The organism is Phaeobacter sp. CAU 1743 (assembly GCF_039839315.1).
Taxonomy (GTDB): Bacteria; Pseudomonadota; Alphaproteobacteria; order Rhodobacterales; family Rhodobacteraceae; genus Phycobacter; species Phycobacter gallaeciensis_A.
The window spans coordinates 1-57,671 of record NZ_JBDOQR010000027.1 but is presented as its reverse complement, the minus strand read 5'-3'; the positions used below and the strand labels follow the sequence as shown (position 1 = coordinate 57,671).

General features: G+C 60.2%; 49 protein-coding genes and 2 pseudogenes. 22 read left to right on the top strand and 29 right to left on the bottom strand.

From position 1 onward, the window contains the following. The first annotated feature begins 103 nt into the window (after positions 1-103). The 4 genes from AAFO90_RS12265 (at position 104) to AAFO90_RS12250 (ending at position 5,281) form a co-directional block, all read left to right on the top strand. Entirely contained in the window at positions 104-265 is a 162-nt protein-coding gene (locus AAFO90_RS12265) for a hypothetical protein (RefSeq protein WP_306286059.1), read from the top strand. Positions 266-806: 541 nt separating this feature from the next. Next, complete coding sequence (locus AAFO90_RS12260) at positions 807-1,427, top strand: helix-turn-helix domain-containing protein (protein WP_347509581.1); 621 nt, start codon at positions 807-809, stop codon at positions 1,425-1,427. Continuing rightward, a complete protein-coding gene (locus AAFO90_RS12255) occupies positions 1,420-3,348 on the top strand; it encodes a relaxase/mobilization nuclease domain-containing protein (RefSeq protein WP_347509580.1) in 1,929 nt (642 codons plus the stop codon). The genes AAFO90_RS12260 and AAFO90_RS12255 overlap by 8 nt, the downstream gene beginning before the upstream one ends. 16 nt (positions 3,349-3,364) lie before the next feature. Continuing rightward, on the top strand, positions 3,365-5,281 hold the full coding sequence (locus AAFO90_RS12250) for a type IV secretory system conjugative DNA transfer family protein (RefSeq protein WP_347509579.1): 1,917 nt from the start codon (positions 3,365-3,367) through the stop codon (positions 5,279-5,281). A gap of 20 nt (positions 5,282-5,301) precedes the next feature. On the opposite strand, the gene AAFO90_RS12245 is transcribed toward AAFO90_RS12250, so the two are convergent. The 18 genes from AAFO90_RS12245 to AAFO90_RS12160 all read right to left on the bottom strand — a co-directional run bounded on the left by AAFO90_RS12245 (position 5,302) and on the right by AAFO90_RS12160 (position 24,561). Then, positions 5,302-7,311: an ATP-binding protein gene (locus AAFO90_RS12245; protein ID WP_347509578.1), complete on the bottom strand. Its 2,010-nt coding sequence runs from the start codon at positions 7,309-7,311 to the stop codon at positions 5,302-5,304. Between the two features lie 112 nt (positions 7,312-7,423). Then, positions 7,424-10,309, bottom strand: coding sequence for a type I restriction endonuclease subunit R (locus AAFO90_RS12240; RefSeq protein WP_347509577.1), 2,886 nt, complete (start codon positions 10,307-10,309; stop codon positions 7,424-7,426). A 9-nt stretch (positions 10,310-10,318) separates the two neighbouring features. Further along, positions 10,319-11,566, bottom strand: a complete 1,248-nt coding sequence (locus AAFO90_RS12235) for a restriction endonuclease subunit S (RefSeq protein ID WP_347509576.1) — start codon at positions 11,564-11,566, stop codon at positions 10,319-10,321. After that, complete coding sequence (locus AAFO90_RS12230; protein WP_347509575.1) at positions 11,563-13,137, bottom strand: type I restriction-modification system subunit M; 1,575 nt, start codon at positions 13,135-13,137, stop codon at positions 11,563-11,565. The genes AAFO90_RS12235 and AAFO90_RS12230 overlap by 4 nt, the downstream gene beginning before the upstream one ends. A 155-nt stretch (positions 13,138-13,292) precedes the next feature. Continuing rightward, complete coding sequence (virB11, locus tag AAFO90_RS12225; protein ID WP_347509574.1) at positions 13,293-14,279, bottom strand: P-type DNA transfer ATPase VirB11; 987 nt, start codon at positions 14,277-14,279, stop codon at positions 13,293-13,295. Beyond that, complete coding sequence (locus AAFO90_RS12220; protein WP_008335600.1) at positions 14,276-15,703, bottom strand: TrbI/VirB10 family protein; 1,428 nt, start codon at positions 15,701-15,703, stop codon at positions 14,276-14,278. Before AAFO90_RS12220 ends, virB11 begins: the two co-directional genes overlap by 4 nt. Before the next feature lie 2 nt (positions 15,704-15,705). Then, a complete protein-coding gene (locus AAFO90_RS12215; protein ID WP_188479839.1) occupies positions 15,706-16,428 on the bottom strand; it encodes a TrbG/VirB9 family P-type conjugative transfer protein in 723 nt (240 codons plus the stop codon). A gap of 5 nt (positions 16,429-16,433) precedes the next feature. Then, entirely contained in the window at positions 16,434-17,114 is a 681-nt protein-coding gene (locus AAFO90_RS12210; RefSeq protein ID WP_188479838.1) for a type IV secretion system protein, read from the bottom strand. Positions 17,115-17,131: 17 nt separating this feature from the next. Then, entirely contained in the window at positions 17,132-18,136 is a 1,005-nt protein-coding gene (locus AAFO90_RS12205; protein ID WP_347509573.1) for a type IV secretion system protein, read from the bottom strand. Then, positions 18,137-18,574 (bottom strand): hypothetical protein, encoded by a 438-nt coding sequence (locus tag AAFO90_RS12200; RefSeq protein ID WP_347509572.1) that lies wholly within the window; start codon positions 18,572-18,574, stop codon positions 18,137-18,139. Then, positions 18,571-19,338 carry a type IV secretion system protein gene (locus AAFO90_RS12195; protein WP_188479835.1) on the bottom strand — a complete coding sequence of 256 codons (768 nt, stop codon included), beginning with the start codon at positions 19,336-19,338 and terminating at the stop codon, positions 18,571-18,573. Before AAFO90_RS12195 ends, AAFO90_RS12200 begins: the two co-directional genes overlap by 4 nt. After that, positions 19,335-20,447, bottom strand: coding sequence for a lytic transglycosylase domain-containing protein (locus AAFO90_RS12190; protein WP_188479834.1), 1,113 nt, complete (start codon positions 20,445-20,447; stop codon positions 19,335-19,337). The genes AAFO90_RS12195 and AAFO90_RS12190 overlap by 4 nt, the downstream gene beginning before the upstream one ends. Continuing rightward, positions 20,444-20,653 carry a hypothetical protein gene (locus tag AAFO90_RS12185; protein WP_188479833.1) on the bottom strand — a complete coding sequence of 70 codons (210 nt, stop codon included), beginning with the start codon at positions 20,651-20,653 and terminating at the stop codon, positions 20,444-20,446. The genes AAFO90_RS12190 and AAFO90_RS12185 overlap by 4 nt, the downstream gene beginning before the upstream one ends. Continuing rightward, positions 20,650-23,043: a type IV secretion system protein B4 gene (locus AAFO90_RS12180; protein WP_188479832.1), complete on the bottom strand. Its 2,394-nt coding sequence runs from the start codon at positions 23,041-23,043 to the stop codon at positions 20,650-20,652. The genes AAFO90_RS12185 and AAFO90_RS12180 overlap by 4 nt, the downstream gene beginning before the upstream one ends. Then, positions 23,018-23,296 carry a VirB3 family type IV secretion system protein gene (locus AAFO90_RS12175; RefSeq protein WP_188479831.1) on the bottom strand — a complete coding sequence of 93 codons (279 nt, stop codon included), beginning with the start codon at positions 23,294-23,296 and terminating at the stop codon, positions 23,018-23,020. Before AAFO90_RS12175 ends, AAFO90_RS12180 begins: the two co-directional genes overlap by 26 nt. Positions 23,297-23,311: 15 nt before the next feature. Next, positions 23,312-23,593: a TrbC/VirB2 family protein gene (locus AAFO90_RS12170; protein ID WP_347509571.1), complete on the bottom strand. Its 282-nt coding sequence runs from the start codon at positions 23,591-23,593 to the stop codon at positions 23,312-23,314. 16 nt (positions 23,594-23,609) lie between these two features. Continuing rightward, the gene (locus AAFO90_RS12165) at positions 23,610-24,287 is read right to left on the bottom strand and encodes a lytic transglycosylase domain-containing protein (RefSeq protein ID WP_229737797.1); all 678 of its coding nucleotides are present in this window, start codon (positions 24,285-24,287) and stop codon (positions 23,610-23,612) included. Next, on the bottom strand, positions 24,247-24,561 hold the full coding sequence (locus AAFO90_RS12160) for a hypothetical protein (RefSeq protein WP_347509570.1): 315 nt from the start codon (positions 24,559-24,561) through the stop codon (positions 24,247-24,249). Before AAFO90_RS12160 ends, AAFO90_RS12165 begins: the two co-directional genes overlap by 41 nt. 132 nt (positions 24,562-24,693) lie before the next feature. On the opposite strand from AAFO90_RS12160, the gene AAFO90_RS12155 reads away from it, so the two are divergent. After that, complete coding sequence (locus tag AAFO90_RS12155) at positions 24,694-25,272, top strand: hypothetical protein (protein WP_347509569.1); 579 nt, start codon at positions 24,694-24,696, stop codon at positions 25,270-25,272. A gap of 274 nt (positions 25,273-25,546) precedes the next feature. Here AAFO90_RS12155 and AAFO90_RS12150 read toward each other — a convergent pair whose 3' ends face one another. The 7 genes from AAFO90_RS12150 to AAFO90_RS12120 all read right to left on the bottom strand — a co-directional run bounded on the left by AAFO90_RS12150 (position 25,547) and on the right by AAFO90_RS12120 (position 32,516). Further along, positions 25,547-25,756, bottom strand: a complete 210-nt coding sequence (locus AAFO90_RS12150) for a helix-turn-helix transcriptional regulator (protein ID WP_347509568.1) — start codon at positions 25,754-25,756, stop codon at positions 25,547-25,549. 319 nt (positions 25,757-26,075) lie between these two features. Next, the gene (gene pcaF, locus AAFO90_RS12145) at positions 26,076-27,275 is read right to left on the bottom strand and encodes a 3-oxoadipyl-CoA thiolase (RefSeq protein ID WP_347509567.1); all 1,200 of its coding nucleotides are present in this window, start codon (positions 27,273-27,275) and stop codon (positions 26,076-26,078) included. 2 nt (positions 27,276-27,277) lie between these two features. Then, entirely contained in the window at positions 27,278-28,198 is a 921-nt protein-coding gene (locus AAFO90_RS12140; RefSeq protein WP_009804214.1) for an FAD-binding protein, read from the bottom strand. After that, on the bottom strand, positions 28,198-28,956 hold the full coding sequence (locus AAFO90_RS12135; protein WP_009804215.1) for an electron transfer flavoprotein subunit beta/FixA family protein: 759 nt from the start codon (positions 28,954-28,956) through the stop codon (positions 28,198-28,200). Before AAFO90_RS12135 ends, AAFO90_RS12140 begins: the two co-directional genes overlap by 1 nt. A gap of 76 nt (positions 28,957-29,032) precedes the next feature. Further along, positions 29,033-29,788 (bottom strand): glucose 1-dehydrogenase, encoded by a 756-nt coding sequence (locus AAFO90_RS12130; protein WP_009804216.1) that lies wholly within the window; start codon positions 29,786-29,788, stop codon positions 29,033-29,035. A 72-nt stretch (positions 29,789-29,860) separates the two neighbouring features. Then, entirely contained in the window at positions 29,861-31,498 is a 1,638-nt protein-coding gene (locus AAFO90_RS12125) for an NAD(P)/FAD-dependent oxidoreductase (protein WP_009804217.1), read from the bottom strand. 115 nt (positions 31,499-31,613) lie between these two features. After that, positions 31,614-32,516 carry an alpha/beta hydrolase gene (locus tag AAFO90_RS12120; protein ID WP_017468330.1) on the bottom strand — a complete coding sequence of 301 codons (903 nt, stop codon included), beginning with the start codon at positions 32,514-32,516 and terminating at the stop codon, positions 31,614-31,616. Positions 32,517-32,803: 287 nt separating this feature from the next. Here AAFO90_RS12120 and AAFO90_RS12115 point away from each other — a divergent pair. Both AAFO90_RS12115 and AAFO90_RS12110 read left to right on the top strand, forming a co-directional pair. Beyond that, positions 32,804-33,831: pseudogene (locus AAFO90_RS12115) on the top strand (IS110 family transposase). Positions 33,832-34,155: 324 nt separating this feature from the next. Then, a pseudogene (locus AAFO90_RS12110) lies at positions 34,156-34,919 on the top strand (IS5 family transposase). Here the strand turns inward: AAFO90_RS12110 and AAFO90_RS12105 are convergent. Together AAFO90_RS12105 and AAFO90_RS12100 are read right to left on the bottom strand one after the other, a co-directional pair. Further along, a complete protein-coding gene (locus tag AAFO90_RS12105; RefSeq protein ID WP_037930989.1) occupies positions 34,892-36,931 on the bottom strand; it encodes an FAD-dependent oxidoreductase in 2,040 nt (679 codons plus the stop codon). The pseudogene AAFO90_RS12110 and the gene AAFO90_RS12105 sit on opposite strands and share 28 nt — an antisense overlap. 8 nt (positions 36,932-36,939) lie before the next feature. Then, a complete protein-coding gene (locus tag AAFO90_RS12100) occupies positions 36,940-38,394 on the bottom strand; it encodes an NAD-dependent succinate-semialdehyde dehydrogenase (RefSeq protein ID WP_224769585.1) in 1,455 nt (484 codons plus the stop codon). 171 nt (positions 38,395-38,565) lie between these two features. On the opposite strand from AAFO90_RS12100, the gene AAFO90_RS12095 reads away from it, so the two are divergent. From AAFO90_RS12095 to AAFO90_RS12025, 15 genes are all read left to right on the top strand, one after another. After that, positions 38,566-39,360, top strand: a complete 795-nt coding sequence (locus AAFO90_RS12095) for an IclR family transcriptional regulator (protein WP_037930983.1) — start codon at positions 38,566-38,568, stop codon at positions 39,358-39,360. A gap of 15 nt (positions 39,361-39,375) precedes the next feature. Beyond that, the gene (locus AAFO90_RS12090) at positions 39,376-40,536 is read left to right on the top strand and encodes an acyl-CoA dehydrogenase family protein (protein ID WP_037930980.1); all 1,161 of its coding nucleotides are present in this window, start codon (positions 39,376-39,378) and stop codon (positions 40,534-40,536) included. 18 nt (positions 40,537-40,554) lie between these two features. After that, on the top strand, positions 40,555-41,709 hold the full coding sequence (locus AAFO90_RS12085; protein WP_037930977.1) for an iron-containing alcohol dehydrogenase: 1,155 nt from the start codon (positions 40,555-40,557) through the stop codon (positions 41,707-41,709). Then, positions 41,709-42,911, top strand: a complete 1,203-nt coding sequence (locus AAFO90_RS12080) for a CoA transferase (RefSeq protein WP_037930974.1) — start codon at positions 41,709-41,711, stop codon at positions 42,909-42,911. The genes AAFO90_RS12085 and AAFO90_RS12080 overlap by 1 nt, the downstream gene beginning before the upstream one ends. Before the next feature lie 52 nt (positions 42,912-42,963). Continuing rightward, on the top strand, positions 42,964-43,845 hold the full coding sequence (locus AAFO90_RS12075; protein WP_227511477.1) for an AraC family transcriptional regulator: 882 nt from the start codon (positions 42,964-42,966) through the stop codon (positions 43,843-43,845). A gap of 73 nt (positions 43,846-43,918) precedes the next feature. Continuing rightward, the gene (locus AAFO90_RS12070) at positions 43,919-44,377 is read left to right on the top strand and encodes an acyl-CoA thioesterase (protein WP_007120589.1); all 459 of its coding nucleotides are present in this window, start codon (positions 43,919-43,921) and stop codon (positions 44,375-44,377) included. 149 nt (positions 44,378-44,526) lie between these two features. Beyond that, positions 44,527-46,698, top strand: coding sequence for a ParB/RepB/Spo0J family partition protein (locus AAFO90_RS12065; RefSeq protein WP_009804227.1), 2,172 nt, complete (start codon positions 44,527-44,529; stop codon positions 46,696-46,698). A 126-nt stretch (positions 46,699-46,824) separates the two neighbouring features. Then, positions 46,825-47,205, top strand: coding sequence for a DUF3768 domain-containing protein (locus tag AAFO90_RS12060; RefSeq protein WP_009804228.1), 381 nt, complete (start codon positions 46,825-46,827; stop codon positions 47,203-47,205). 116 nt (positions 47,206-47,321) lie between these two features. Next, complete coding sequence (locus AAFO90_RS12055) at positions 47,322-47,618, top strand: hypothetical protein (RefSeq protein WP_009804229.1); 297 nt, start codon at positions 47,322-47,324, stop codon at positions 47,616-47,618. A gap of 80 nt (positions 47,619-47,698) precedes the next feature. After that, on the top strand, positions 47,699-48,082 hold the full coding sequence (locus tag AAFO90_RS12050) for a DUF6878 family protein (protein WP_009804230.1): 384 nt from the start codon (positions 47,699-47,701) through the stop codon (positions 48,080-48,082). Between the two features lies 1 nt (position 48,083). Then, positions 48,084-48,560, top strand: coding sequence for a hypothetical protein (locus AAFO90_RS12045; protein ID WP_037930962.1), 477 nt, complete (start codon positions 48,084-48,086; stop codon positions 48,558-48,560). Between the two features lie 105 nt (positions 48,561-48,665). Then, positions 48,666-49,295, top strand: a complete 630-nt coding sequence (locus AAFO90_RS12040) for a hypothetical protein (protein ID WP_037931030.1) — start codon at positions 48,666-48,668, stop codon at positions 49,293-49,295. 515 nt (positions 49,296-49,810) lie between these two features. Then, entirely contained in the window at positions 49,811-54,208 is a 4,398-nt protein-coding gene (locus AAFO90_RS12035; protein ID WP_114512584.1) for a strawberry notch-like NTP hydrolase domain-containing protein, read from the top strand. Further along, complete coding sequence (locus tag AAFO90_RS12030) at positions 54,205-55,251, top strand: toprim domain-containing protein (RefSeq protein WP_064225045.1); 1,047 nt, start codon at positions 54,205-54,207, stop codon at positions 55,249-55,251. Before AAFO90_RS12035 ends, AAFO90_RS12030 begins: the two co-directional genes overlap by 4 nt. Positions 55,252-55,549: 298 nt before the next feature. Next, positions 55,550-56,461, top strand: coding sequence for a DUF2493 domain-containing protein (locus tag AAFO90_RS12025; protein ID WP_064225044.1), 912 nt, complete (start codon positions 55,550-55,552; stop codon positions 56,459-56,461). An 8-nt stretch (positions 56,462-56,469) separates the two neighbouring features. Here AAFO90_RS12025 and AAFO90_RS12020 read toward each other — a convergent pair whose 3' ends face one another. Together AAFO90_RS12020 and AAFO90_RS12015 are read right to left on the bottom strand one after the other, a co-directional pair. Beyond that, positions 56,470-56,763 carry a helix-turn-helix domain-containing protein gene (locus AAFO90_RS12020; RefSeq protein ID WP_064225043.1) on the bottom strand — a complete coding sequence of 98 codons (294 nt, stop codon included), beginning with the start codon at positions 56,761-56,763 and terminating at the stop codon, positions 56,470-56,472. After that, on the bottom strand, positions 56,760-57,101 hold the full coding sequence (locus AAFO90_RS12015; protein WP_347509566.1) for a type II toxin-antitoxin system RelE/ParE family toxin: 342 nt from the start codon (positions 57,099-57,101) through the stop codon (positions 56,760-56,762). The genes AAFO90_RS12020 and AAFO90_RS12015 overlap by 4 nt, the downstream gene beginning before the upstream one ends. Positions 57,102-57,671 lie beyond the last annotated feature (570 nt).

Sequence of the window (57,671 nt, the reverse complement as noted above, 5' to 3'; positions counted from 1 at the left end):
TCGTGCTCCATTTCATTCCGCCCCGTGCCGGGTGCAGCCCGCTCTCATTCCCCCGGCCTTTTCCACGATCCGTCCAACGACGATCAACGGAAAGGATCACACCATGACACTCGAACAATCCATAGACCTCGCCGAACTGCAAGCCGACATGGCCTTCGATGCCTACCTCGCCGCCTTCGATGACGACGCCCATCCGGAGACCCTCGACAGCCTCGAGACCGAGGCGCTGATCGCCCGCAGCCGTTACGACGATCTGCGCTCTTAGGGACTGGGTCACTGACCCAGATACCCCTGCGGGTCTTCGGATCCGCAGGGGTCAGACATTGATCCTTACCAACATTGTGACGCCCCAAACGGGCGTGACACGCGCCATCCCGCGCGGGCCGTTTTCGTGTTCCTGGCGCCCGATCCGTGAACGGCTCGGGCGTTCGGTTTGCGTGTCGCAGCGTGCGTCTTGAACACAAGTTTCGTTAGCTTTTTCGACCTGCTTGTCCTGCATCGATGAGGGCGGGACCCGTCCCATGTCGCGCCGCGACGCGGGGTCTTGACGGCGGCCAATGCCTGCAAAAATACACGACACGCAAAACGTAATATTGCACAATGTGATTTATTGAAGTATAAGCGAAGGAGAGAAGGAAGACGTTGGCAGGATATGGCCAATGTTTGCACATTTTGTCCGAGGGGTCTGTCATGGGCGTTTCCCGCAAAGCTGAATGCTCCGCCGCACGCGAACGCGATTGCGAGCAATCGCTGCCTCGCGCGCGTCTGCGCATGCATCCTTTTTCTGGAAGCGGGAGAACGCCCTAGTGCCGAGACCAGCGAAAAACCTGAAGCTTGAAGAGCGCATCGAACTCGCGCGGCGCTTTGCTGCGGGGGAGAGCGCGAAGGACCTGGCGGCCGCGTTCGGCATCTCTCCGCGCCACGTGAACCGGCTCGCGAAAGAGGAGGCGGGCGAGGGCATCGCGGTGCGCGATCCGAGCGAGACGGTGTCGTTCCGGGCAAGCCGATCCGAACTGGACGCCTTCGATGCCGAGTGGCGCGAACGGGGTTTTGCCAACCGGTCCCAGGCGCTCAATGCGGTGCTGCGCGGACGGTGCGGGTTCCTCGATGTACCCCGTGATCTGGTCTCGGAATTCTGTGCTGCGTGGCGTCAGGCGAAGGACGTGAGCGACACGGGACTGGCGCTCGCCAAGGCGGTCCATCGCGGTCGGCTGGAGGTCGCGGAGGCGGACCGTGCGGTGCTGATCGAACTGCTCGATCTGGCGCAGTCCATGAGCCGTGAGATGGGCCGGATGAAGGATGCGGCGCAGGTCTTGCGCGCTCAGGAGTGGCCGCAAAAGGAAGAAAGGCAGGGGACGGAGAGCGCGGTTCTGGAGGATGACCCGCCCGCGACCGGCGGCCGTCTGAGGCTGGTCAGGAATGCCTGATCCCCTCGCCCTCTACACTTCGGTCATGGGCCGGCTCTGGGAGGATGAGCGCATCCGGGGTCAGGCCGCGGCGCGGATCGACGCGCGGCTGGCGGGGCGTCGGCAGGGGCGGAGTTTCGCGCGCGTCGGATCCATGTCGGCGCGCAACGCGCTGAAGGCTGCGTCGGGTCAGAGCCGGGCGGCGGTGTTCAAGCGGATCCGGGCTGGAGGCTGCAAGACGCGTGCTTCGCTCGGAGCGCAGATCTCCTACGTCAACGACAAGGCGGTCTACACCTATTCGACGATGACCAATGCGCTGACCGGTGCGGCGGTGCTTTCTGAGGATCAGAAAGAGAACATCATCGAGGATTGGGCCGGGACCTGGCGCGGCTCGACCAAGCTCGGGTTCACCTCGCACATGCTTCTGTCCTTCCCGACCGACGTCACGGTCGATCAGGTGCGCGACATCGCCATGGACTGGACGGAGCATTTCTTCGAGAGCGGCGAATATGGCGATCAGTGGGACTATGTCCTCGCGGTCCATGACGACCGGGCGCACAAACACGCGCACATCATCCTGAACAACCGCGGCGTCGAGAAGGGCACCTGGTTCTCCTGCTGGGCCGAGGGTGTGATGTCGCCGCAGCTCATGCGCGAGAAGCAGGCCGAGATCGCCGAAGCGTATGGCGTGATGCTCGACGCCACGACCCGGCTCGAGCGCGGCATCTTCGAGAAGCCCGCCGGGATCGAGGAGATCTACCGCGCCAAGGAAGAGGCCCGCCTGCCGCGCGAGATCGTCATGACGGCCCAGGAATCCGCCATCGCGCAGGCGCAGGTGGTGGGCTTCGCCAAGGACTACAAGAACCTCGCCGACCTGCTGGACCGGATGGACCAGCGCCACATGGCACGTGCCGTACGCGGCTTGGCGGACGGGCTTGGCTCGGGCACGCCGTGGAATTTCACCGAAGGAGAGATAGACATGAAGGACATCAAGACCGTCGGTGATGCGATCGACTATTCCGAGCGCACGATCGAGGCGCTCAGGCTCAAGGCCGAAGAACTGGATCCGGCGGAGCGTGCCGCTTTTGAAGCCAAGGCCGCACCGATCATCGCGGACCTCTCGCAGATGGTGCCGGACCCGGACCTGCGGGCGCGGTTTGGCAAGCAGCTGGAGGAACCCTATCCGCCGGGGGCGGGCAGCGAGGTGCTGATTGCCGCGCTGCAGTCCGGCAATGACGAGGGGCTCCGCGATGTGCTCGAGCGCGCCGAGGAGGCCGGAATGGACAGCGAGGAACTGGTAGCCCGGATCGCGGCGGGTGGCACGCGGAACTACGGCATGGCGCAGGACTGGGTCGAGCGGGACATGAACGCGGTGCTGGCCAAAGACGGTCTCAGCGTCGAGACGGCCAATGATGACCAACTGGATGCCGCGCTCGAAAAGGTCGACGGCGTGATGGACGCGTTGATGGAACGCGCGAAAGAACTGGGCGTCGAGATCGGCCGGACCCTTGCCGATGAGGAAGAGGCGACGCTGCCCCTCATCGACGAGGACGACCGGACGCCCAATCCCTACCTGCAGGACCTCGCCGACATGTTGCGCGATGGCAAGCTCACCGAGGCACAGGAAGAGACAGTCGAGCGAACCCTGCAATCCGAGCTCTTCAAGGAATTGGGGGAGGAGGGCTTGGCCGAGCTACGCCGTGGCAACTACGAGGTGCTGGACGCTGCCCTGCCGAGTAAGCTCGACCAGATCACCGTCACGCAGGAGTTCCTGGAGATGACCTTCGAGGAGACCGGCGACCAGGTCTTCACCGACCGCGCCGCCGGGTTGCAGCAGGACAAGGCGACCGAGGTCGCCCGGCTGCGCGGCCAGCAAGAGGCGCAGGAGTTGGGCCGGGATCTTGGCCGTGACCGCGGACTCGACGACGAGATGGAATTCTAAAGGGGAGATGACCACCATGACCAAGACACTTCCCCTCTGGGCCGCGCTTCTCTTCGGCGTGATCTGCGGTGCTGTCATCGGCACCATCGTCGCCGCCTTCTACCTGACCCTGGCCCTGAAAACCGGCTTTGGCAGCTTCGACATGCTGGCGCTCTGGAAGGCGAGTGCAGCTACACGCGCAGCGCACCCCGAGGCCTTCAAGGTGGGGTTTGGTGCCGTCGGCTTCGGCGCGATCGGCCTCGGCGCGCTGGCACTGGCGTGGACCTGGAAGAAGGAGCGCGACGATTACGGTTCTGCCCATTGGCAGACCAAGGCGGAGCTGAAGAAGAACGACATGCTGCAGGCCCCAGGCAAGGGCTTTGTCTGTGGCAAGCTCGGCGCGCCGACCTCTAAGGCCGAGTTCATCTCCTCGACGACCATTCCGCATGTGATGATGGTGGCGCCCACCCGTGCGGGTAAGGGCGTCGGCTTCGTGATCCCGAACCTTCTGAGCTTTGCGGGCTCGGTCGTGGTGCTCGACGTGAAGGGAGAGAACTTCGAGAAGACCGCGCGCCTTCGCGCACTGAATGGCGACGAGGTCTATCGCTTCAGCCCCTTCGATTGGGCCAATGCCACGCATCGCTACAATCCGCTCGCCCGGATCGCCAAAGCCCCGACATTCGCGCAGCGGTTCACCGAGGTCTCGATCCTGGCCGACCTCTTCCTCGACAAGGACAACAAGACGCTCGACACCTTCTCCGAGGCCGGCAAGTCGATCTTTGTCGCGGCCTGCCTGCTGGCGATCCAGCGCGGCACGCCGAATCTTGGCGAGGTAAACAAGATCGTCGCCGGAGGCGAGTACAAGAACGCCCAGTACAAGACCTATGCCGACGAGGCCGAGGAAGACATCCTGCGCGAGCTCTGGACCAACGCCGCCTCTGCCTCGTCGCGGCTGCTGACCTCGAACATCCAGGCGCTGATGACCGCGGGCCTCAAGCAGTGGGACAACCCGGCGGTGCGCTCGGCGACCGAGGCAAGCGACTTTGATTTCTCTACCTTCCGCAAGACCCCGCAGTCGCTTTATATCGCGGTGTCCGAGGATCACATCGCAACCCTCGCGCCACTTCTGCGCCTGATGTTCGCCGACCTCATCGCCTCGATCCGCTTGAACGAGCCGGGCCCGGACGAGCCGTGGCCTGTTATGATGATGATCGACGAATTCCAGCAGATGGGGGCGATGCCCTATCTCGAGCGCGCGATCCATTCACTGGCGAGCTATGGCGGCCGCGTCGCGATGATCGCGCAGTCACTGGCCTCGCTCGATCGCATCTACGGGCCCGAGGGCCGCGAAAGTCTCGAGAACGGGGCAGGGCTGAAGCTCTACATCACCCCTCGGGATCAGCGGACCGTGAAGGAGGTCTCCGCCGCCGTCGGCAGCACCACTCGCGAGGCGGTCACTCGGATGTATGGTCGCAACAAGGGTTTCCTCGGCGCAACCTCGACCTCGGCGCGTCTGGAAGAACGGCCGCTGCTTTCCGAGACCGAAGCGCGACTCATGGACCCCGACGAGGTCATCATCCTTGCCTCGCCCCAACACCCGATCAAGGCGAGCCGGATCAAGTATTACGACGATCCGTTCTTCAAGGAGATGCTGGCCCGCCAGGAGGGCAAGCCGTTCCCCTATCCGCCGAGCGTGCAGGGCGTCGGCCCCTGGGTTGATGGGGATGACGGAGACGAAGCTGCCGCCATCGAGCCGCAGAAACCCGCAGCGCCCGCGCCGGTGCGGGACCGGTCGCAGCGCCGCGAAGCGAGGGCGATGAGCGTGAGGACGATGGAGGCTTGGCGCGGTCAGCCAGAGCCGGAAAAGCTCGAGCGGGAAGCGGATGTGCCGAAGGAATGGGAAGCAGCGCTCGACCGGCAAGAGGATTTTATCGAGGAGTTGTTGGGTGGGTGAAGATGAAAAGGGCCACCGACCTAGACGATCGTCACGCCTTCTTTTGCATCAAGCGCCAAGATTCGCTCCTTGACCTCCTCGCTCAGGTAATCTGCGTTGATCGTGCGCAGATACCGCAAAGCTTCTTTGTCATTCGCCTGATATTCTAGGCGACGTTTATAGAAAGTCAGGCGCCCTTCTGCCTCCTGAATGATCTCTCCCCAGGTCTTGGCCCAGACACGGATCTTGATTGGATCATCAACTTCGAGGACTAGCCCACGAGGTTTGTCCTTTTGCCTCGCCTCGAACTCTGCGTCTTTTGTGAACCGGTTGGCCACTGCGACGAAGTCCCATTCTACCTTCGAGTGCTGGAAACGGTCATCAAGCGCCACGGCCTTTGCGTACTTCTTGATCTGGTTGATGACGTCTTCATTGAGACTCTGGCTTGGGCGCTTCAGTTCTATGACGAGGTGTTTGCGCTCTTCATCGGTAGCGGTAGGCATCCGGCATGATAGCATCAGATCAACAATAGCGGCTTTGCCCTCGGCGTCGAGAACTGGTGCACTTGGCGCGAGTGTTTCTCGAGCAGTGCCATCGTCTCTGTCGCTGCCCAGCAAATCGATATGGCTGCGCAAAACGGCGGATAGATCCTCGTCGTCGTTCATCAGATTGAACTGCTCGCCGAAAATCCACGTCTCTTGGGCAATAATCCGGTGAAGTTGAGACCGTTCGAGTAGCTGACGTTTGGACTTTGGGTCAAAGACCAAGATCTGCAAGGCTCGCAAGAACTCGAGACGATCGGTGACAGCTTTTGCGGCATTGATAACAGCGGTAAGCGAGGTCTTTCGAAGAAGGTCTGCCAGTTCCTCTTGCTTAGCCTTAGGAAGGTCTACGACACTCTCCAGAATTGCAGGCAGGGCACCCGGCCCAGTTTCAATCGCTGCTTTGACAAGCTGAAGAATAAGCTTTTGCTGCTTCGATGGTGCCTTATCGAACTCAGGACTGTAGTCCGCCAAATTCAATGCGACGACGTCAAAGACCTGTCTTTCGTTGATCTCGATTGGATCGGACGTTTTTCCCTCATAAGGATAGATCTTGGCCTCTTTCCATTCCTGGATTTTGCCACGAGAACGCTCTGCTTCACGCTCGCGAAAGTGCTCGCGCAACTTTGCCTTTGTCGCCTCGACAAGTGCCATGGAAGGCGGGTCGAGCTCTACGAGTCCTTCTGTGTTGTCGTCTGCAAGGTCCTGAAAATGGTCTGCGGTCAAATATGCAGTGAAGTCGAACCCGCGGGCATGAATTCCCGGCACCATTTCGTGGAAGCTGAATCGGCCTGGTAGGCAAAGCATCAACTTCCGTTCGACTTTCTTTTTCCACTCAATAATATCGAGTGTGGCTTTGTACTCATGACCACCTTCGGTAATCGCCGAAATTTCATAGGGCGTTACATCGCGAATTGCATCCCGCGCGTCGATTTCTTCGCCATCATAGATGATACGGAAATCTGGGTCTTCGTAGAGCTGGAGTGCAAACACATCCCGGACTTGCTCGGCGAACCCGTCTGCCGACCATATTTCGAAATCGCGAACGACATTCTCAATTTCTACAGTGCAGCCAGTGTTCCCTGATGAGACTGTATCTGAAATCGTGAACCGCTTTAGATCCGACTTTTCACCGCTTATCGAAAACTTCTTTCCGGCATGATGGGATACCCAAGTTACACGCTCGCCGAGTGCAAATGCCTTGAAACGTCCCTGACCCTTTTCTCCATGGATTGACCTGCCGCCATCGGTTTTGATGGCGCGCTTCTTCCAAGAACCACCCAATGATTGGAAGAAGGCTTCGACCTCGTCTGCGGGAATTCCGGTTCCATCGTCGACAACTCGAATGACACCAAGCTTTGTGAGTTGACCCTGTTCTAGTTCAACCTTTACTTCGCGCGCGTCCGCATCATAGGCATTCCAAATGAGTTCCGATATGGCTGCCAGCGGTTTCGCGGTGGTAATCCGCTGGATATGATCATTTTCAACTTTAATTTCAATTTGTTGCACGGATCGGACCTCGGTGAACGTTTAATTCCTGAATTATTCCCATGCGCTGATCGTGGTTTCAACCTGAAGGACCAGCGTTTTGAACTCCCAAATCTCCCTCTTGAACGTCCATTCATATGCTCCAGAGGTCGCCTAACCCTTCTTCAAAGGTATCGATGAAAGTGACCATACGTGAAACGACGCGCTCCGCAGAGGGTTTTCGCTGAAGGATGCCCGGCGTTTCGATCATGATAGCAATGACCTCGTCGGTCATCGGGCGCTTGCCGGAAAACTGATAAGCTTCGAGAAGGATTGCAAACCCCTCTGGACGCAGCTTTTCCTCGGAGCAAATTGAATTGAATGCCGCTTCGCGCTTCTCTGTCCAGAACTCTTCAAACGTCGCAGTTGTTTGTTCGGCGCTTTTCATTGTCGGCAGATAGGCCGTGATGAATTCCTCAATCAACTCGCGCTTGCTTCGAAGGCGGGGCTCTGACCCGAGCAGATCGAGAATGGTCTTGGTCTTGCTCGCAGTATCCAGCGCGTCCTCGGCTTCCCGTTGCTCCGCGACGACAGAGGCCAGCAAGGCCAGGATATAGGCGACGTTTATGTTGTCACGCCGGATTAGTTCGAGCTCGAAGTCGACCTCATTGAGGATGGAAGCCTTCTGGTCGTCATCTTGATCCGATTTCATGCGATCATGAATGTCGAGGTACTTACTCTTGAAATCCTCGAAGCGCTGCGCGTCCAGCGAGAGGTCATCGTCACTGAACTCGGTGAAGCTGGTCAGCACGTTGCGGATGCGGATCAGCTCGCGAAAGGCACGCACGAAGGCGAGAATGTCGTCTTCAGAAACCAGCTTGTCCACGGCTGACGGTGTCGGTGCAATCTTGAGCAATTCCATCACCGCCTCATTGAAGCGGTCAACGTACTCTTGGTAGGGCGCGATCAGGATTGTCTCGTCAGCATCCTTGTTCGAGAACAGCGCGATGGCCTCGTCCACCTTGGCCTTGAGGTTGCGGAAGCAGACGATATTGCCCTGCGATTTCTTCTGCCCGAGGGTCCGGTTCGTGCGCGAAAATGCCTGAATCAGCCCATGATATCGCAGGTTCTTGTCGACATAGAGCGTGTTGCAGGTCTTGGCGTCAAAGCCGGTGAGAAACATGTTGACCACCAGAAGGATGTCGATGCCCTGGCCGACGACGTAATCTTTCCGGTCACGCCATTTCATGCGCTTCGCCAGCGCCTTGTAGTAGACGTAAAAGGCCTTCCCGTCCTTCACGCTGTTGTTGGTGCCGAACATGACATTGTAATCGGCCACATAGCCAGCCAGCTTGTCGCGGCTGTGCTGGGTGGCCGCACTGACGGGGCCGCCCGTCACATCCGGCTCCCCAATCAATCCGTTGGCATCTTCGTCTTCTTCATTGGCCGCGAAGGTAAAGATGGTGGCGACCTTCAGGTCATGTTTGCCCTCGGCCTTCTTGCGCTGAAATACCTCGTAAGTCTTGGTCAGCGCATCGACGGAACCGACACACATGATGGCCGAGAAATCGCGGTTATGCGTTTTACGGTCGTGGTTCTCGATGATCCAGTCAACCACACCGTCGATCCGTTTGTCGCTCTCGAAAAACTCCTTCAGGTCGAGACCGGAAACCTCTTCGTCCCCGATGAACGTCCCGTCCTTGCGGCGCAGCTTACCCCAATACTCGACCGAAAACCGCAACACGTTCTCGTCTCGGATGGCGTCCGTGATGACATAACGGTGCAGGCATTCTTCGAACAGGTTTGCGGTCGTGCGTTTGCCGATGGCATTTTCCTTCAGGATCGGCGTGCCGGTGAACCCGAACATCTGCGCCTTGGAGAAAAACGCAACGATATTCTTGTGGGTGTCGCCGAACTGGCTGCGGTGACATTCGTCGAAGACGAACACGATCCGCTCATCTTTCAGCGCCTCCATCGCCGCCGCATGGCGTTCGCGCGTGATGGCGGTGTTCAGCTTTTGGATCGTGGTCACGACCAGCTTGGTGTCGGGATCGGCCAGTTGATCCACAAGCGCCGTGGTGTTGTCGGTGCCATCGACCGAGCCGGGCGAGAAATAGTTGAACTCCTTCGTCGTCTGGTAATCCAGATCGGCCCTGTCCACGACAAACACGACCTTGGCCACCTTCGGGTTCTCGACGATCACCTGACTGGCCTTGAAGCTGGTCAGCGTTTTGCCCGAGCCTGTCGTGTGCCAGATATAGCCGTTCTTGCGCCCCTTCATCACCCGGTCGAGGATCCGCTCGACGGCGAAATACTGATAGGGCCGCAGCACCATCAGCACCTGGTCGCTTTCGTGCAAGACCACGTATTTCGCGATCATCTTGGACACGAAACACTTCTCAAGGAAGGCGTCGGCAAAGGCCTCCAGCCGTGTGATCGGCGTGTTGTCCTCATCCGCCCAGAAGAACGTCTGCTTGAAATCCTGATGCCTGTTGTTGGCGTAGTATTTCGTGTTCACCCCGTTCGAGATCACGAAAAGCTGCACATACTGGAACAGCGCATTGCCCGCGCCAAAGCTATGGCGGTGGTAGCGGTTGATCTGGTTGAAGGCCTCTTTCAACTCGATCCCGCGCCGCTTCAGCTCGATCTGGATCAGGGGCAATCCGTTCACCAGCAGCGTAACGTCATAGCGGGTTTTGTAATGCCCCTCCTGCGTGATCTGATGCGTCACCTGATAGCGGTTGCGGCACCATTCACGCCCGTTGAAGAACTGCACATAAGCGGTGGTGCCATCGTCGCGTTGCAGCGCCATGCGGTCGCGCAGCGTCTTGGCTTTCTCAAAGGTCGAGCCCTTGCCCAGATGGTTTAGGATGGTGCGGAATTCCCCGTCCGAGAATTGCAGCCCGTTATGTGCCTCAAGCTGCGCACGCAGGTTGGACTCCAGCGCCGCATTGTCGGGAATGGCGACCGAGGCCCAACCCAGATCGTTCAGACGCTGGATCAAGGCATTTTCGAGCTGGGCTTCGGACTGGGTATTCATCGAAAAACCTTAAACGAACAGCTTTTGCAGAAGGCCTTTCTTGAAGGCCTCTATTGTAGAAATCTTTTGCGACAGGGCGTCAATTTTGGCGTCGAGGGCAGAGAGGGCGGCGGCGATCTTGCGTTGCTCGTCGGGGTGGGGGAGCCAGAAGGTAAGTTTTTCTAGATTGCTTTTCGATACACCGAGAACGGAAATACCCTGTGCAATCCGCATGGTCTGCTTCCGCATAGGTGCGCTGCGCAACAAATAGCCGGAAAACCCGAGCACAAGTGATTTAGCCTTTGGGCGGGCAATATAGGTATGCAATCCGGCGACTGCAGATTTGGGCGCGACTTCCATGATCTCGATTGCTTTGCCGATGTCAGCATAGTCTTCGGAGGCGTCAGCAATAACGACGTCTCCCACACTTAGGAATTCGGCTGCTTTGATGTCCCTCATGGGTGCCGTCGCGGCAATGAATGGCGCGTTTTCCTTGGATTGGAAGAATAGCGCCCGGTATTTGCCGTGGATGTCGCCATAGTGGATGTTCTGAACACCACTCGCCGGATCATCGACCAGATGCTCGCGCGATAGGCTGTTGGTCTGCACCCAGTCAAACACATCCCCCAGCTTCCGCTCCTCCCAATCCGGGAAGGCGCTGCCATCGTCACGGGTAAAGCGAAGCTCGCGCGAAAACAGCCGCTGCATCAGCCCGCGCTTGTAGTCCTCCAGCGCGGTTTTCTTGTCGGTCAAAAGGGCGATCTTTCGGGAAGTGGCGTCCAGAACTGCCGCAATCTTTTCCTGTTCGGGCTGATCCGGCAGAGCGAGCGGAATCTTGGCGAAGTCCTGATGATAGAGGCGCAAGCGGTCGTTGGTCAGCCCGTGCGAATAGGCCCAAAGCTGGTGCAGCATGTGTCGGTTCTGAAACCAGTAGTCGAAGAATTTCGAGGACACGCCTTTCTTCGGTGACAGAACGACATACGCCGGGCTGACCATGCATTCCTCGGACGCCATTCCGACCGCGCCCTGCCACATCCTCATCATGTTGTAGACGAGATCGCCAGGCTGAGCGCGCAGGTTGGTTTCATCCGCCGCATCCGCGCCCATGTGCCGTTCAAGGCTGTCGCGACGGACGAGTCCACGGTCTTGAGTGACGGAATAGATCGGCAGCCCGGCTTCTCCTTTCGCCTTGCTGTTGCGAAAGGCATCGCCCGCCCGCGCAGGTTTCCATGGCCCCTTGAACTCAGGGAACCGAAGTTCCGGCACAAGTGGTCTCATAGCGGAGCTTCCAGACCAAGCTCGGCGCAGAACCCGCGCAGTTCTTCGTCAACGTTGCGCATGTCCAGATTGATCTGTTCGACGCGGCGCGTCACTTCCTCCAGATCGACGGGCGCTTCCGGCACGAAGGTGTCGACATAGCGTGGGATGTTGAGGTTGAAATCGTTTTCTTCGATCTCGGCCAAAAGGGCCCGATGCGTAAACCGTTCTTCCTCGGCGCGGGTCCGATAGGCGCCAACGATGCGGTTCACGTCCTCTTCGCCCAGCCAGTTCTGGTTCTTGCCGCGCTGGAAACAGGTTGAGGCGTCGACAAACAGCACGTCCTCGGTTTCCTTGCACTTCTTCAACACCAGAATGCAGGTGGGGATGGCGGTGCCGTAAAAGATGTTCTCCGGCAGGCCGATCACCGCATCCAGCCAATTGCGCCGGATCAGAAATTCGCGGATGGCCCCCTCGGCCCCGCCACGGAACAGCACACCATGCGGCAGGATCACCGCCATGGTGCCGTCTTCGTCCAGATGATGCAGCATGTGCTGGACAAAGGCGAAATCGGCCTTGGATGCGGGCGCAAGGCGACCGTATTCGGCGAAGCGGTCGTCGCTCTCGAAAATCTTGTTGGCTGACCATTTCGCAGAGAAGGGCGGGTTGGCGACGATGGCCTCGAAGGTCTGGCCCATATGTTGGGGGTGTTCCAGCGTGTCTTCCTGCTGGATGTCGAAATCGAGGTAATGCACCCCGTGCAGGATCATGTTCATCCGCGCGAGGTTGTATGTGGTGCGGTTCAGTTCCTGCCCCACAAACTCGCCCACGGACTTGTTGGACTTCTTGTAGCCCAGTTCCCGCGCCACGCGCAGCAGCAGCGAGGCCGACCCGCAGGTCGGGTCATAGACCGACCGTAGCCGCGCCTTACCGGTGGTCACGATCTTGGCCAGCACGGTCGAGACCTGTTGCGGCGTATAGAACTCGCCCGCCTTCTTGCCCGCCCCGGAGGCAAATTTGCCGATCAGGTATTCATAGGCATCGCCCAGAACGTCTGAATTCGAATTCGTCAGTTCGAAGTCGATGGACTCCAGATGGGCGAGCACCTTGGAGATCAGAGTGTTTCGCGCCTCGTTGCTGCGGCCCAACTTGCTGGAGTTCAGGTCGAGATCTTCGAATAGGTTGACGAAATCCTCCTCGGACTCGTTGCCCATGGTGGATTTCTGGATGTTGTTCAGCGTGTCGGAAAGATCGGCAAGGATGAAGCTACCCGGCTCCGCTCCGCGCCTGGCGACCTCTGAGAACAGCTCGCTTGGGCGCAGGTAGTAACCGAGGCTATCGATGCAGTTCTCTTGTACGGCTCCAAGAATACCTTGGTGGACCGGGTCGGTTTCGTCTAGCGAAGCGAAAGCAAGGCCTTCGGATTTGAGAAGCTCCTGATCGACGTAGATGTGCAGGCGTTCGGACAGGTATTTGTAGAAAATGAAGCCGAGGATGTAGTCGCGAAATTCGTCCGCATCCATCCGACCGCGGAGCTCGTTGGCGATGTCCCATAGTTTTTGTTCGAGTTTTTTCTTCTGTTCTTCCGTCACGGGACCACCCTGAAATCTTGCCTCCACGGATTGGTCCGTGCCGCAGTTTATTGGGGGTGTAGCCCAAATGGACTCTGCAAGGAAGAAAAACCCCACGGTCTCGGGCTGTTATGCGGCTCTTTTCAGGGTCTTCCAGTGTCGGGGTGGTCGGCCTGTCATCTACCGCCCGGCAGATAGAACTCGGTAATCCCCCGCTTCCCCTCGGCGCGCCCGAGCTGAACGATCACATCGATGGATTTTCGGATGTATTCCCGGACCTCCGCGAAGGTCAGCGGTGTGCCAGCCTGCAGCACCATGATCGCCAGCCGGTCGATGGCGAGTTCCGCGGTTTCGGCGTGGATGGTGGAGACCGACCCGCCATGACCGGTGTTGATCGCCTCGAGATAGGTCAGGGCCTCGGCGCCGCGCAGCTCGCCGACGATGATCCGGTCGGGGCGCATACGGAGGGAGGCCTGCAGGAGGGCGTTGGCGCTGCGTTGCGATCCGGCGCCGCGGTCGGCCAGGAGGGCGACGGTGTTCGGCTGGCCGGGGAACAGCTCGAAGGCGTCCTCAATGGTGATCAGCCGCTCGTGCTCACTGACATGGGTCAGCAGGTGCCGTGCAAAGGTGGTCTTGCCGGTCGAGGTGCCACCGCTGATCAGGACGTTGAGCCGTGCCTCGACCAGGGTTTGCAGAGCGGCCTCGAGGTTTTCTTCTGCGAGGCTGGCGATGTTCTTCATCTTCTCAGCGCGGAGCGCATCGAGCGAGACGGCTTTGCCGAAGAGATAGGCCGGGGCGTAATCCCGAACGCTGCCCGAGGCGAAAAGGCGGATGGTGATCGAGGCCCCGCGATCGATGGCGGGTGGCACGGCGACCTGGACCCGAAGAGGACGGCCTGCATATTCCACCTTGCCGGAAACGAGGGGGTTCTTTTCAGAGACGCGGGCTTTGGCGTCGCCGACGATGGTCTGGGCCATGTTGAGGGCGGTGGTGCGATCCACAGTCTGGCCTTCGTGGCGCATGGTGGCGTCGCCCGCGACTTCGAGCCAGACCTTGCCATCCGGGTTGATCGCGATCTCGACCACGTCGTCGCGTCGCAAGAGGTCGCGGAACGGGTCAAGATAGCGTTCGAGGTAGGAGGCTGGGCTGTCAGTCCGGGTCAATAGATCACCACATCCCGGTCCACGAGCACGGTGACCGAGGCCCCTTGATCGACATAGATCGTCGGCGCGATCGAGACCTGGTCGGCAATGACCGATCCAACCGCATCCTGAAGGTCGCTGCCGACATCACCCAGGACGATGCTTGTGGTTTCGTTGTTGGTACTCTCCGCCGCCACGGCAGGTGCCGCCCCGATCACGGAGATCAGCGCCGCCCCACCGAAGCGCTCGGCGAACTTGGTGTCGACAAGACCTGTCAGGCCCGAGCGGCCGAGTTGATCCCCGCCGACGGCGGCGATTTCTATCGAGGTGCCATCCGGCGTCAGGACGCGAGTCCAGACGATCAAAATGCGTTTCTGGTGCATCTCGATGCCGGAGCGGTATTGGCCAAAAAGGCGGGAGCCCCGGGGGATCAGGATCCGGTCCCCGGAAAACGCCGGAACCGGCTCGGAGACGACCGCCACGACAGACCCGGGCAGATCGCTGTTGATGGCGGTCTGGAGCGCAGCCTGGATAACCGAGCCTTGGGTCAGGGTGCGCTCAGGGTAAGCGAGGCGGGCAGCCTCCTGCACCTCGAGCGGGCGGGCAGTCTGCAGGAATTGCTCATTGCCCGAGAGGGCCGGCCCCCCGGCACCAGAAGCGGCGGTAGGTTCGGCCACTGCCGCGCCACTCGCGCCGCCGCGCGGCCCGTCGGCATAGACCACGGCAGGAGACTTGATCTGCGCCGCCAGAAGCTCCTCGGCGACCCGTGCGGCCTCGCGCTGACGCTGTTCCTCTTCTTGACGGCGGCGTTCTTCGAGCAGGCGCTGGTCAGCAATCAGCCCCTCACGGTCGAGCTCGGCCTCAAGCCCCTCGCGCTGCGCCCTCTCGGCATCGAGCATGGATTGCAACCCTTCGATCCGGGTCTCGGTCTGGCGCTGCAGGTTGGCAAGCTCGGTTTCTTTTTCGGCCAGCGTGGCCTCTAGCGTCGCTTTCTGTTCATCGAAGGCTTCGCGCAGGTCAGAAACGGCGGACTGGATTTCTGAGTTGCGCGTGGCTTGGCTCGCGGCAAGGGCCTCGCGCAGCTTGGCAATCTCGGCCAGCACTTCGGCGCTTGGCTCGGGGGCAGGGGCCGCAGGCACATCCAGCGCTTCCTCGACGGCGATCAGAGCGTCATTGACCCGTTGCTCGGTCTCGTCGGGCGGGAACTCCAGCCGCCCCCCGGTGCCGGGGCGGCGGTCCTGGAAGGTTTCGACATCGGAAGTCTCGAGGGCGCTGTCACTTGTCTGCAATCCAGTCGCCAGGAAATACGCTACCCCGGCGCCGCCAAGAGCGAGGGCGGCGGCGAGGGCACCGACCCCGAGGCTGTTGCCGCGGCGTTTGGATTTGCCACGCTGGCTAAACTGATCGAGGCGGTCCTGAAGGTCAGGAGGGGTTTGATCGGCCATGGTCAGTTGCTCACATAGATGGCGCTCTCGTCGCGCCAGGCGCAGATCGCCTCGTCGCCGATGCGCAGCGTCCAGTAGGTGTTCACCCCGAGCACGCGGACGGTGTTGCCTTGTTGGGTCCAATTGACCGTGCGCTCACGGCCCTGATTGTCGGCTTTGAAGGGGGCGGGCTGGCGACCGTTCTCCGGGAAGACGAAATACGTGTAGCGCCCGTCGTCATAGATGTGGCTGGGGCGGAAGTCGCCCTCGCCCGATACGCGGTAGTTGTAGTTGCGCGGCACCTCATAGCCCTTGGGCTGGGTGGCACCCGCCGCGCGGCGTTCCTCGTCGGGGTAGCGGAAGCGGACCTCGAAAAACATCCCGGTGCGGTTCGGGATCGAGCCCTCGCGCAGGTGGAAGGAATAGGTGCGCCGGTTGGTGATCACCGTCATGTTGGTTGAGGCATTTGCCACATGCGGTTTGATCGTCAGTACATTGCCGAGCTCGGGGATCGGGTCGACCTGGAAGCTCTCGGTGTCGCCGACGATCACTGCCTCGAACCGTTCCCCCGCCCCGAAATGAATCGTCGTCGAATGCCGCAAGTCCGTCTCGATCCGGTAGACCTGGTTTTCGTTGTAGACGGCGGTGCGGATGCGGATATCGAGCGGGCCGCCTTGCGGCGTGGCTTCGGCGAAAGCGGCAACAGGAAGGGCAAGCGCCAGGAGAAGCGCGGGGAAGGATTTCATCTTGGTCAGTTCTCCAGGGTCTCGGCATCGACGCGGTAGGAGGTCACCACGAAGCCCAAGGGGTTGGCCCAGACGTCCTGAAGGCGCTGGCGGGTTTCGGGTTGGAAGTCGTAACCGACGGTAGCCACGTAAGAGCGCGTCACTGTACGGGTGTCGCGGGGGCGGCGCAGCGTGCGAGTGAAGCGGACCTGGGCCACGCCGCGCTCGATCTGGTTCACCGACTTGATCACCACCTCGATCTTGGCGTCGCGCCCATAGACGGTGATCGGGTAATCCTCATTGGTGGAGGACCAGAGATCGCGCAGCGTGCGAGCGGCGTCGCCATCCGAACGGTCGAGCACTCCATTGATACGTTGCTCGCCATCGGTCAGGTCATAGGTCTCGCGATCATCGACATAGGCCACGAGGTTTGCCTGGATGATGGCGTCGCTCTCGGAAAGCGTCAGCGCCTGGACAGCCGCAACACGGTCCATCTCACCCGTTTCCTTGTCGACCACGACCACAAAAGTTTCAGTCGTCTTGAGGGGAAAGAGGCTCGCGCCTGCGACCATGCCGGCGACGCCAACCAGCACGCCGGCCGCCGCGACGAACCAGGCAAATCGTTCGCGCCGCCGAGGCCCGTAGATGAAATCCGCTTCAAACGCGTCGCGGTCAGGCGCGGAGGAACTGGTCACAGTCTTCTTCAAAGTCGTCGTCTTTCAAATCAGGGTTTGCGGAAGGCCTTGGCTGCGGAGAGGAGCGCGCCGGGGCTTTGGCGGATCATCTCGCCGGTCTTGACCACGCCCGCATTGGCCATCTGGTTCAGCTCGTGCGGCGATTTTCCGGTGACGAGGCGGGAGGTCGCACCCGTGCCATACTCCCGCGTGTTCACGAAACCCTGACGTGCAAGGCCGGTCAGACCAACGGCGTTGGAGGCAATGCCCACCACGCCGGTGAGATTGGACGCGATATAGGGAACGGAAGCCATGATCCCGGCGCTGAGAATGAGGATCACGAGGAAGGGCAGGATGAGGCTGACGGTCTCCACGTCACCCGGATCGGCGGAAGCATCCCCGATCGCCTCGGCGATGGCGACGATGATGCCTGCGGCGGCGACGGGCATGAGCGCATAGCCGATGGTGGCGCGGGTCCAGGCCTCGAAGAGGGATTGGGTCGGTTTGAAAAGCGATGTCATGATCATGAAGGGGGCGATGACAATCATCAGCGCGAAGACGATGCGGGCGAAGGCGATGATCCCGGCGGTGACGGCGGCAAAGACGGCGGAGAGGACGAAGAAGATGGCGCCCAGGACCGCGCCGAAGACCCAGCCCGCGCGATCGCCAATCGTGTCGCCATAGGCGGTTATTCGGGCGACCATATTGTCGAGGCTCTCATAGACCCCGGCCTCGTCGCCCGAGCCTGTGAGCGCGAGGATCGAGGCGCCGACGGAGTCGGGGACGTCCGTGACCACGCCATAGATGACGCTGAAATTTTCCCAGCTCTGCGCGAATATCCCGACAAGTGCGACCTTCACCCCGAAGGCAAAGCCCGTGCCGAAGGGCAGGGGACGGAGTTGCATCACCGCGTTTATCCCGAGAAGGACGACAAGGAGGGTCGCGCCCGCCGAGATGACATTGCCGACCGAGGCTGCGGAAGAGACAAAGCCGTCCTGCGCCACGGTGTTCACTGCGGCATCGACCTGTCCCAGAATGTCGCGAATGACCCCCATTTACTCCGCACAGGCCTCCGTAACCTGGGCTTCCAGCGCATCGGCCTTGGCGTAGAGATCGAGCACCTTGAACGGCAGTCGCGGGTTGTCCGAGGTCCGGAACCGGGGCAGGGCGCCCAAGGCCTGATCCCAGGTGAACTGGTCGAGCAGGCAAGTGCAGTTCTCTGTGGTCAGCGCCTCCTCGGCGATCAGGATGCGCAGGATCGCGCGGTAACCATTGCGCAGGTAAGCGGTTTCGGCGAGATCCACGGGCGGTTTCGCGACGCGGCAGTCGTCGGCCTCGTCCCGCGCGATAGCCATCGAGCTGAAGGGCGTGTCGCCGGATGGTTCGGTGTTCGGGGTCTGGGCCAGTGCGGCACCGTGAAGTGCGGCCAAGACAAGAGCGGCAAGACCAAGCGCCCGAACTGAAACCAACTTGTGGATCATGGACATTGTCATGGATCCACCGCCATCGAGCGGAACTTGCGCTCATCCGCGAGGGTCGCGGCATCGACAACGCCAAGCTGACCGGCACTGACGCCTTGGGCGGCTTCCAGCCGCCAGATCTGGGTCAGGATGATCCCGAGCTCGGCGGTGACCCGGGTGTTGAGATCGACAGCGGCCTTCAAGCCGTCCTGATCGTCGATGAGCCCGACCATGGTCTCGAGGCGCTCGAGGCTTTGACCGGCCTCTTCGTGGCTTTCCTGCGCCGCGACGGACAGCATGGCACTGGCCCCGGCCGAGGCGGCGATCCGGTTGTCGGCGGGCTCATCCGAGCCCGAGAGTGTGCTGAGGCGCTCCGAAGTGAAGCCGCTGCCCGAGAGCACCCTCTCGACAGAGGCCGAGAGTTCCGCGCCGGGATTGAACCCGCTCAGGAAATCCCCGCTCGCCAGCGATTGCGCAGTATTGAGGGGGGCCACTAGCTTGCCTCGCAGGGCGCGGAATTCCTCGACCGTGGCGAAAAGCTCTCCCAACCCGCTGCCTTCGATGAGCGAGGTCAGTTGCGCCTCGAGGTTGGTGAGCTGCGACAGTTGGGTTTCCAACTCCAGCCGCATGGTGGCGAGCTGTTGCATCTGGACATTCAGGTCCTCGGCCATGTGTTCGAGCTGGGCCACGAGCTGGCCAAGCTGTGAGCCATCAAAGGTCGGCACGCCTTGGGCTGTTGCGGGCGAGGCGAGCCCGAGTGTGGTGACCGCAGCCACGGTCAGGAGAAGCTGTCTCATTCGGGAACTCCCATCTGCATGAAGTCGCGCTCGGCCAGCCGGTCGGCGACGAGGTGTTGGGCATAGGCCGCCTCGCGCTGCTGATTGGCGGCCATCAGCCGGACACGAAGATTGAGGATGCGGCCGATCTCGGCCTTGGCGTAGGTGTTGAGCTCCCAGGCCGCCTTGGCATTGGGCTGCGCGTCGATCTGCAGGATGATCGCGCGCAGGCGGTTGATCACCTGTTCGGTCGTGGCGGAACTGTCGGCCGCGTAATAGACGCCGGCCTCGGAGATGCTGGCATATTCAGCGAGCGCAAAATCCGAGGGCGAGAGCGTGCCGAGCGCGTCGGCACCACCCACCACGGCAAGATATTCGTTGTAGAACTTGGAGATGTTGCGAACATAGCCTTGGGTCTCGGCAAAGGGTGGCACGCCACCATATTCGATGACCCGGCCCGGTCCTGCGTTATAGGCCGCGAGCGCATGGGGGATATTGCCGAAGCGGGTGAGTTGGGTCGTGATATAGCGGGCCCCGCCGCGCAGGTTGTCCTTCACGTCATAGCGGTCGACGCCGAGGTCGGAGGCGGTGCCAGGCATAAGCTGGGTCAGGCCATAGGCCCCGACCGGGCTTTCTGCGGCGACATTGAAGCGGCTTTCCTGCTTGATCAGGGCCTGGAAAAGGCAGCGCCATTGGGTGGCCGAAAGTCCGGCGCGGGCCACGCCGGGGGCGCCTGCGAATTCCCCCGCGACCTCGACGATCATCATCTCGACCGTCTCGCGGCCCTCGCCAAAGAGGCGGCTGTTCATGGGGCTAGGGTCGGTATTGGGGTAGACCGCCGCGACCCCGAAGTCGGCATTCCCTTCGAGAGCGCGGATGTCAAAGCCGGGTCCGGTGATTGCGGCGGTCATCTCCTCGAGGACGCGCAGCTGGTCGGCCTGGACATCAGCGAGCGTGGACTCGGTGCGATCCTTGTCCTGCTGTACGCCCAGATCCTCGGCGAGAGCTGTCACCCGCGCAATGGCGCGCCCGATCGCGGAATTGTCCTGCGTCGGCACGCCCTGGGTATGCGCGGGCAGGGCGCCTAGGCCGAGGCAGAGCCCGGCGGATATGATCGCGGCGCGGCTCATTCCGGGCGGGGCAGGGGCTCGAATGTGCAGTCGGGTTTGGCCGTCTCCTGCACCGGTGCGCCCATGGTTGAGAAGGAGAGGGCGGCGCGCGTCACCTGCGGCTCGCCATTGCGCCCGAAGCAGGGCGAGGTTTTCTCGGTGTACTTTTCGCAAGCCGAGAGAAGGCCTGCGGCGGCGCAAAGCGCGAGGAGGGGTTTCATACTCATATCACATGTCTCCAAAAATCGGGGTTGGTGCGCCAATCGGCGGGCACGCGCGCCTCGCCGGTGGCGCCGCCGCCAAGGATGGGAAGGAGGGTGCCGAGCGCCGAAAGGTCCGCATCGACGAAGACGCTGTCACCTGCCGAGCGCACCAGCGCGATGCGCTGTCCTATGGTGGGCTGGACCAGAAGGGCGGCCTCCTTGGCGTTCACGCGCAGAAAGTCGTAATCCGAGATCGTGGCACGGTCGTTCGGGAAGAGGATCTGTGTCGGCACCGTCTCGACGATGGTCTTGCCGACGCGGCTGTCGCGCAGCTGGCTCGGATACTGCGTCATCATGATCACGACGCAGTTCATTTTGCGCAGCGTCACCAGCCAGTTCTCCAGCCGCGCTCCGAAGTACGGATCGTCGAGTAGCTTCCAGGCCTCGTCGAGGACGATGATCGTCGGGCGGCGATCCTCGACCAGGCGTTCGATCTGGCGGAAAATGTAGGAGAGAACCGCCATCCGCTCGGTGGTCATGTCGAGAATCTCGGTCATATCGAAGCCGATGATGTCGGAGGCGAGTTCAAGCCCCGCGCCATATTCCGGTTCATCGAAAACCCAGCCATAGCGCCCGCCCGGGGCCCATTCGGCGACGCGGGATTGCAGCTCGCCATCATCATCGAGCGACTGGAACAGGGTCTCGAAGCTTGCGAAACGCCGCAGAGAGCCCTCGGCATGGGCATTTTGTGAGACTGCGCTCTGGATATGGCGGGACTGCTCGCCGGTGAGGGTTCCGCCCCGGGAAAGAAGGGTCGAAAGCCAATCCGAGAGCCAGGCACGGCCACGTTCATCGATTTCGGTATCGAGCGGGTTCAAGCCGGAGGGCACGCCGGCACGGATCTCGTTGTAACGCCCACCGAGGGCGCGGACTGCCATCTCGAGGCCGCGATCCTTGTCGAAGAAGAAAAGCCGCGCGCCCACCCGCTGCGCTTGGGCCGCGAGGAAGGCGGTGGTCAGCGTCTTGCCGGTGCCGGTGCGCCCCAGAACCAGCGTATGGCCGACGGTCGGTTCCTTGCCCGGACCGCCCGCCTCGTGGAAATTGAAGCGATAGCCAGAGGTGCCGACCGTGGGCAGCACCGAGATGGTCTGGCCCCAGGGCGATTGATCGGGACCGCGGCCCTCGACGCTGCCATGCAATGCTGCGAAGTCGGCGAAATTGATCGAGGAGATCGGCGTCTTGCGCGCCCGGTAGCCGAAATTTCCGGGGGATTGCGCGAAGTAGGTGGCTTTCAGGGCCATGTTTTCGCGCACGATCACCGACATGATTTCCTGTCCGACGCGCTTGATCTGGGCGGCGGCCCGTTCGAGCGTGTCGCGGTCGGGCGCATAGACGGCGATCGAGAGGTGGTGGTCGCCAAAGGCGATGCGGCCAGCTTCCTGGTCGTCTGCGGCCTGGCCGAGCTGTTCGCGCAGAGAGACGGCCGCGTCGTCGGAAGCCTGCATCTGGCGGATGATCCGCTGGATGCGCTCGGCCATGATGTTGTTGGGGATCGGGCTGAAGGAGTTCGTCAGCACGATATCGAGCGGCAGGTCGAGCGCGTCGAGCAGTGTCACATCTGTCAATGCCGGGTAGGTCTTCATCGAGAAGAGCGCACCATATTTGACCCGACCGGTCACGGCGTCGGTCAGGGTGACCACGTCGCCATCAAAGGTCGCGCGGCAGTTGCTCAGGGTATGCGAGAGGGGCAGGGCGCTTTGGCCGAAGGCGATGGGGGAGAAGCTACCCGCGTTCAGCGTATTGAGATAGCCCAGCCATTCGCCGCCGCTGCGGGTCAGCCGGACCGGATTGGCGGAGGAGAGCGCCACCTCGAAGAAGCCCATGACCTCGTTGAGTTCCTGCATCCGCGTCGCGCGGTCCTTGACCCAGGCCTTGCGGGCCAGCGCCCGCAGGAGCGGAATGCGTGCGGAGATATCGGGCCGCCGGATGACGCTGAGATAGAGCTGGCGCTTGGCCGGGCGCAGGTCTTTGACATGGGCCTGCCACCGCGCATCGATCGCGGCGGCTAAGCTGTCACCGTCAATGGGGCGCATTCCGAGATCCTGCGGCACGGAGATCCGGTGGATGTAGAAGCCAAAGGCGTTTCCGGTCTGGGCGACGATGGCCGCGACCGCGCGCTTGAGCGCGTCGAGCCGGGCATCCTCGGTGGTCATCGGGTTCAAACCGTCGAGGCGGAGGGTGGCCATGAGGTCGCCCTCACGCAGCACCATGACATCGTCATCGGCGCAAGCGAAATACGGCAGGTGCTCCGCGAGATAGCTTTCTCGCGCGAAGTCACCTCCGCCCGCTTGATGCAAGGCAGTCCCGAATGAAGAATGGGTGCCTGCATCACGCGCCAAAGCTGTCGCCTCCATGCAGAGCCCGGTTCTTCGTCGCGCGCACAGAGCCGTAGGAGACGCGCAGCACTTCGAAGAAATGCGGCTCGCGGTCGGCGACGAACCAGAGGATCGGATAGGCGACGAGGCCGATCAGGAAAAACACCATCGACTTCGTCCAGATGAACGGCAGAACGACCCCGCTCGCCAGCACCACGAGGTATCCGACAGGGAGACCCAGATACTTGGGCGGACGGGCGAGGCCCAGAAAAAGGGGGGATCGTTCTGCCACTGCTCTACTCGGATCTCAGGAGAAGCCGTCGACGATGGTGCCGGCCGAGAAGATCAGCACGATCCCGATGATGACCGAGGCGAACCAGCCCCAGTTCAGTCGCCCCATCATGCACATGAAACCGGTGCCGATGACGGCAAGCGTGGCGACCGCGATCCCGATGGGACCGGTCAGCGCGGCCTCGACGGTTTCCAGCATGGTCTGGATCGGCGACAAGTCCTGCGCGAGGGCGGGCGTTGCGAAAGCCGTCAAGGTTGTGGCGACAGGCAAGAGGTGGCTGAGGCGATGTCGAAGCATGCGAAGTTCCCTTGTTTTATTGAAGATCGATAAGGACGGGCGCGCGGGCAGGCACCCGGTCTGCGATGCTTGTGTCCGGCGCGGAAACGGGGGTGCCTGCCAGCCGAGACCGAATCCGGTGGATGCGGGCGATGTAGTCACGGGTCTCGGCGAAGGGCGGGACACCGGAATATTCGACGACCCGATGCGGCCCGGCATTGTAGGCCGCGAGGGCCAGGTCGATGTCCTTGAAGGTCGCAAGCTGTGCGAGCAGATAGCGCGCGGCACCGTCGAGGTTCTGGGAGGGATCGCGCGGATCGACCCCGAGGGCGCGGGCCGTGTCCGGCATCAGCTGCCCTAGGCCATAGGCGCCCTTGGGGCTGACGGCGGTCGGGTTATAGCTGCTTTCAGCTTCGACCAGCGCGCGGAAAAGAACCTGCCAGTCGTCGGCGCCCAGATTAACTTGGCGCAGGGCACGGTTCCTCTGGTGGCGGACGGCAGTCGTCTGGATCAGGGAGAGGATGTCGTCACGGCCGGAAGGCTGCGCAACATCCAGCGAGGCCAGAACGACTTCGGCCCCAGCGCCATCATCCAGACCGGCCCATGCAGGCCGCTCGCCATGAAACGTCCAACCCGAGGTCCTAGCCGTGCCGTCGCGGCCAAAGGCGATGACGTCAGCGGCGCTCTTCGAGGGTGATGCTGTAGTCAGGACCAAAGCGCAGATCGCGCCCGTCACCGAACTCGAGATGATGTTTGAAGAGACCCGGCCATATGTTGAAATACCGCGGCTCTGGCCCGTGTGGGGTGATCCGGGTCGAGACGAGAATGGCTTCCGGCTCGCCCTCGCGCAGGTAGATGCACTGGTAGCGCGGCTTGCCATCGTCCGTGAACCCCACGAGTTCATACCGGCAGCGGAACGCGATGCCCTTCTCGGACAGGTCTTTCACCCCATCGATGGTGATCAGGATCTGGTTGCGCGCTATCGGCATGTTCGGACTCTCCCCACGAGAGCCCTTCTACTTCACGACACTAAGGCCATAAAGTCATATGGAGTCAATACGACATATTGCAGAAAAATACATATTGCACGATAGTTGCCGCAACTTTTGCGGGAGGGCGAGATGAGACGACAGGCGATGGCAGTGGTGATGGGGGTGATGGCGGCGTTTGGAGCCCCAGAGAAGGCGCAGGCCTATGACATCGACTGCGCCATCATGCTCTGCATGGCGGGAGGGTTCCCCCCGAACGCCGTCTGTGCACGGGCCTATCGCACCATGATCCGCCGTATCACGCCCTGGCCAAGCCTGCCGCCCTTCGGGGTCTGCACCTTTGCCCATGTGCCGGTTGAGCTGGGTGGACCCGGCGGAGAGGGCGAGCTCGACACCAACCTGCCCGAATACGAATGGCTGAACCGGACCCATGTGATCTGGTTCATCGGTCAAGCCTATAGAGAAAGGGGAGGTGATCGGTATTGGGACTGGTCGCTTCGTTCCTGCGACCGAGAGAACCGCACCTGCCGGTACATCCAGCGGGTCTACCGATCCCACACACCTTGGCCCGCGACATTCGTATCGGAAAGCGGTCAGGAGATCGCCTCTCCGAGCGGCGGAAGTTCCTCGTACTTCTATTCGCGCAGTATCATGGTCGAGTACGGAGACTTCGAGGGCAACATGGGCCATTCGGAGTGGTTTTCCTACTGATCCGTATCGTTTGATGCCCTCAGGGAAACTGTGCGAAGCTCGGCCAGACAAGCATCAAAGCGTTCCCGGTCGACATGCCAGCGGCGACTTACCGAGCCATCATTCCAACGGTAATCGGTGAACAAGTGAATCTCCTGTGTGCCATCGTTCAGAAACCCGTCCTGGAAAGGCCAACCTGTCTTTCTCTTCGCCATTTTTACCCGTGCTACTCGTACTGTTCTTGCCGCTCTTTCTCTCGTTAGGGAATGGCGGGATCAAAGCCTCAGGAAGCGCATTAGCGTTTCGCGAAGAGCTCTTCGGGGTCGACATTGAGCGCCTTGGCGATGCGTTCGAGAAGATCGAGGGAGGCCGCGAACTTTGCGTTCTCGACCTTGCCCATATGGCCGCGGCTCACGTCGGCCTGATGAGCAAGCTCCTCCTGGCTGAGGCCGCGGGCGCGTCTCAAGTCCTGGATGTTCAGTGCTACACGGTCCCGCAAGTTCATGCCCGCGAAACGGGCACGCTGCGCGAAATATCGCCACGCGATATATGTTACATTCGGAGGTGCAGAGAAGAAATCTTGGAACGGCGCGAGATCGCCGGATTGGGATGCCTGCCGAAACGCAGGTCACGGGATGATCCGTCTCGCAAACATTATGGGCCGTTCAATAATTCTTTCGGAAAAGGGCGGCACCGGCAATACCGGTGCCGCCAGTTGGTCGTCCACAGGGAGGTTGTAGAGGACGAATTCTACAGGGAAATTTGGGGTTGGCCAAAAATCGCATAATTGGTATTATGTAATAAATAGCCGAAGTCAGACTCCTTCACACGGCTTCCAGCACGATGGCGATGCCTTGGCCTACGCCGATGCACATGGTTGAAAGCGATTTCTCGCCAGACTTGAGTTCTAGCATCGCCGTACCTGTGATCCGAGCGCCAGACATGCCCAGTGGATGGCCAAGAGCGATAGCGCCACCATTTGGGTTCACGCGCGGGTCGTTGTCCGCAACGCCGAGATCGCGCAGCGTGGCGAGACCCTGCGACGCAAACGCTTCATTAAGTTCGATGACCGCGAAGTCTTCTTGGCCAAGGCCCAGTCGCTTCATCAGCTTTTTCGCCGCGGGTGCCGGACCAAAGCCCATGATGCGCGGCGCAACACCGGCCGTCGCCCCACCGAGCACCTTTGCGATTGGCTTAAGGCCGTGCTTCTCAGCGGCTTCTTTGGTCGCAAGGATCAGTGCGGCAGCGCCGTCATTCACGCCGGATGCGTTACCAGCCGTCACTGTGCCGTCTGCTTTTACGATAGTCTTGAGCTTTTGCAGACTCTCGAGCGTAGTTGACGGGCGCGGATGCTCGTCGGTGTCGACGACAATCGGGTCACCCTTCCGCTGCGGGATCACGACCGGAACGATCTCTTTTGCCAGACGCCCGTTTTCCATCGCGCGGCCCGCCGCCTGCTGGGAGCGGAGCGCGAAGGCGTCCTGGTCTTCGCGGTCGATGTTGAATTCTTTGGCCACGTTTTCCGCAGTTTCCGGCATGGAGTCGACGCCGTATTGCGCCTCCATCAGCTTGTTGACGAAACGCCAGCCGATGGTGGTGTCTTCCACAGAATTTTCGCGCGAGAATGCAGTTGTAGCTTTTGGCATCACAAACGGAGCACGAGACATGCTTTCCACACCGCCAGCAACAATGAGATCGGCTTCTCCAGCTTTGATCGCGCGGGCGGCTGTGATTACGGCGTCCATACCCGATCCGCACAACCGGTTCATCGTCGTGCCAGGGACACAATCCGGAAATCCCGCGAGTAGCAGCGACATGCGTGCGACGTTGCGGTTGTCCTCGCCCGCCTGGTTGGCGCAGCCGAAAATCACTTCGTCAATGGCCGCTAGATCTAGCTTCGGGTTTCGGCTGGCCAGGGCCCTGAGTGGGATTGCACCAAGATCGTCGGCTCGCACAGAAGAAAGCGCGCCGCCATAGCGACCAATTGGTGTGCGGATGTAATCGCAGATGTAGACGTTTGTCATTCTTAGAGTGCCTTTGTCATATCCGGGACGGCGTCGAGCAGGTCTGCGACCAGGCCGTAGTCGGCGACCTGGAAGATCTGGGCCTCTTCATCCTTGTTGATGGCGACGATGACCTTGCTGTCCTTCATGCCTGCAAGGTGTTGAATTGCCCCGGAAATCCCGACCGCGATGTACAGCTCGGGCGCCACGACCTTGCCGGTCTGGCCGACCTGCCAGTCGTTCGGTGCGAACCCGCTATCCACCGCCGCGCGCGAGGCGCCGACCGCCGCGCCCAGCTTGTCGGCCAGGCCCTCGATGATCGCGAAGTTCTCCTCGGAACCGACGCCGCGACCGCCCGAGACCACGATCTTGGCCGAGGTCAGTTCCGGACGATCCGACGCCGCGACCTTGTCCTCGACCCAGGCGCTCAGGCCCGCGTTGCCGGCCGCTGCGATGGCCTCGACGGCGGCCGAACCACCCTGGCCAGCCGCGTCGAAGGCGGTGGTGCGGACGGTCAGTACCTTCTTGGAATCGTTGGACTTTACCGTCTGAATCGCGTTGCCCGCGTAGATCGGGCGTTCGAACGTGGACCCGTCCACGATGGCGGTGACGTCCGACAAAACCATCACGTCCAGCAGCGCCGCGACGCGCGGCAGGATGTTTTTCGCGCTCGCCGTGGACGGAGCAACGATATGTTCATAATTGCCTGCCAGGCTGACCACCAGATCGGCGACCGGCTCGGCCAGGCCGTTGGCATAGGCGGCGTCATCCGCCACCAGAACCTTTGCCACGCCGTCGATCTTCGACGCGGCCTCGCCTGCGGCAGCGGGGCCCGCAACCAGAACGGTCACATCGCCCAGCGATTTGGCAGCGGTCACCGCCTTGGCGGTGGCGTCCAGCGCCAGTGCACCACCGGCGATTTCTGCAAGGAGAAGAACAGCCATTACACGATCCCCTTTTCTTTCAGCTTCGACACCAGCTCGTCGACCGAGCCAACCATTTCCCCGGCCGAACGCGCGGCGGGCTCTGCCGTCTTGACGACGGTCAGGCGCGGCGTGACATCGACGCCGAAATCGGCGGCGGTCTTTTCGTCCAGCGGTTTCTTCTTGGCTTTCATGATGTTGGGCAGCGAGGCGTAGCGCGGCTCGTTCAGGCGCAGGTCGGCGGTGACGATCGCCGGCAGCTTCACCTTGATGGTCTGCAGACCGCCGTCCACTTCGCGGGTCACGACGGCATGCTCGCCCTCGATCGCAACCTCAGAGGCATAGGTCGCCTGACCCCAGCCCAGCAGCGCCGCCAGCATCTGGCCGGTCGCGTTCATGTCGTTGTCGATCGCCTGTTTGCCCGCGATCACCAGGCCCGGCGCCTCGGCGTCGATCACGGCCTTTAGGATCTTGGCCACCGCCAGCGGCTCGATATCTTGGTGCACGTCGTCGGCGGCCACGACGAGGATCGCCCGGTCCGCGCCCATCGCCAGCGCCGTGCGCAGCGTTTCCTGCGCCTGTTTCACGCCGATCGACACGACGACAAGCTCGTCCGCCTTGCCCGCTTCCTTCAGACGGATCGCCTCTTCAACCGCAATCTCGTCGAACGGGTTCATCGACATCTTCACATTCGCGAGACCAACTCCGCTACCGTCCGCCTTAACGCGAACCTTCACGTTGTAATCAATTAGGTGTTTTATAGGTGCAATTATTTTCATTGGCGTTTATCGTCTTGGAAATTTGCAATGGCAGTAACGGCCCGGGTTCCAGGCCGTTACTTGGGATGTGTCTCTGTCAATTCGCAGTATAACCGCCATCTACTACAATCTCTGCTCCGTGAACGAACGATGACTCATCCGATGCGAGGAACAGGACCGCATTCGAAACCTCTTCAGGTTTGCTTGGCCGCTTGAGCAGCGTGGCCCCCAGAATTGCCTGCCGGGTCTCTTCGTCGGCGTGTAGCAGATCTTTTGTCATGGGAGTATCGATGACACCGGGATGGATCGAATTGACACGTATGCCACTTTCGGCCAGGTCGACTGCGCAGGATTTGGTCAACATCCGTACGGCGCCTTTGGATCCAATGTAGGCTCCCGCCGAAGCGGCACCAACAATCCCATAGATTGAAGAAATATTGATAATTGATGCTTTTTCGGTCTCTTTCATCAATGGAACCGCGGCTCGGATACCGAGATAAACACCGCGTACATTGACGTTGATCGTCATGTCAAATTCGTCAGGCGAGGTTTCGTGGAGCGGCTTCAGAATGAGAATGCCAGCGTTGTTCACTAGCACATCAAGTCGACCAGCACTTGATTGCACCGTGGAGATGACATTCTTCCAATCTTCTTCAAGCGTCACGTCATGCTGAATGAATTCCGCCTTCCCTCCGGCTCCAATGATACCTTTTACTACGCTTTCACCCGCTTCCGTATCACGGTCGGTTACAAATACATGCGCGCCTTCACGTGCCAGCGTTTCACAATGGGCTTTTCCCATGCCCATGGCGCCACCTGTTACCAGTGCGACTTTTCCGGATACCCGTCCCATAGTTCTCTCCTGAGTGTTCATGAACAAATTTAATTGTTTCCGCCGGGTTTTCTTAATGCCCGACGGAATTCTTTACACCTTCTCGGCAGTGCGGTCGCGGATCAGGGATGTATAACCTTCCTCCTTAACCGCACTAATGGCATTGCGATAATTGCCAATCCCGGCCATGTAGAACATCACCGCATTCTTCTTTCCGGGGATATTTGCGCCGAAGATCCAGCTTTCAGCTTTGGGGAAGAGTGTCATGTCGGCGATTTCACGGCAGGTGCCAACCCAAGCGTCGCGCGCCTCCACGGTTGGCTCCACACTTTGAACCCCCTCTTCTTCCATTGCGCAAATCGTGTCAGCGATCCATTCAACTTGCGTCTCAATGCTGGGGGGCAGGTTAGTGAAGGGGCCATTAGGGCCAAGGATCATGAAGAAGTTAGGGAAGTCTACCTCCATCATGCCGAGGTAACCGAGTGGGCCTTCCTTCCAAGTGTCGCGCATGGTCACGCCTCCGCGTCCGCGGAGGTCCATTTTGACGTAATTGCCGTCGACCGCATCGAAACCAGTGGCAAAGATTACGATGTCAAGCTCATGCTCCTCGCCGCTTTCGAGACGAATGCCGTTCGGAGTGAACTCTGCGATCGGATCGGCCTTCACGTCGGCGAGGGTCACGTTGTCTCGGTTGTAGACCTCGTAATAGTTGTTTCCGCAAAGCGGGCGCTTGGCGTAAAGGTCCTTCGGCGTCAGTTTCTCTGCGACCTTGGGGTCCTTCACGATTTGCTTGATCTTGCCCTTGATGAAGTCAGCGGCCGCATCATTGGCCACTTGGCTGGTCGCAATATCGCAAAAGGTGCCAAACATGAAATAGAAACCACCGCCGCGCTGCCAGGCGGCTTCGAAGACCCGCTCCCGTTCCTCGGGCGAGGCGGTTTCGGCGGGTTCGGCGCTTTCTTCGAAGCCGAAGGCCACAACAGAATTCTTCACTTGATTCCAGATATTATCGTAGTTCGCCTTTTGCTCGGCGATGGTAGCATCGTCTTGCGGGGTGTTCCCAATCGGCACGACATATTGTGCAGAGCGCTGAAAAACAGTCAGGTGTTTTGCAATTGGTGCCGTTGCAGTGATAACCTGAACACCCGTCGAGCCGGTGCCGATAATGCCCACGCGTTTGTTGCTCAAGTCCACTCCCTCGGGCCAGGCACCTGTGTGTAAGATACGGCCTTTGAAATCATCGATGCCCTTGAATTTTGGAACATTCGTTGCGGACAAGAGACCGAGGCCAGTGACAAGGTATTTTGCGGTAACTGTCTCACCACTATCAGTGATCACGTTCCAGAGACCGGTTTTTTCATTATAGTGCGCGCCATCCACTTTGGTGTCGAACTTGTAGCTGCGTCGAAGATCGAGATGATCCGCTACCTCGTTCATGTATTCGAGGATCTCGGGCTGGGTCAGATACCGGGTTTTCCAGCGGCCTTTTCGAAGCAACTCTTTGTCAAAAGAATAGCGATAGACATAGCTTTCCGTGTCTGACAGCGCACCGGGATATCGGTTCCACCACCAGGTGCCGCCAACGTCACTGGCGCTGTCATAGCCCCGGACGTTCAGTCCCTGCTCGTTGCGAAGTTTGTGGACAGCGTAAAGCCCGCCGAAGCCCGCGCCAATGACGACTGCGTCAAAATCCGCTCCGACCGTTTTAGTATTCTCAGTCTGAATGTTCATATCACTCCTCCCAGAGTAAGACCGCTCCGCCCCGCAGATTGCGGGTGAGATGCTAGATGAATGTTTCGTAGGGGTTTGTCTCGCACCGCACCGCAATGCAGTGCGAGTACAGGTCTCAGAGGGCCCGATACCATGCGGCGATGCGACCAAGTTCCTCGTTTGCCTCGGGCGCGCGTCCCGAAAGCGCGGGAAAGACATGCTGCATGCCTTCGACGATAGACAGGGTCACGTTTACGCCCTGTGCCTTGGCCTTTTCGTGCAACCGTTCGGCATCGCTCTTAAGCGTCTCGGCCCCTCCGGCATTGATATAGAGCGGCGGGTAACCGGTGAAATCGTTCTCCAGCGGGTTGGCCAACGGATTAAGCGGATCCGTGCCTTCACCGAGGAACATCCCCGCCATCGCTTCGAGGATCGGTTTGCCGACTAGCGCATCGGTTTCCGCGTTGGTTTCCAGTGTTTCCCCGCGCATCGCCATGTCGAGCCAGGGCGAATAGGCGATGACCGCTCCGGGCAGTGGCAACCCAAGTTCGCGTAACTTCAGCACGCTGGCGATGGCAAGATTGCCGCCAGCACTGTCGCCAGCCGTCAGAATATTTCTTGCCTTGAAACCCTTATCCAGCAGCGCTTTGTATGCGGCTACTGCATCTTCGATCTGCGCCGGAAATGGGTGCTCGGGTGCGCGCCGATAGTGCAGGATCACCGACGTAACCCCAAGCACCTTAGCGAGGTGCCCTGCCATTTTTCGATGACTATCGGCTGAGCCGACGGCAAAGCCGCCACCATGAGTGTAAACAATTACACGCGAGGTATCTGCCCCGGCTGGTAGGGCCCAGATAGCCTCAACTCCTCCGACATGATCGCTTTTGTAGCTAACGTTTTCCGGCTCTAGTGCGGGCTGCCCCCATTCATCGAACATGCTGCGCAGGTTCGCGATCGTCAGGTCTGGGTTCTCGACCATCTGATCGGTCCAATTCTGATAAAGCGCCCGCAGCGTATCGGCTTCTCTACTGATTTCCATGTTTATCCTCCCAAGCATAACATTTGGCAAAGCCACCAACTGACGTCGCCAATCTCGAAGACGTCAAACGGTCAACGGCATACGCCAATTATCTCAGAGTAAGGGCGAAAAATGCGCCATGTATTGAACAATCCTGCTTTGGAAATAGTATGATCGTGCTCAGCCTGTCGTGAGGCAGATATGCCCGTTACTAGGCTCTGTTGATGGCGTGGATACCCCCTCCCGACGGCATCGCAATGTGCCACTATGATGAGCGTTAAAAGCCATCACAGAAGGAAGGAGCATCTATGTCCGAAATTAAAATTATCGGTGTCGACTTGGCAAAGCGCGTTATCCAGTTGCATGGTGCGTACAATGATGGGTCAGTCGCGTTTCGCAAAAAGCTTTCACGAGGCCAGTTTCTCGCGTTCGTGGCACAGCAACCCAAATGCATGATCGCCATGGAGGCGTGGCCACGGCGTATGGCTGGGGCCGCGAATTTGAGAAGCTGGGGTGCGACGTGCGGTTGATACCGCCGGTCTATGTGAAGCCGTTCGTCAAACGCCAGAAGAATGATGCGACCGATGCAGAGGCCATCTTGGAGGCTGCATTGCGTCCAACCATGCGCTTTTTCGCAGTGAAGACGGAAGATCAGCAGGCCCGTGCCATGCTGTTTCGCACGCGGCAGATGTTTGTCGGCCAGCGCCCCCAGATGATCAACGCTTTACGCGGCCACCTCGCCGAACACGGATTGGTCGCGGCCCGCGGGCCTGCCCATCTCAAGCGACTCGCGGACGCAATCGCAGGTGATGACACCGCGCTGCATGCTGAGGTTCGTGACCTCGGCCGGATGTATCTGGGGCAGATTGAGGGGCTGAATACGCGTGTTGCAGAGCTTGACGCGAAGATGCGATGTGCCGCCAAGAAAGCCGACTTGGTGCGCCGAACACAAACCATGCCGGGCGTGGTTCCTGTCACGGCGCTTGCGATCGAGACATTTGCCCGTGACCTGGCCACCTTCCGGCGCGGGTGCGATTTTGCCGCCTGGCTTGGGCTTGTGCCGAAGCAGCACTCGACGGGCGGCAAAGCCCGGCTCGGGAAGACCTCGAAGATGCGACAGCGCGACTCCGGACACTCTTGGTCTCTGGCGCTATGGCTGTCCTCCAGGCTGTCGAGCGGTTTGACACACCGAATAATGGCTGGCTGAAACGCCTACTAACCCGCAAGCCGCGCATGGGTCGCCGCGATTGCGCTGGCCAACAAGATGGCGCGTGGCCTCTGGGCCATCATAATGAAACAAGAGGATTACCGGAATCCGGTGGCGGCGATGGCATAGCGAAGACGGCATGCCACGACGTCCCGGTAAGTTGGGAGTGTGAGGAGGTCACTGAAAAGTAAGGGCAAAGGATCGATCAGATCCGGGTCAGAGAAAGCAGCATTTGTGCAGGAGCCACCGAGCTCGGTTTGTTGATATGCCTCTGGTCCGCGCATCGCCATACCGGCCCGCGGTTACATCAGCGCCGCACACAGAGGCCTGATACATGACCGCACCCGATCACACGCTCGCGCCGTTCAAAAAATCACTTGCACCAATGGGGGCATGCATGCACAAATCCCGTGTCGGACTCATCTTATGAATCCAGCGTGGTAGCTGAGGTGCATGAGCAGACCGACAACCCCGACATACAAGACCATGAACTGGCCCGCTTATAACGAAGCGCTCAAGCGCCGTGGCTCGCTGACGATCTGGTTTGACCCCGAGATGAGCTGGGAGGCCGTGCCGACAGGCAGAAGAGTTACAGCGACGCCGCGACCCAGACCTGTCTTTCGATGAAGGTCCTGTTCGGCATGGCCTTGCGACAGGCGACCGGGTTCGTCGAGAGCCTGTTGCGGCTGATCGGTCTCGACTGGACGGTGCTCGACTTCAGCACCCTGTCCCGGCGCCAGAAGACCCTGGCCGTGAACATCCCGTATCGCGGCTCCAAAGGGCCGTTGCACTTGTTGGTGGACAGCACGGGGATCAAGCTTGAAGGTGAGTGGCATGCCCGCAAGCATGGCGGCCCCAAGCGACGGGTCTGGCGCAAGATCCACCTCGGGATCGACGAGCAAACGTTGGAAGTGCGCGCTGTTCAGATCACCGGGAGCCACATCGGTGACGCTCCAGTGTTACCCAACCTTCTTGAACAGATCCCGGCAGACCAGCAGTGTCACGGCTGACGGTGCGTATGACACACGAAAATGCCAGGACGCGATTGCGGACCGTGGCGTCCACGCCGTTATCCCACCAGGTAAGAACGCAAAGTCTTGGAAGACCATCACCGCCTAAGCCGCGTCGAGACGAAGATGCACTGTGTTAAGTTGCTGGGGCAGCGCCTTATGGCGCGGGACTTTGACCGTCAGGTCGCGAAAACCCTTTCTAAATAACGAGGCACCCTCCAGTCGCAAGGGTCCTCTTTGACAAGCGCGCTAAACAGCGCGGCCAACCGATCCTTGCCGATATTTTTGGCGTGGTGCATCAGGCCTCCCCGCCAGCGGGGAAATCCGTAGCCGTGAATCATTACTAGGTCGATGTCTTGCGGTTTTTCTGCGACGCCTTCGTCAAGGATATCGCAGGCTTCCGCCACCATTGCGAGCAAGAGCCTTTCTACGATTTCGTCAGCTGAGAACTCCCGGCGAGTGAAGTTCATTTCTTCTGAGACACGGAGTATTTCGCTAGCGACCAGCTCCGAAGGTGAGGGTTTGCCGTCCGGCCCATAGTCGTACCATCCGGCGCCCGATTTGCGTCCTAGGCGTTTGTGCTTTTCGACCAGCCGCTCGACCAAGGGCATGTGACCACAGCAGTTCCCTTCTGCAGCGGCCTTGCGACGGATATTCGCGTAGGCGATGTCCAGCCCCGACATGTCCTGTGCAGCATATGGACCCATCGCCATACCGAATCCGCGCATAGCCGCGTCGATCTCGTCGACAATAGCCCCCTTCACCAGAAGGCGATTAGCGGCGTGACGGTAGCTAGACAAAATTCGGTTTCCGATGAAGCCATCGCAAACACCAGACAGTACCGGGATTTTACCAAGCCTGCGCGCCAGCACAAATGCTGCACCTAATGTATCGTCTGACGTTCGGTCGCTCCTGACGACTTCCAGAAGCTTCATAATATGCGCAGGACTGAAGAAATGAATCCCTACAAAGCGTGCTGGGTGCTTCAACCCATCAGAAAGCCGATTTACATCGAGATAGGATGTGTTTGTGGCAATAATCGTCTCGGGCGGCAGAGCACCTTCGAGTTCGGTCAAGATCGCGCTCTTGACCGCAAAATCCTCGAAGGCCGCCTCGATTGCTAGATCGGTTGGTGGCAGAGCGTCATAGCCTGAGACCGTAACCAGCCGGTCCTCAACCGCCTTTCCCGCATCGGGGGACAGAATGCCGCGACTGATACCCTGATCAATCAGCTTTTGCAGGTTTTCTCTGGCCCACTCTGCGGACGAGGCACTGCGTTCGACGACAGTCACCGAGATCCCTGCGGTCGCTAGCGTGTACGCAATAGCTGCTCCCATATTACCACCACCGACCACGATGGCGGTTTCAGCATCTCGGGAAGGTCGGGGGTAGGTGCGCCCCTTGTTGGTTGCGGTACGCTCGGTGAAGAAAACGTGCCTAAGGGCCCGCGCCTGATCCGAGGCACGAAGGTCCAAAAACGCAGCGCGCTCGCTGGCCAGTGCGTCGTGCAGCGGCGTCATCGCGCTGGCCGCGACCAGGTCCACCGCAACATGCGGGGCATTCTGGCCAGGCATACGCCGCGCTACCTGCGCGCGGGCGACTTCCGCTGCGAAGTGGTTTGGCATTGGTGAAGGAAGATTGTCGGGTGCCTGTGCCGCCTCTAGAACAGCGTCATCGAGAGCTATGGCCGCGCCAAGCGGGTCATCGGCTAGCAGCTGGATCAGTCCTATTTTCAGTGCCTGCTCGGCGGAAACAGCCTTCCCGGTGACGATCATGTCAAGCGCAGCTTCAATACCGATAAGTCGCGGCAGTCTTTGGGTTCCCCCTGCGCCAGGCACGATCCCCAAGTTTACCTCTGGCAGGCCCAGTTTGGTAGAAGTTGAGGCGATGCGATAGCAGCAAGCCAGAGCAATCTCTAGTCCCCCACCAAGCGCAGCCCCGTTGATGGCTGCGATAGTCGGAATCGGAAGGTGCGCAAGTTGCAACAGCACGTCATTTAGTTGTGGATCAACAGGCAACTGTCCGAATTCCTTCGCATCCGCGCCCGCGACGAACGTCGTTCCTGCGCCGGTGATAATCAGCCTGGTAGCGCCAGTTTCGAGGACTTGGAAGATACATTGTTGTATTCCAGCCCGAACCTCCGCGTTGATTAGGTTAAGCGGCGAATTGTCTATGGTCAGAATTGCTGCGCCATTTGAGAAGCTTAATTCAACAGGCATGGGCATCCTCACAGCACTGGCGCTCGATTGCGCGAGATAAATTTGGTATTGAGATAGCCTTCGAAGGTTTCTGTCCCGCCTTCAGTCCCATAGCCGCTGTCTCTTACGCCGCCAAACGGAGTCTCGGGCAGAGCCAGGCCGAACTGGTTGATGCTTACCATACCTGCCTGCAAACCCGCAGCTGCTTTATCTGCACGCTCCAACGAATTGGTAAAGACATAGGACGCCAGCCCGAAGGGTAGCCCGTTGGCCCGCGACAGTCCGTCCTCTATTTCACGAAAAGACGAGACGACAGCAATCGGGCCGAAGGGTTCTTCGCGCATCAAGTCGATGTCGTCGTTGGGCGTATCGACGACTGTCGGGGCATAGAAGTTACCATGATTCCCAACCCTTTTGCCTCCCGTCAACACCCGTGCACCGTTTTCGCGGGCATCCTCGACGAGCTTTTCCATCGCATTCACGCGTCCGCGATGACACAATGGCCCCATCTGTGTGCCCTCGGTTAAACCATCGCCCACCTTTACGCTCTCAAATGCTGAAACTAGCTCGGACAGAAATCGGTCGTAGATGCCTTGTTGTACGTAAAACCGGGTTGGGGCGATGCACACCTGGCCTGCATTGCGCAGCTTGTTGCCCGCCAAGGCGCGCGCCGCGGCCGTGGCATCGGCGTCGTCGAACACCAATACGGGCGCGTGACCGCCGAGTTCCATCGTCGCCCGCTTCATGTGGCGGCCAGCCAATTCTGCCAGATGCTTGCCCACCTCGACCGAACCGGTGAAGGTGATCTTGCGCACCTCGGGGCGCGCAATAAGAGTTTCCGAAATGAAGGCCGCATTACCCCAGACAAGGTTCAGACAGCCTTCGGGCAAGCCTGCATCCAGCAGATAGCGCGCAATTGCCATGCAGCCCGCCGGAGCCTCTGCCGGGGCTTTCAAGATCATCGTGCAACCTGACGCAAGCGCCGCCGCGACCTTGCGTACCGCTTGGCTCAGCGGAAAATTCCAAGGCGTGATGGCAAGGCAGACGCCTATCGGTTCGCGCACGACAAGCTGCTGTACCCCCGGGCTGCGCGATGGAATGATGCGCCCATAAATGCGCCGACATTCCTCGGCGTGCCAGTCGACGTGGTCAGCTGAGGCGCGGACCTCAGCCAAGGCCTCAGCCAGCGGCTTGCCTTCATCGAGAGTGATCCAGCCAGCGATCAGTCTGTCATTTTGGCGCAGCAGGTCGGCAAACCGTCGCAAAATTGCACTTCGTTCCATGGGAGAGCTGTTTTTCCATCGGCGAAAAGCTGATTCGGCCGAGTGAACCGCATGGTCCAGATCTGCGGCGCTAGCCTGCGGAATCTGTCCGATAGTTTGCCCGTTTGCAGGGTTTATGACTGCACGATCCTCCGGCGTGGGAGAAGCGATCCAGTCCCGTCCGATGAGGTGCTGGATGGTCGGATAATTCATTTCTTTCATGGCGTTATGCCCTCGCTCAGTTGTGTCATCCGCAGGATCCGGCACGAAGGGGACCAGATGGACGACTTTAGTTTTCCGCATAGCGGAAAAGTTTACCACAGTATTGACGCGGACGTTATCGATCGTTTAGATGTGTTTCAAGACGCATAATTCTTCCCGAGGAGGGATGTCGTGAGACCAAGGAAAGACCGCACCAAGGACGCCGAGAGACAGGACCGCGATTTTGTCACGGCGTTGGCGCGCGGCTTGGAGCTGTTGCGGGCCTTTCGGCGGGAAGGGGAAGCTCTGGGGAATGGTGAGTTGGCCGAGCGCACTGGCCTGAGCAGATCGACGGTCTCAAGGCTGGCCTATACACTGAACAAGCTGGAATACCTCAGCTACGATCCGGATACAGCACGCTATCGACTGGCCCCTCCAGTGCTTTCGCTGGGTTTCTCCTGCCTTGCAGGGATTCCGCTGCGGCAACTCGCAAAGCCCTTTATGCAGGAATTAGCCGATTACACAGGTATGCCGGCGGCCATGGCCAGTCGTGACCGACTATCGATGGTCTATCTAGAGCGGTGCAAGGGCACCAACGCCGTCACGCTGGCGATTGAGGTTGGTGCCCATATTAAACTGGCCACTACCGCGGTTGGTCGCGCCTGCATAGCGGCACACGGCCCGGATGAGCAGGCCAGAATTCTGGCCCTTGTGGAGGAACATGAGGGTGACAACTGGCCGAATGTGCAGCCCGGAATCGAAGCAGCTATCGAAGACTACCAACAGTACGGTTATTGCACGTCCTTCACGGAGTGGAAGCGTGATGTGAACGCAGTAGCAGTGCCCTTCGTGCCGACGGACGGCTCACCCATCATTGCCTTCAACTGCGGCGGTCCTTCGCAAACCCTTACGCGCGATTGGATCGAAAGCGACGTCGCGCACCGCCTTGTCGATCTTGTCCGCCGCGTTGCGGCGGTCGCACCCTGAACAATAGAGAGCATAATGGCCCTTGATACAGATACCCTTTCCCAGTTTCTCGACGCGCTCGACCGCTTCGTGAAAGAGCGACTAATCCCTTACGAGGATCGCGTCGCCGATGAAGATGTGATTCCGCCTATGCTGGTCGATGAAATCCGCACGATGGGCCTTTTCGGCATGTCGATCCCGGAGGATTTCGGCGGGCTTGGCTTGTCGATGATAGAGGAAGTGCAAGCCGCTTTCGTTCTTGGCCAGGCTTCGCCTGCGTTCCGGTCGCTAGTTGGCACAAACAACGGGATCGGCTCGCAGGGAATCATCATCGATGGAACCGACGAGCAGAAGGCGAAGTATCTACCAGCTCTCGCCTCCGGAGATATGATCGCATCCTTCGCCCTAACCGAGCCAGATGCTGGTTCGGATGCTGGCGGTCTGCGCACCACTGCGCGGCGTGATGGAAACGATTTCCTACTGAACGGCACGAAGCGCTACATTACCAATGCGCCGCGTGCCGATCTATTCACGGTTTTTGCCCGGACCAGTCCAGAGGTGAAAGGTTCTGCCGGCGTAAGCGCTTTTCTCGTCGAGGCAGGGACGCCGGGCATAACGCTTGGCCAGCCTGACAGGAAGATGGGGCAGAAGGGTTCGCACACATGCGACGTCATCCTTGACAATGTCCGCGTGCCTGCCTCGAACATCATCGGCGGGCCGGACCGTCTGAACAAGGGCTTCAAAACGGCAATGAAAGTCCTTGATCGGGGCCGACTGCATATTTCTGCCGTCTGTGTGGGCGCCGCCGAACGGCTGATCCGTGACAGCCTATCCTATGCGATTGAACGCAAACAATTCGGTGAACCCATCGCTGAAAAGCAACTGATCCAAGCCATGCTGGCTGACAGTCGCGCCGAGGCCTTCGCAGCGCGTTGCATGATCGAAGAAACAGCACGCCGCAAGGACGCTGGTCAGAACGTGTCGACTGATGCTGCCTGCTGCAAGATGTTTGCCAGTGAGATGGTAGGTCGAGTGGCCGATCGCGCAGTGCAAATCCACGGCGGTGCAGGATACATGGCCGAATATGCGGTCGAGCGCTTCTATCGCGATGTGCGTCTCTTCCGCATCTACGAGGGGACAACCCAGATTCAGCAAATACTGATCGCGCGGAATATGATCCGCACTGCAGCAGCTTAACAGGAGCGAAGACAAACTATGGACTTCAATTTCCTTTCCACCCCGAGGATCGTCTGCGAGAGCGGTGGGCTTGGCCGGATCGGCAGCCTGATGCAAGATTTGTCTTGCACCCGTGCGCTGGTCGTGACGGACCCGGGCATATTGGCCTGTGGTTTTGCGGACGAGGCAGCCGCCTCACTTAGGGCTGCTGGCATCGAGGTTGAGATTTTTCATAAAGTCAAAGCGGACCCCCCGATCGCTGTCGTCGAGGCCGCGGTAGAGGTCGCGCGGGCCTTTGGTGCTGACGGAATCATCGGACTTGGCGGCGGCAGTTCACTGGACACTGCCAAGGTCATCGCAGCGGCGGTAGCCAACGATCAACCGATTACGGACATGATCGGGATCAATCAGGTCACCGATAAACGCTTGCCACTGATTCAGGTGCCAACCACGGCAGGGACCGGATCAGAGGTAACATGGGTGTCCGTGCTGACTTCGGAAAGCCACGAAAAAAAAGCGGTATATGCACCGCAGCTTCTGCCTGACGTTGCCTTGCTAGATGCAAAGCTAACATTGGGAATGCCTCGTCACATCACAGCGGCCACGGCGTTAGACGCAATGGTTCACGCCATTGAGGCAGTAACCAGTCGCACCAGAAAGAATCCCATTTCCGATGGAATGGCGGACAAAGCGCTGGTGCTTCTCGGTCAGAACTTACCAATCGTCATGGAAACGCCTTCGGACCTGTCAGCGCGAGAGGCCATGCTGTTGGGGGCGACACTGGCTGGGATGGCCTTCATTAATGCCAGCGTGGGGGCGATTCATGCCTTGTCATACCCACTGGGAACAGGTTTCAAGGTTCCTCACGGGCACGCAAACGCTCTGGTCGCAGGACCAGTGATGAGGTTCAACATGCCCGTTGCAGAAGCTGAATATGCTCGTCTATCGCGGTTACTACTGCCCTCGCGGCCTTTTAACTCTGATGCGGCTGCGGCCCATGGCCTGATCGACGAGATGGAACGGATGCTAGTCGAAAGCGGACTTGAGTCTCGACTTTCTGGTGTCGGAGTGACCGAGGCAGCCATTCCCGGAATGGCTAATGAGGTCGTGACCGGTATCACGCGATTGCTGGAGACCAACCCGCGCGACATGACAGCCGAAGATGTGTCGCGCCTCTATCAGGAGGCGCTTTGATGGCTGGCTCATTGGACGGGATCAAGGTGGTCGACCTCAGCCGCGTGCTGGGCGGGCCTTACTGCACCCAAATGCTTGCGGATCATGGCGCTGAGGTCATCAAGGTGGAGCCGCCTCTGGGCGACGAGACCCGCAGTTGGGGCCCGCCTTTCAATGATGAACTCAGCGCCTATTTCTCTGGCGCCAACCGCAACAAGCGGTCCATCGCTATCGATCTGCAGCAACCGGAAGGGCGCGACCTGATATTGCGGTTTCTTCAGGATGCAGATGTTTTAGTTCACAATTTTAAGTCTGGTACTCTTGAAAAATGGGGGCTTGGTTATGATGATGTTCTCAGGGCACGTTTTCCTAGACTGGTACTCTGCCACGTGACTGGATTTGGTTCCGATGGCCCACTTGGCGGTTTTCCCGGCTATGACGCCGTGGTACAAGCTATGACGGGCCTCATGAGCATCAACGGCAATCCCTCCGAAGGCCCGACACGCATGGGTACGCCCATCGTGGACATCGGCACCGGTCTGATCGCCTGTAACGCTATTCTCGCCGCACTTTTGGAACGGGGCCGGTCCGGATTGGGCCAAGCCATCGAAGTGCCGCTATATGATTGCGCGATCAGCATGATGCATCCCCAAGCGGCTAATTCCCTCATGTCCGGACAGATACCAATGGCGACCGGCAATGGGCATCCAAATATCGTACCATACGACATGTTCGAAACAAGTAATGGCAAACTCTATCTGGCTATCGGTAACAATGGTCAGTTCGCAAAACTCTGTGACGTGCTTGGCCTACCTGAGGTGCCCTGCGATCCACGATTTGCCGACAATGCCGCGCGTCTTGCGCATCGGTCAGAGATGACAGAGGTCTTGTCAGAGTGCCTGGTGCAACATGACGCCTTCAAACTTGAGCCGGTGCTTTTGAAAGCTGGGATTCCCGCCGGAGTCGTTCGGAATGTGAATGAAGCGTTGGAGCATCCACACACCCGACATCGCGGAATGGTGGTATCAGTTGGCACCTACCGCGGCACCGGCGTGCCAGCACGCTTGTCGCGTACCCCCGGAGCGGTTCGCGCGGCACCGCCTCGCTTCGGGCAGCATAGTAGGCAGTTGCTTAGCGAGGCTGGACTGACAGAAGCTGAAATCGATAGATTGACTCAAGCGGATATCGTTCGAGAAGAACCGCGGATGCGCGAGACGACCTAAGCCGAAATTTCAGCTCAAGCGGACGATCGTGAAAAAGTTCAGGGAGGCCAAGATGGAAAGATTGCTCATATCACCGGACCGGATACCCGAATGGATTCCCGGCACGACTACGTTGGACAGTTCCGGGTGCAACTGGAACGGCATTACCCTGAAGGGCTATCGTTATGAGCGACAAGACGCGGCAATTCCCCCCATGCGCGACTATATGATTGTTGCATATGATGGCGCGCCAACCACTATGCGCCGCACGAGTGGCGGCCCATGGCAAAGCGCGCGCGTAGAGAAAGGTAGGATTTCCTTGCTCACGCGTGCAGAGGAATCCACTTGGAGTTGGTCCGAGCCTATCACGGTTAGACACGTCTATCTCAATCACAGCGAACTCGAAAACACGGCCCTTTCGGTCTTTGATCGTGACCCGAAGTCCATTGAGATCAATGATTGGCTATCTGCGAAGGACCCCTGTATCCTGAACTGCATCCAATTGCTAGAGAATGAGCTAAAGAACGGTGGAATCGGCCAGAGATTGATCATCGACGCCCTGCGCAGCCAGATCGCCGTTCACCTTCTGCGTCAGTACGCCAAGGTCTCTTTGACCAGCGACGCAAACTCGAACTTCAGCCCTGCTCAAAGGCAGAGAATCATCGATCTCGTTGAAAGCTGCTTAGGTGAAAACCTCAGTCTGGAAGACATGGCCGCATCTATCGGTTTCAGCCAGTTTCACTTTTCGCGTCAGTTCAAGGCGGAGTTTGGGTTGGCACCGTATGCATATGTTTTGCGCAAGCGAATATCGAAGGCCCAGGAGATGCTGAGAAAGGGTAATGCCCCCCTGAAAGTGGTCGCGCTTGACTGCGGTTTTGCAGATCAGAGTCATTTTAGTCGAACTTTTCGAAAAATGACAGGCGCGACCCCCGCCGAATTCCGGCGCATGGCATAATGACCGGAAAACTATTCCTTCCTATCGCTGTCACGCACCAGAGACAAAGAAATGTTGAGCCCGTAACGCTGCAATGAATGTACCAGAAACAGAATTTAAACCACGATTTGCCTTCGAACGCAGGATTTTCTTTGGCGACTGTGACCAGCTGGGAATCGCCTTTACTGGCCGGATTACGAATTTCGCGCTGGAAGCGATCGAGACTTTCTGGGACGATTTGCTTTCAGGCCGGGGCTGGCTTTTTCTACTCACGGAAAGAAACACGGCCATGCCTTTTGTCTCTATGGACCTACAATTCCATGCGCCGGTGAAAGCAGGCGCGAACCTAGCATGCGAGGTCTATGTGGTCCATGTCGGGGAAAGTTCAGTTGGTCTAAAAGTTGTCGGCCGTCAGCATGACTTGATTTGCTTCGAATGCGAAACGAAGTCAGTTTTCCGAGATGCTTCAACATTTGGTAAAGTCAAAATTGAAAGCTCAATTCGGCAGATTTTGCTCGCGGAAGTGGGTTCGGAAAATCAAACAGTGAGCTAGGCCTGTAGGCTTTGGAGACAGCAAAGCCTGTGCAAAACGATCTCATGTAAGGGAACACAAGAAAAAGCCAGAGAAAGGGAAGCCCGGGTGCCGGGCTTGAAAGGATAGAGAGAGGCTCTTCCGGGTCCGGCGTGACAAGGACCCTGACCATGGCCAAGACCACAACCCGCCCGAAACCCGCCACTGCGAAGAAAACCGAAGCCACTGAGTTGTCCGTGCCTGGCGGCGGGACCGACATCCGGATGATCCCGCTCGACCAGTTGGAGCCGAGCCCGCTCAACGTTCGAAAAGTTGCGGCCAGCGCCAGCGACGATGCTGAGCTCCTCGTCAGTATCCGCGAGACCGGAATTAAACAGAATCTGGTGGTTCATGCGCTGTCAGAGACACGTTTTGCAGTCGATGCCGGCGGTCGTCGCCTCAAGGCGCTGAAGCAGCTCGCTGAGGACAGCGTCATCCCCGCCGATCACCCCGTGCCCTGCCTCGTCGATGATAAGCGCAACGCCATCCTTACTTCTGCAACTGAAAACCTCCAGCGCGCGGCGATGCACCCCGCCGACCAGTTCGAGGCTTTTGAGGCGATGATCGCCGAGGGCCGCAGCGAAGACGAGATCGCGCTCAAATTCGGCGTCTCCGTCGACCTGGTGCGCCGCCGCCTCAAACTCGCCCGTGTCGCGCCCGAGATCATCGAGCAGTTCCGCGCGGGTGATCTGACCCTTGAATGCGTGATGGCTTTCACACTGACCGACGACCATGATCGCCAGCTGGCGGTCTGGAACGCAGTGAAGGGCGGCTATCACATCCATCCGCAAAGCATCAAACGCCATCTTACCGAGACCGCCCATTCGGCGAACTCGGCCATCGGGCGCTTTGTCGGCATTGAGGCCTATGAGGCGGCGGGTGGTGTTCTGCTGCGCGATCTCTTCGACGACCGCGCCAGCGCCCATATGGAGAACCCCGAACTCCTAGAGCGTCTCGCCATCGAAAAGCTGCAGGCTGCGGCGAAAACCTTCGAGGGAACGTGGAAATGGGTCGAGGTGCATCTCTCGGTGGATTACGGCGCGTTTCGCAGCTTCGGGCGGGTCTATCCGCAGGACATCGACCCCGATCCGGACCTGCTCACCGAAGAAGAACGTCTCATTGCGCGCGAGGAAGAACTGGCGGCGAAGAATGACGGCGAGGACTGGACGGACGCGGAGACGGAAGAATATTATGCCATCGAGCCGCGCCTGCGCGAGATCGAGGCCCTGCAACGCGAACGGCAGCCTTACGCGGACGAAGATCGTGCCATCGCGGGCGTGGTTCTGACCATCGGTCATGACGGCGCGCTGCGTGTCGAGAAAGGCCTCGTGCGGCCAGAAGATATCCCCGCTGCGGTCGTCCCGAGCGAAAATAGTGCTGACGCGGGTGATGCCCCGTCTCCTGTCCGCCCGAACGTGACGCCGCCAACCTCCTCGACACCGGTGCCCACCTCCGACCCGGCCGCGACCTTGCGCAAGGCGAACGGGATTTCGGCGAGCCTCGCCGACGATCTGCGCGCGACGCGTCAGCATATCCTTCGGGCGCATCTGGCGGCGGATTTCGAGGTGGCGTTCGATGCGATGCTCTACGCGCTCTGCGAGCAGGCTCTGGGGCGGTCCTACAACAACGAGGCGCTCGATATCTCGATCCGGCCCTTCCAGGCGCAGAACCGCGAGGTGCTGCATTCGGATACTGTTGCCCAGAAGATGCTCGAGGCGCTGGAGCAGGGCCTCGCCACCGACTGGATTACGCTGGAGAAGCCCGAAAACTTCCGGGCGATGTCGGCGCTGCCCATTGCCGCCAAGCAGGCGCTTTTCGCCTGGGCGACGGGTCTGGCAGTCAAGCCGCAGCTTTCCTCCGACAATCGCCCCTCCCCGATCATCGAGGAGATCGGCGCGCGTCTTGACGTCGATGTGGCGGCCTGCTGGCGCCCGACTGCTCAGAATTACTGGGGTCGGGTCAACAAGGGGCATGCGGTCGCTACCGCGCGCAAGCTCATTGGCGACGATTACGCCGAAGATCGCAATCGCGAGCGTAAGGGCGATATCGCGGCCGCGATGGAGCGGGCCTTCGCGGAAACGGCCGGCGAGACGGAAGGGTTCGACGCCGCAACGGTTGTCAGGACGACGCGCTGGCTGCCCGACGGGATGGTGTTTGCCGGTGCGGCGGAGGCTGTTGCCGACATGGCAGGCGAAGCGCCGGAGACCGAGGAGGGGGATGTGTCCGCCGAAGATTCTCTGAGCGACGCCGAGAGCGATGAACCGTCGTCCTTGCCCGCCTTCCTCAGCGAGGATGCGGCTTGACGAGCCGCACGCTGACCTGATCACGACATGAGCCTTGGGCCGTCCTCACATCGAGGGCGGCCCTTTCCGGCTGACGGGTTACCAACAGCCGATATCGGATCGGCGGGCCCGTCCCGGAGATATCCCATGACCACCACACTTGACCTCGATCCCGTTAAGGAAGCCGCACTCGTCGCTTCGCAGAATGACGCCTTTCGTCGCTCTATCCTTGGCAATATCCTCGTCACCGATGCCCCGCAGGGCCAGTTCGTGATGACCCGTGGCGTTGCAGCGCTTGGGCCCGATGCCCAGCTTGCTCTCACCCGCAGCGTGGCTTCATTTGACGCGTTCAACGCTGACAGCGACCCGCAAGGATGGCACGAGATGGGCGTCATCGACCTCGACGGCACGAAGGTCTGGTTCAAGATCGACCTGTACGACGTCGACTACACCTATGGCTCGCCTGAGCCCTCCGATCCTGATCAGACGCGCCGGGTCCTGACCCTGCTTCTGCCGTCGGAATACTGACGCCCCTTTTTCACCGACATCGCCACGGATCGCCCTTGCACAAAGGGCGGTCCTTTCGGGCTGGCGGGTTCCAAGGGGCGCGATGATCGTGTCCGGCCTGCCGCAGGAGACCAGAGATGGCCAAGACACTCGACTACCAGATCACCCTCTATCCCGCACATCGCGATGGCGCCTTCGTCGTCACCCAGTTCCAGATGCTGGCGAACTACCCCGAAAAGCGCATCGAGGCCGCGGGCATGGATGATCTGATCGACCAAGTGACGCAGTTCGCGATGGAGCACGGCGAGAGCTGCAGCGCCTCGGTGCGCTGCCTCGCTCCGCGCAAACCGCCGGGGTTCAAGCGCGCGACCGAGAATTTGTATTTCAACCTGGTTGACCGGACGGCTGAGAAACGCGGCGACGCTGCGGCCTGAAGCCCCCCAAAGGAAACCTCCGGGGCGCGGCCTGCAAGACGGTCGCCCTCACCCTCCCTCAATTCCAAAGGACCGAAGATATGACACAAGCAAATGATTTCTACGCGCAGATGCTCGAAGCCCAGAGACGGGCAGCCGAACAGCGGGTCGAGACCCGCGCGGCGCTTCTCACCGAACTGCGCGGCCTCGGCGTGACCGGCCTCGACGTGCAATATGAAGGCTATGGCGATTCCGGCAATGTCGAGGAGGTCGTCGTGACGCCTGACACGATTACCCTGACAGAAGAGCTGCGGCGACGGGTCGAAGATTTCGGCTGGGACTTTGCCTATGCGCTGAGCCCTGGCTTCGAAAACAACGAGGGCGGCTATGGCGAATTGACCTGGGCGCTCGAGACGGACAAGATCGATGTCAGCCACTCGAACCGCTTCATCGAGACCGACACCACAGAACATGAGGGGCTCTGACATGGCACATCCTCTCCACCACGCCGAAAGCTCGGCCCGTAGATTTGGCGGTGTTCCAGATGATTACCAACATGTGCATGACTGGTTTGACTCATCTAAAGAGCACCTAGGTCTCTTTGTTCACAGAGCCCAAAAACATCATACGGTCGGGATTTATGATGCCGAGCGGGTGTTCGGTCGCAGCCTGATCAACAGCGCGGGCCGGGTCGTTCCGATCCGCTGGATCGGCGAGCAGCATGTGCGCGAAGACTGCCAGGGGCGTATCCCGTCACTGGCTGACTGGCTCGGACGCATACAACCCGAACCGTGGATGGCCAATGGCCGGATCGACAACGACCCGACGCAGATCGGCAGCGATCCGCGTGCGGCCTGGGTCCAGGCGGTTGCGGGTCACCAGACCATTCTTGGCTTTGAGGATTGGCTTCTCAAGGTCTCTGTCGAGCACGTCCAGCATCGCCAGAATCGCGCCGCCGCCTGATCCGCCGGGCGGCAAACTCACCAACCATCTGATCCCATCCAGATCGACCCGCCTGCGCCACAACCGGCTTGGCGGGTCGATTGCGTTTCGAGAAAGGACATGGACATGCAAGATCCCGTCTACGAGGAGGTCCACCAGGGCCACACGATCAAGATCTACCACGACCCCGACGCTGAGGACCCACGAGAGTGGTGCAACCTCGGTACGCTGATCTGCTGGCACCGCCGCTATCGGCTGGGTGACAGCCATCAGTACGACAGCCCTGAGGCGTTCCTGCGCGATCTTGCGGGCGTCTCGGATCAGAGCGATCTCTCGATGGATCGTCTGCGGGACCGCGCCGAGCGGAAGGCAATCATTCTGCCTGTGTTTCTCTATGACCATTCCGGTCTCGCGATGAACACCGTCGGGTTCCACTGCCCGTGGGATTCTGGGCAGGTCGGTTACGTCTACGTGACGCTCGAAGCGGTCCGAAAGGAATTCGGTGTAAAACGCGTGACCAAGGCCCTGCGCGAACAGGCTGTAGACATCTTACGTGGTGAGACCGCCGACTACGATTCTTACCTTGGTGGGCGTGTCTATGGTTACATCGTCGAACAGGGTGGCGAGGAGATCGACGCTTGCTGGGGGTTTGTTGGCGCCTATGAGACGCATTGTTTGCCGGAGGCGCGGAATGCCGTTCCTCGGTCCGATCCCCATGCGCCACCCGCGACCGGTGCATTGACCGCATATCCATAGAATAACTCGCCGCCACACACCGGAACTATGGGCAGCACCCGATCGCGGACATGCATTGCTGCATTGCAGAAAAGTCATAGCCCGCCCATTGTGCGACTGCAGCATTGCTCCTATGTTCGCTCTTGTGATCGGTTCTCTCCTCCTCCCTGAGCCGATCCGGAATAATCGGCGGCATCCACCTCCTCCCGGATGTCGCCTTTTTATTTGCAGATCCCCATTCTGAGCTCTTGCGATTTCTCCTCGTTGACCATTCGGTCCCCGAGCTTGCTGTGTGTCGGGTCCGTTTCGCTGGAGGTGCCCAAAATGCAGGCACGGCCGTGTCCCAGCAGCCTGGCATGGGTTTGCGCGACAACGCCCACAGCGTCATCCCCAGATTTTGTGGATAAGTTTTCGCTGCCAAGACTTCAGTTTTCGAGGCCATGAAAGAGTGAGAGACAGGGCGGGAGGGGTGACCCCTCCCGGGTGAGAGAGTGCACGCGGGGCTCGGGGCCAACCCTCAACCCCGGAGATTGCCGATGAACGCTCACCCCCATTCCGTCCAACTTGCAACCGAGCCCGAAGCCCCTGCCCTGCCGGATGCCCCACGCTTCGCCCAAAACCTGATGCAGGCTGCGAAAATCCTCGTCCCCGTTTTCGAGGCAGGCAGGTCCATCGACGCCGCCGCACTTCGCGCCGCGATGGAAGATGCTTGCGGTGCCAGTGACACAAGTGGTGCCTGGGTCTGGAAAGACGCCTATGAGGCGGCCGAGGTCGCCCAAATCCTTATACTCTCGCGCTACGGCGCGCTGATGCAGCGTCAGGCACTGTCGCCGCAGGCCTTCCTCACCATGATCGAACGTTTCACGGCTCTGGCCCCGTCTCACACGCGCCGCTCCGAAGACAGTATCCGTCTGCAACAGTTTTCCACGCCTTTGCCCCTCGCGGCCATCGTCGCGCAGGCCGCCGGGTTTCGGGACGACGACCTGATGCTCGAGCCGTCGACGGGCACGGGCATGCTGGCCATCTTTGCAAAGATCGCTGGTGCACGGTTGGCGCTGAATGAACTTGCCGACACGCGCCGCGCCCTACTGGGGCAGTTGTTCCCCGATGCCGCCGTATCTGACCACGATGCTGCCTCGATCGACGATCGTCTTGATCGCTCGATCACGCCCTCGGTCGTGGTGATGAACCCGCCGTTTTCCGCTGCCAACCATGTCGAGGGCCGGTTTAGGCAAGCGACCAGTCAGCATGTGCTTTCCGCCCTGGCACGCCTCGCGCCTGGTGGGCGGCTTGTCGTCATCACCGGCGAAAGCTTCCGTCCCTCTTTGAAATCCTTCCAGTCGACATTTCAGCGGATCGGCCAGAGCGCCGATGTCGTGTTTTCGGCCCCCATCGACGGCAAGGTCTTCGCACGGCATGGCACCACGATCGACACGCGGTTGACGGTAATCGATAAGCGCGCGGCTGGTGCTGAAGAGACCGCACCGGCTGATATTGACGCCGCCTATCATCCGATCTGCGCGACCACGAGTGATCTTCTCTCCGTAGTACTCGCCCATTGCCCGGAACGCCGCAGCCCCCCGCCCTGCCCCACCACATCGGCCCTTTCGGTCCCGTCTCAGCCGACCCGCACCAACCTCCACGCCCTGCGCAACGCAGCACGCAAAGAAACCCGTGCGCTCGCCGAGGAACGCGCGAAGCATCCGTTCGACGACATCGAGACGGCCCCGCTCGACTACTTGCCAAAAGCCTGGAGCGAACCCTATGGCACGTTGCAGGACACGGTCTACGAGGTCTATGACCTGCAGGCGATCCGGATCGACGGCGCGGCGGAGCATCCGACAGCACTTGTGCAATCCGCCGCCATGGCCTCGGTGCCGCCGCCCGTGCCGAGCTACCGCCCCGTTCTGCCGAAGACCCTCGTTCGAGACGGTCTCCTCTCTGCGCCGCAGCTCGAAAGCGTGATCTACGCGGGCAATGCACACGAGACGCATCTCAAAGGCTTGTTCAAGCGTGGCGAGATCGAAGGCCAACTGATTGCAGCGGCTGAGGGTGACGAAGGCGCCTTCCGCCTGCGCAAGGGCTGGTTCCTCGGTGATGGCACTGGATGCGGTAAAGGGCGACAGGTCGCGGGTATCATTCTCGACAACTGGCTGCAGGGGCGTCGCAGGGCGGTCTGGGTCTCAAAAAGCGACAAGCTCATCGAGGATGCGCGACGCGACTGGATGGCGCTCGGCGGGCGTGAAAGCGATATCGTGCCGCTCTCAAAATTCCGCCAAGGCAGCGACATACGCCTGCCCGAGGGCATCCTCTTCGTTACCTACGCCACGCTGCGCTCGGCTGAACGTGAGGGCAAGGCTGCCCGCCTCGAGCAAGTGACCTCCTGGCTCGGCGAGGGGTTCGACGGGGTCATCGCTTTTGATGAAAGCCACGCCATGGCCAATGCCGCCGGCGAAAAGTCCGACCGCGGCGACAAAAAGGCCTCTCAACAAGGCCTTGCGGGCCTCGCGCTGCAAAACGCCGTGCCCGACGCCCGCGTACTCTATGTCTCGGCCACCGGGGCGACGGTCGTTGGCAATCTTGCCTATGCTTCGCGCCTCGGTCTCTGGGGCACGGGAGATTTCCCCTTCGTGACGCGGGCAGAATTTGTCGCCGCGATGGAGGCCGGGGGCATCGCCGCCATGGAGATGATCTCGCGCGACCTGAAGGCGCTTGGGCTCTATCTCGCGCGGTCCCTCTCCTATGCCGGGGTCGAATACGAGATGCTGGTCCATGAGCTGACGCCCGCCCAGGTCGCGATCTACGACAGCTACGCTGATGCCTACCAGATCATCCACACCAACCTTGAGGCTGCCCTACAAGCCTCTGGCATTTCGTCTGATACCGGCACCTTGAACCCCCAGGCGAAATCCGCCGCGCGCTCGGCGTTTGAGAGCAACAAGCAGCGCTTCTTCAACCACCTCATCACCGCCATGAAATGCCCCTCTCTGATCCGTTCGATCGAGGCAGACCTGGCGGCCGGTCATTCGGCGGTGATCCAGGTGGTGTCGACCAGCGAGGCGGTGATGGAACGGCGTCTCGAAGAGATCCCGCCTTCGGAGTGGGATGATCTGCAGGTCGATTTTACGCCGCGCGAGAACATCATGGACTACCTGATGCATTCCTTCCCGACGCGGCTCTTCGAGCCTTACACCGACGAGAGCGGGGATCTGCGCTCGCGCCCGGCCGTCGATGGCGATGGCAATCACATCATTTGCCGCGAGGCGGAGCGGCGGCGGGACGAGCTTGTCGAGCATCTCGGTGCCCTCGCCCCAGTACAGGGTGCCCTCGACCAGATCCTTTGGCATTTCGGAGGGGAGGCTGTGGCCGAGGTCACGGGGCGCAAACGGCGCATCGTGAAGACGCGGGAGGGGCGGCTCAGGGTCGAGAAGCGTCCCGCTTCCTCCAACCTCGGAGAAACCCAGGCCTTCATGGATGATGCCAAGCGCATCCTGATCTTCTCCGATGCCGGTGGCACCGGGCGCAGCTATCATGCCGATCTCGGGGCCAAGAACCAGCGCCTGCGGGTGCATTACCTCCTTGAGCCCGGCTGGAAGGCCGACAATGCGATCCAGGGGCTCGGGCGCACCAACCGCACCAATCAGGCGCTGCCGCCGCTGTTTCGACCCGTCGCAACAGACGTGAAGGGTGAGAAACGGTTCCTCTCCACCATCGCGCGCCGCCTCGACACGCTCGGGGCGATCACCAAGGGGCAGCGCGAAACCGGCGGCCAGAACATGTTCCGCGCCGAGGACAATCTTGAGAGCCCCTACGCACGCGCGGCGCTGCGACAGTTCTTCTACAAGCTGCGGGCGGGCAAGATCGACGCCTGCTCATATGCCAGGTTCCAGGAGATGACCGGGCTGACACTCGATGAGGCGGATGGCACGATGAAAGAGAATCTGCCGCCTATCCAGCAGTTCCTGAACCGCTGTCTGGCACTGCGGATCGACATGCAGGACGCGATCTTCGAGGCTTTCGGCGGGTTACTTTCGGCCATCATCGAGGACGCACGGCAGGCTGGCACGCTGGACGTCGGGCTAGAGACCCTGCGCGCCGAAAAATTCGAGATCGTCGACCGCAAGGTGATCTTCGAACATGAGGCGACGGGGGCGACGGCCACCGCCCTGACCGTTGAGCGTACGGATCGAAACGATCCGCTCACCCTGTCCCGCGTGAAAGCCATCTGCGCTGATAACAAAGGCGCGACGCTCTATTGGAACAAGACCTCCAAACGCGCGGCCCTGATGGTGAAGGCGCCGGCCTTCATGGATGAGGATGGCGTACCGATCCTGCGGGTGAAACTGCTACGGCCCATGGCGACCGAGATCCTCGCCCTCACCGAGTTCTCGAAATCGCACTGGGAAGAGATAGACGATGCGATGTTCGAACAGCTCTGGCAGGCTGAGGTCGACGCGGTGCCGCAGTTCACCACATCGAAGATCACGCTGATCTGCGGCCTCCTCCTGCCGATCTGGGACCGGCTTCCTGCCGACAACATGCGCATTTACCGCCTGCAGGCCGAGGACGGGGAGCGCGCTATCGGCCGTCTCGTCAGTCAGGAGCAGCTCCTGAATGTCTATTCACGCCTTGGTCTCGATTGTCAGATCGAGATGTCGCCGCAGGAAGTGCTCAGCGCGGTGATGGAAGCCAGGACGACCCTGAACCTCCTCGGCGGCTACCAGTTGCGCCGGTCGTTGGTCATGGGACAGCCGAGACTTGAGCTGATCGGCGCGTCGGGCGCGGCCCTGCCCCGTCTGAAAGCGATGGGTTGTTTTGCCGAGGTGATCCAGTGGAAGACTCGGGTGTTCATCCCAGTGGATGGCACTGACGTGCTGGCGCGGGTTCTGGCTGAGCACCCGGTGGGTGCCAGCGCAGCGGATGTCGCCGCATGAGCGCGCGGCGCAGCATCGCAGACCTCTCGGCCGCTCTGGCAGACCGTGCCGAGAGTTTCTGCCGCCAGTATTTCCCCGAGGGTCGTAAGCAGGGCAATTATTGGCAGGTCGGCGACACGTCCGGTGCAAAGGGCCAAAGCCTCGCCATCCGTCTGCAAGCTCAAGGTGAGCGCAAGGCCGGATCCTGGCAAGATTTCGCGACGGGTGAATATGGCGATCTCATCGACCTGCTGCAGGAACGGCTTGGGTCGGTCACGCTCAAGGAGACGCTGAGGGAGGCCCGGTCCTTTCTCGGCGAGGCCCCCTGCCCTGCCGCACCTCGAGACACCCAAAGGGCTGAGCGCCCTGATGCAGCCTCCGCCAAACGCATCGCGCGGGCGCGGAAGCTCTTTGCCGCTGGCAAGCCGGTGCTTGGCACCCCGGCCGCCACCTATCTGCAGGGGCGCGGCATCACACGGCTTGGACCTGCCCTGCGCTATCACCCTCGAGTCTTCCTGCGGCAGGGCGAGGACGATCCCGATCAGCCGCGAAGGGCCCCTGCCCTGCTCGCAAAGATCACCGACAAACGGGGCCAGATCACCGGATGCGCGCGGGTCTATCTCGACCCGTCTACCGACGGGTTGGCCACGATCGAGAGACCCAAACGGATCCTTGGGCAGCTGCACGGCCATGCCATCCGCTTCTGGGCCGGCGCGGGTCGCTCGGATCTCATCGTCGGCGAAGGGCTCGAAAACACCCTCTCAATCGGAACGGCTCTCCCGGAGTTCGACCTCGCCTCCTGTCTCACCGCCACCCATCTCGGCCTCTTCATTCCATCGCCGGGGATTCAGCGCATCTGGATCGCGCGGGACAATGACGATGCCGGACGCAATGCATCCATAAGATTGCGTAACCAACTGGAATATCGAGGAATTTCCTGCGGTTATCTCGTCCCTGAACTGGGCGATTTCAACGATGATCTGCGGACATTTGGCAGAGATGCGCTGCGCCGGTCTCTGTTAGGGGCCATGAAGGCAAACGGTCTGGAGATCGAGGACGGATGAGCGCCAGTCTCCCCGGTGATGCCGGACAGGGCAAAGGTTCCGCGGGTTCGATCTGATCCCGTTTGGATAAGGGGAGCGATGGACCGGCGGGTCGGGGCAGAGTGCCCCTCGCCCGGGCAGCAATGCCCCCCGAACCAGAAAATTCCCCTGCCCCTTCGGGCCATTCCTCGCGGGAGCAATTTTCCGGCCTTGGGCGCATTCTCCGCTGCGCTCCGATCCTGACGGATGCGGCCCGGTCGCCGCCGGTCCTGATATCGCCCCATCCAAATCGGGTCAGATCAAACAGAGGAACCAGACAATGCCCCATCAGACAGACATCCAAGAGGAGACCGGCGTGACCTCCGGCATCCTCGACCACCTGGCACTTCACGGCGCAACACCGGGACCCGGCGAGACCGATCACCGCCCCCTGCCCCAGCCCGACGAAGTCGAACTCGCCATGGCGACCCTCTTTGACACCACCATCGGCCTCCTCACTGGCAGCCAGTTGGAAGACAATCTCGAAGAGATGCTCTGGTCCCTCACCTCGATCTTCCATCGTCGGCTCACCCATATCCAGAAGCTTCTCGACGACAACGAATTCGAGGTCAGGGAAAGCTTGGGGCTACAGGACGGCTCCGAGGTCGCCTCGGTCGAACTCGAGCGCCTCCAGATGATCGGGCTCAAGCTCTGGGACCATCGCGACGCCTTCGAGCAGATGCGCGATCTGGCCGTAGACCACTTCTCGGCCGCCACCGGTTCGCCCTGGCTCCCCCGCACCGGATCCAAGGTCTCACATCGCGGCCTCACCTCCGCCGTGGTGGACAGCCGGGCCTATCTCTCGGCCAAGCGTCGCAAGGAGACCGAGGTGCACTGCCCCGAAGGCACGCGGATCGCTTTCTCAGGCGGGGACTATCAGGCTTACGATCTGATCTGGTCCGTCCTCGATGCCACCCATGCGAAATACCCCGACATGGTGCTGCTGCATGGTGGCACGCCCAAAGGCGCCGAGATGATCGCGGCCCGCTGGGCAGATACCCGTGGGATCACCCAGGTGGTCTTCAAGCCCGACTGGAAGAGCCACGGCAAGGCCGCCCCCTTCAAGCGCAACGACAAGATGCTCGAAACCATGCCACAGGGTCTGATTGCCACGCCCGGTTCGGGCATCACCGAGAACATCGTCGACAAGGCCCGCAAGCTCGGAATCCGCATCAAGAGGATCGGGGCTTAGGCCCCGGTTCACGCCCCGCGCAAGAGGTCCTGTACGACGGAAGGCTTCTTGGCGATCAATGCCAGCAGAACCTGTGCTGGGCCTGTCGGGTGCCGGCGCCCGTGTTCCCAGTTCAGGAGCGTACCTTTCGCGACGCCAATGCTCTTCGCAAACTCGGCCTGGGACAGGCCCGTCCGTTGCCGGACTTCGGCGACATCGACCTCCGCCACGGAAACTTCATGCACTTTGGCGTCGGCCAAATCGCCATTCGCGAAGGCCAGAGCCTCTTCGAGGCCCTTGGATACGGTTTCAAATGCACTCATGTTGCGTCTCCATATTTCGCGACGAGCGCCTTGCTCATCTCTACCGCGGCGGCCTGTTCGGTCTTCGACAGGTTGGCCTTCTCGTTTTTGGCGAAAACCGTGATCAGGAAGATCGGCATATGGCTCCCGCCAAAAACATACACCGTCCTGAAGCCGCCACTCTTGCCGCCCCCTTCTCTTGGGATGCGGACCTTGCGCAACCCGCCACCAAGAGAGACGCCAGCCTCCGGATTGGTGGCAATGAAGTCGATCGCAGCCTCGCGTTCCAAGTCGGACATGATTGCCTTGGCCCGTCTTTGGAATTCGGGCAGTTCGACCACTGTCTGCAATCGTGTCATCTTTAGTCTCATATAGGTTTCAGCGGTGTATGTGTCAATGACGTATAGCCTATGCTCGAAAAGGGCAAGACGACATCTGATGCGTGAACCGACCTGTGCCACTGTTACCCTTGCTTCTGCGCTTACGCTGTGGGGGCTGTCGTGAAGGCCTGAAAGGTTGCAGTCGCTTGAATCCGCCTGATCGACGTGCCGCGTGAACAGATGGCCGAGTTCCGTAGATGGCCATGGAGGCCTTCGTTCTGCTTGAGTGCTGCCGCATAGGATCCACAGATGAGTGTGCATGTGGGCAGGAACTCGGCAATGGCCAGTGGTCTGGGAACTGGCGAATTTAAGGTTCGACGTATGCCCTGTTCCTGATCGGTCTCGAAAATAGCTCTGAAACCTTTTGGCGGTTCTCCTTAGCTGTTCATCCACCTTCATTCGTGGCTACCGCACTTCTCCGAGTGTCTGAGAGCCCGATTTGAAACTAATTGAGTGAGTTCAGGAGGTTGTGTTTCTGTTCGGGTACGACACTGAACGGAGACCACGATGGCCTGGACCGAACTCACCCGCAGCCAGCATGCCCGTGAG

Bases quoted from the DNA above. Each gene is read 5' to 3' on its own strand.
- AAFO90_RS12070 (WP_007120589.1), top strand. From the start codon at position 43,919: ATGAATGTACCAGAAACAGAATTTAAACCACGATTTGCCTTCGAACGC.
- AAFO90_RS12120 (WP_017468330.1), bottom strand. From the start codon at position 32,516: ATGGAAATCAGTAGAGAAGCCGATACGCTGCGGGCGCTTTATCAGAAT.
- AAFO90_RS12035 (WP_114512584.1), top strand. From the start codon at position 49,811: ATGAACGCTCACCCCCATTCCGTCCAACTTGCAACCGAGCCCGAAGCC.
- AAFO90_RS12025 (WP_064225044.1), top strand. From the start codon at position 55,550: ATGCCCCATCAGACAGACATCCAAGAGGAGACCGGCGTGACCTCCGGC.
- AAFO90_RS12160 (WP_347509570.1), bottom strand. From the start codon at position 24,561: ATGCCGATAGCGCGCAACCAGATCCTGATCACCATCGATGGGGTGAAA.
- AAFO90_RS12030 (WP_064225045.1), top strand. From the start codon at position 54,205: ATGAGCGCGCGGCGCAGCATCGCAGACCTCTCGGCCGCTCTGGCAGAC.
- AAFO90_RS12125 (WP_009804217.1), bottom strand. From the start codon at position 31,498: ATGAACATTCAGACTGAGAATACTAAAACGGTCGGAGCGGATTTTGAC.
- AAFO90_RS12185 (WP_188479833.1), bottom strand. From the start codon at position 20,653: ATGAGTATGAAACCCCTCCTCGCGCTTTGCGCCGCCGCAGGCCTTCTC.
- AAFO90_RS12090 (WP_037930980.1), top strand. From the start codon at position 39,376: ATGGCCCTTGATACAGATACCCTTTCCCAGTTTCTCGACGCGCTCGAC.
- AAFO90_RS12045 (WP_037930962.1), top strand. From the start codon at position 48,084: ATGGCACATCCTCTCCACCACGCCGAAAGCTCGGCCCGTAGATTTGGC.
- AAFO90_RS12140 (WP_009804214.1), bottom strand. From the start codon at position 28,198: ATGGCTGTTCTTCTCCTTGCAGAAATCGCCGGTGGTGCACTGGCGCTG.
- AAFO90_RS12150 (WP_347509568.1), bottom strand. From the start codon at position 25,756: ATGAACTTGCGGGACCGTGTAGCACTGAACATCCAGGACTTGAGACGC.
- AAFO90_RS12020 (WP_064225043.1), bottom strand. From the start codon at position 56,763: ATGAGTGCATTTGAAACCGTATCCAAGGGCCTCGAAGAGGCTCTGGCC.
- AAFO90_RS12080 (WP_037930974.1), top strand. From the start codon at position 41,709: ATGGCTGGCTCATTGGACGGGATCAAGGTGGTCGACCTCAGCCGCGTG.
- AAFO90_RS12100 (WP_224769585.1), bottom strand. From the start codon at position 38,394: ATGAAAGAAATGAATTATCCGACCATCCAGCACCTCATCGGACGGGAC.
- AAFO90_RS12065 (WP_009804227.1), top strand. From the start codon at position 44,527: ATGGCCAAGACCACAACCCGCCCGAAACCCGCCACTGCGAAGAAAACC.
- AAFO90_RS12235 (WP_347509576.1), bottom strand. From the start codon at position 11,566: ATGAGACCACTTGTGCCGGAACTTCGGTTCCCTGAGTTCAAGGGGCCA.
- AAFO90_RS12240 (WP_347509577.1), bottom strand. From the start codon at position 10,309: ATGAATACCCAGTCCGAAGCCCAGCTCGAAAATGCCTTGATCCAGCGT.
- AAFO90_RS12130 (WP_009804216.1), bottom strand. From the start codon at position 29,788: ATGGGACGGGTATCCGGAAAAGTCGCACTGGTAACAGGTGGCGCCATG.
- AAFO90_RS12085 (WP_037930977.1), top strand. From the start codon at position 40,555: ATGGACTTCAATTTCCTTTCCACCCCGAGGATCGTCTGCGAGAGCGGT.
- AAFO90_RS12180 (WP_188479832.1), bottom strand. From the start codon at position 23,043: ATGGAGGCGACAGCTTTGGCGCGTGATGCAGGCACCCATTCTTCATTC.
- AAFO90_RS12200 (WP_347509572.1), bottom strand. From the start codon at position 18,574: ATGACAATGTCCATGATCCACAAGTTGGTTTCAGTTCGGGCGCTTGGT.
- AAFO90_RS12170 (WP_347509571.1), bottom strand. From the start codon at position 23,593: ATGCTTCGACATCGCCTCAGCCACCTCTTGCCTGTCGCCACAACCTTG.
- AAFO90_RS12135 (WP_009804215.1), bottom strand. From the start codon at position 28,956: ATGAAAATAATTGCACCTATAAAACACCTAATTGATTACAACGTGAAG.
- AAFO90_RS12190 (WP_188479834.1), bottom strand. From the start codon at position 20,447: ATGAGCCGCGCCGCGATCATATCCGCCGGGCTCTGCCTCGGCCTAGGC.
- AAFO90_RS12015 (WP_347509566.1), bottom strand. From the start codon at position 57,101: ATGACACGATTGCAGACAGTGGTCGAACTGCCCGAATTCCAAAGACGG.
- AAFO90_RS12075 (WP_227511477.1), top strand. From the start codon at position 42,964: ATGGAAAGATTGCTCATATCACCGGACCGGATACCCGAATGGATTCCC.
- AAFO90_RS12205 (WP_347509573.1), bottom strand. From the start codon at position 18,136: ATGGGGGTCATTCGCGACATTCTGGGACAGGTCGATGCCGCAGTGAAC.
- AAFO90_RS12055 (WP_009804229.1), top strand. From the start codon at position 47,322: ATGGCCAAGACACTCGACTACCAGATCACCCTCTATCCCGCACATCGC.
- AAFO90_RS12215 (WP_188479839.1), bottom strand. From the start codon at position 16,428: ATGAAATCCTTCCCCGCGCTTCTCCTGGCGCTTGCCCTTCCTGTTGCC.
- AAFO90_RS12155 (WP_347509569.1), top strand. From the start codon at position 24,694: ATGAGACGACAGGCGATGGCAGTGGTGATGGGGGTGATGGCGGCGTTT.
- AAFO90_RS12040 (WP_037931030.1), top strand. From the start codon at position 48,666: ATGCAAGATCCCGTCTACGAGGAGGTCCACCAGGGCCACACGATCAAG.
- AAFO90_RS12060 (WP_009804228.1), top strand. From the start codon at position 46,825: ATGACCACCACACTTGACCTCGATCCCGTTAAGGAAGCCGCACTCGTC.
- pcaF (WP_347509567.1), bottom strand. From the start codon at position 27,275: ATGACAAACGTCTACATCTGCGATTACATCCGCACACCAATTGGTCGC.
- AAFO90_RS12050 (WP_009804230.1), top strand. From the start codon at position 47,699: ATGACACAAGCAAATGATTTCTACGCGCAGATGCTCGAAGCCCAGAGA.
- AAFO90_RS12255 (WP_347509580.1), top strand. From the start codon at position 1,420: ATGCCTGATCCCCTCGCCCTCTACACTTCGGTCATGGGCCGGCTCTGG.
- AAFO90_RS12220 (WP_008335600.1), bottom strand. From the start codon at position 15,703: ATGGCCGATCAAACCCCTCCTGACCTTCAGGACCGCCTCGATCAGTTT.
- AAFO90_RS12250 (WP_347509579.1), top strand. From the start codon at position 3,365: ATGACCAAGACACTTCCCCTCTGGGCCGCGCTTCTCTTCGGCGTGATC.
- AAFO90_RS12195 (WP_188479835.1), bottom strand. From the start codon at position 19,338: ATGAGACAGCTTCTCCTGACCGTGGCTGCGGTCACCACACTCGGGCTC.
- AAFO90_RS12105 (WP_037930989.1), bottom strand. From the start codon at position 36,931: ATGCCTGTTGAATTAAGCTTCTCAAATGGCGCAGCAATTCTGACCATA.
- AAFO90_RS12265 (WP_306286059.1), top strand. From the start codon at position 104: ATGACACTCGAACAATCCATAGACCTCGCCGAACTGCAAGCCGACATG.